This is a genomic window from Methanobrevibacter sp., assembly GCF_045539575.1.
GTDB lineage: Archaea > Methanobacteriota > Methanobacteria > Methanobacteriales > Methanobacteriaceae > Methanocatella.
This window is the reverse complement of sequence record NZ_JAZQFM010000033.1, coordinates 1-56,192: the sequence shown is the minus strand read 5'-3', so window position 1 is coordinate 56,192 and position 56,192 is coordinate 1. Positions and strand designations below refer to the sequence as shown.

Here is a 56,192-nt window from a genome sequence, read left to right as displayed (position 1 = left end):
AGATATCCTGTATTGGCTAAAAGATGGAGAGATGACGTATTTTTAGTTGGAGCATCCATATTCTGTTTCCAACCTTGGATCACTTCCGGTTTGGTAAAGCCTCCGGCAAACCCTATTGAAATGGCACAGCCTTCAATCAGGCTCAACGATGTAGACAACGTCGGAAGAACCGGCCGTCACATGACCTGTTTTACAATGGGAACCCACACTGTAATCAACAAGGAAGATGACTTCATCTACTGGGAAGACCGCACAATCGAATTGTGCCACAAATTCTTTGACCATATAGGAATTAACACTGAAGAGATTACATTCATCAAATCCTGGTGGAGCGGTGGAGGTAACGAAGGACCATGTTACGAAGTGTGCTGCCGTGGAGTGGAACTTGCAACACTCGTTTTCATCCAGTATGAAACATTGGAAGACGGCTCCAAAAAGGAAATCCCTATCAAAGTTGTAGATACAGGTTACGGTCTTGAAAGAATCGCTTGGATTTCCCAGGGAACTCCAACAGCTTATGATGCATGTTTCGCGCCTGTTGTTGATAAACTGAAAGAACTGACTGGCGTTGAAATCAATGAGGATATCCAGGGAAGAAACGCTCAAATCGCAGGAATGATGGATATTGAGGACATCGGTGATTTAAAAGAGCTCAGACAACAAGTGGCTGACAGTTTGAATTTGAGTTTGGAAGAATACTTAAAAGCTGCTGAGCCAATGGAAGCTATTTACATCATTGCAGACCACACCCGTTGTTTGGCATTCATGATTGCTGACGGCATCATTCCATCAAACGTTAAGGAAGGATATCTTGCAAGACTGGTTTTAAGAAGAACCATAAGATTCATGAAAGAGCTGGACATGAAGGAGTCCCTTGCCGATGTAATGGCAATCCAACTCGATTTCCTATCCAAATTCTATCCTGAAATCAGAGATTCCGAAGAGCATATCATGAATATCATCACCTTGGAAGAGGAAAGATATGCAGCAACAGTCAAAAAAGGAAAAAGCATTGTTAAAAGATCAATCAAAAGGCTTAAAAAAGAAGGCAAATCAGAAATGCCTCTTGAAATGTTGATTGATTTATATGATGCTCACGGAATTCCTCCTGAAACAGTTGTTGAAATGGCCGGTGACGGTTTTACTGTAAATGTTCCTGACAACTTCTTTACACAGGTTGCAGGAGCTCACGAAAAGGATACTTCAAACAAAAAATCCACATTCAAAGTAGACTTCCCTGAAACTGACTTACTGTTCTACAAAGATTTCTACCAAAAAGAATTTGAAGCTGAAGTTTTAGGTTTAGTCGAAAAAGATGGGGACAAATGCTTAATCTTTGACAAAACAGTATTTTATCCTGAAGGAGGAGGTCAGCCTTCAGACATTGGTACTATTTCCATTGACGGAAATGACATTAACATGAAACATGCCGAAAAGATTGACAATGTGGTATTGCACCATGTGGATGGAGAAGTTTCAGATGATGTTGTCGGCAAAAAAGTCACTGGTGAACTTGACTGGACAAGAAGGATAACCCTTGCACGTCACCACACAGGAACTCACCTCGTGATTGCTGCAGCAAGAAAAGTATTGGGCCAGCACATCTGGCAGGCAGGATCACAAAACGGTCTGACCCGTGCACGTATTGACTTGTCTCATTATAAACGTATCACACAGGAAGAGCTCAATGAAATTGAGAAATTGGCCAACGAATATGTTATGGCCAACATTGACCTTGACATTCAGTTCCACACAAGGGATGAAGCGCAGGAATTATACGGATTTGTCCTTTACCAGGGAGGTATTGTTCCGGGCAAAATGATTCGTGTAGTTAAAATCCCTGGAGTTGACGTACAGGCCTGTGCAGGTACACACGTTCTAAGAACTGGTGTTGTAGGGCCAATCAAAATCAACAAAACCGAAAGGGTTCAAGACGGTGTGGAAAGGATTGACTTTTCAGCAGGGCTTGCTGCAATCGATTCAATGCAGCATGACGGTGAAATATTGCGTGAAAGTTCATCCATATTCAAAGTTGAAAACGATCAATTGCCAAAAACCTGTGACAGATTCTTCTCAGAATGGAAAGCACAGAAAAATGAAATTGACCGCTTGAAATCTGAAATTGCATCACTTAAAATGAACTCATTGGCTGATGAATATGATGAAATCAACGGTCTGAAAGTCGTTCACCAACTGATTGAAGCAGACTTCAAGGAGCTTCAAAAGATGGCTACTGACTTTACCGACAACGGCAAGGCTGATGTGGTCATTATGGGAAACAGTGATGGTAAAATCGTTGGTGCCGCTTCACAGAATGCAATTGACAGCGGAGTAAAAATCAATGAAATCATCAAAACTGCAGCAGGAGTGCTCGGCGGTGGCGGAGGTGGCCGTCTGACTTTAGCACAAGGTGCAGGTAAAAACACAGACAAGATGGATGAAGCTATCCAGACTGCCGTTGATTTAATTTAAGGATATTAATTATCCTTTTTTCTTTTTTTACAAAACTTTTATTAAATATTATTTTTAAAATTATACTTGCTGTTATATTTAAAAACTAGTATAGAAGGGATTACTATTTTTTTCAGCGTGTACTAAAATTTAGAGAGATGTTTAAATGAATTATGATTTAATTATTGCCAGATATGGTGAAATAGGGCTTAAAAGTCCTAAAATAAGGTCACGTTTTGAAAGAAAGCTAGTTAAAAATATTAAGGCTACTTTTGAATGCGATGTAGAACGAAATCAGGGAAGGATTTATATTCACCCTGAAGATTTTGAAGACGGTGTGGAAAAGTTAAACCGTGTATTTGGAGTTGTTTCATACTCTCCGGCCACTTCAACACATACAACCTATGAAGAAATTGATGAAACTTTGGGAAGTTATGTGGAAGACCTGATTGAAGAGGGAGTCCTGGATGAAAATACAAAGTTTGCAATTAAATGCAGGCGTGTAGGAACACATGACTTTACTTCTCAGGAAATGGCTGCTCACTGTGGGGGTGTTGTTAGAAATAAAATAATGGCTCCAGTCGATTTGACAAATCCTGACTTGACAATCTTTGTTGAAATAAGGGATAATGACACTTACATATTTCATGAAAAAATCAAAGGTCCGGGCGGTCTTCCGTTAGGAACACAGGGAAAAGTTGTTGTGCTTTTATCAAGCGGCATAGATTCTCCTGTTGCAGCATACATGATGATGAAAAGAGGCTGTGAAGTTGTAGCATTAAACTGCAACAATGATCCGTTTACCACTCCAAAGGCATTTGAGCTTTTCAACCAGCTGGTTGACCAGCTTAATATTTATGCTCAGGGAGTTCCTATTCAAAAACGTGTTGTGGACTATGGGGAATATCTGCAAACTGCAAAAGAGAAAGCACCTGAGAAAATGACCTGTGTGTTATGCAAATCAGGAATGTATCATCTAGCTGAGAAATTGGCCCGTAAATTAGGGGCGGATGCAATTGTTGACGGAAGCAGTGTCGGACAGGTGGCTTCACAAACCCTGTCAAACATCTTGGCAACAAGATACGGTGTTGAAATGCCTATATTGTCTCCATTAATTGGTTTGGATAAGGAAGAGATTACTGAAATCGCAAAAAGTATTGGAACCTTTGAAATATCCAAGATTGATGATGGCGGATGCAGTGCGGTCCCAAGATATCCTGAAACCCGTGCTGATTTGGAACGTGTAAAACAGGCATGCGAAGATATGAATCAGGATGAAGCTGTTCAAAAGGCTTTTGAAAATATTCGTAAAGTTTAAATGGGATTTTCCCATTTGATTATTTTTTTTAAAACAAGAATGGTAACGAGAGAGTGATTTTATGATTAGTGATGAAGAAAAAGCAAAAATTAAAGAGGAAATTGTAGCCAAAATAAACTCTGTTTTAGAGAAAAACAATGAATCATTTAGATTGGACCAGGTCAATGTTTTAAATAAAGCCGATTCTGTTAAATTCATGGGAAATTACAGGGTTTATGACAGAAAAAATTACCATGCTGTATCCGGTGAGATTAATACTTTCCTAAAGCAATACGGAAATGTTGAAATAAAATCTAAAAAAATCAGGGACAGCGGCATGAAATTTACAACAGTGAGCTTTAATTTTGAACTTTAAAGTGCCAGTTTCGTGTCCGTTCAGGACTTCAAATTTCATGGGAATATAAAATTAATTATGATAATTTTTTCATAAGTAACCTTGTTTTTTTAATTTTAAGCGATTAATGACAATAATTATATACTATTCCAATCAAAAATAATAAATGTCTAGTAAATAACTAATTTACTAATTAGAGGTATTAAAATGAAAACTACTGTTAGTGTAATTAAAGCTGATATCGGAAGTGTGTCTGGACACTGTGTAGCACACCCTGATTTAATGGAGATTTGTGATGAAGTCTTAGCAGATGCTTTAGAAGCAGGTATCATTAAAGATTACTATGTTTCCCGTTGTGGAGACGACATAGACTTAATCATGACTCACGATAAAGGTGTAGAAAACGAAGAAGTTCACAAAACTGCATATGATGCATTCATGAAAGCTACTGAAAGAGCACGTGAATTAAAATTATACGGTGCAGGTCAAGACTTATTATCTGATACATTCTCTGGAAACATCAAAGGTATGGGTCCTGGTGTAGCAGAAATGGAATTCGAAGAAAGACCATCTGACCCTGTTTTAGTATTCTGCTGTGACAAAACTGAACCTGGTGCATTCAACTTACCAGTATTCAGAATGTTTGCAGACCCATTCAACACTGCAGGATTAGTTATTGACCCATCATTACACGATGGATTCAAATTCGAAGTATTTGATGTAATCGAACACAGAAAAGTTATCTTAAACTGTCCTGAAGAAATGTACGACTTACTTGCATTAATCGGTTCCACCGGAAGATACGTTATCAAAAGAGTATGGAAGAAAAACGGTGAAATCGCAGCTGCAATAAGTACCGAAAGATTAAACTTAATGGCTGGAGAATACGTTGGTAAAGACGACCCAGTATGTATTGTAAGAGCACAATCTGGTTTCCCTGCTAACGGTGAATGTGTAGATCCATTTGCATTCCCACACATGGTAAGTGGATGGATGAGAGGATCCCACAACGGTCCAATGATGCCTGTATCTGAAATGGAAGCAAACCCAATCAGATTCGACGGACCACCTAGAGTAGTAGGATTAGGTTTCCAAGTAGCTAACGGTGAATTAATCGGACCAGTCGACTTATTCGACGACCCTGCATTCGATCCTACCCGTGAACAAGCTGCTAAAATTGCAACTTACATCAGAAGACACGGTCCATTTGAACCTCACAGATTACCTGCTGAAGAAATGGAATACACTTCCTTACCTGGTGTAATGGAAAAATTAGAATCCAGATTCGAAGATATGGATGATTAAATTTAAAGAGATTAATCAATCTCTTCTTTTTACTTTTTTTTTTAAAATTAGATTTTGTGTGCGGTTATTATTGTAAAGCTGCTTGAATTGACTGTTATTCTGCAGTCATCAACTTCAACATAGTAATTTTTACCTTCTTTTGTCACTGTTGAATTTTCCTGTTTTAATTTGGAAATGCAGTAGCTTACCGGTTCTTCACTGATTCCCAAATTCCTTTGTATTCTTTCAACCCCCATTTCGGTTGTATGTATTTTATCAATATTTTCAATCAGGACTTCCTTGTGCATTTCATCACCTTATTTTTGCATTTTAATTAATGGTATGATTAGTTATTTATATATTACTTGCCTATTTAGTATTATGTCATTTTTGAAATTCATTCTTAAAAATCCATTCAGGAGGAAAACCAGTGCAATATTATCCATTGTTGGAATTGCAATTGGAATCATTGTCATTGTTGCTCTTGGTGGAATCACTGACGGGTTGGTTAACACGTTTGAAGACACTATTCATGCTGGAGGGGCTGACTTTCAGATTTCCGGTAAGGAAACCGGAGACTCCGCATATGGAACCAACACCATCGATGCAAATTGGACTGATAAGATAGCTAATGTTTCAGGCGTTGAGGAAGCATATCCGATTTATGTTGTCCTGACTTCGGTTGGCGATGACTATATGAATACGCTGATTGGAATTGACCCTAACGGTACAACATTGGCAGATATATCAATGAAAGAAGGCAGAATCTTTGAGGATAATGCGTCTGAAGCTATTCTGGGTGAGATTTATGCAGATGAAAACAATTATTCCGTTGGAGATAACATTGAAATCGACGGTGAAGACTTTGAAGTGGTCGGAATATATGAAACCGGAGACTCCAACATGGCCGGCGGGGTATTCACATCAATTTCAAGGGTCGGAGACCTGATGGATGATGAGGATTCAATCTCAAACATATATGTTAAGGTTGAAAAGGGTGCAGATCCTCAGACTGTTGCCGACAGCATTGATGCGAAATACGGTGACAACATTACAACAATAACATCAGTAATGGAAATGTCTCAGATGGCTGACATGCTGAACATGCTTCAGGCTTCAACATGGGCGATTTCCCTGTTGGCGATTATTGTTGGCGGTCTTGGAATCATCAACACAATGTTGATGTCCGTATTTGAGAGAACTCGTGAAATTGGAGTTTTAAAGGCGGTCGGATGGTCAAACGGAAAAATATTGACAATGATTGTCGGCGAATCACTTGTGATTACAATAGTCTCTGCAATAATCGGATCACTGATAGGATTTTTGGCATGTACACTTCTAGGTCCTCAAATGGGAATCGAGCCGCTGTTCACTCCAAAAATATTCATTCAGGCATTTGCCATTGCTATTGTGGTTGGAATAATCGGTGGAATATATCCTGCAATCAAGGCGATGAAACTGCCTCCTACAGAGGCGTTGAGGTATGAGTGAGGTGATATGATGAATGCAGTAGAGATGAAAAACGTTTACAAAAGCTATGAGAATGGAAACATTAAGGCATTGAATGGTGTCGACCTCACAATAAAGGACGGTGAATTCGTATCAATCATCGGTCCGTCAGGTTCCGGAAAATCCACATTGCTGAACATGCTTGGCGCATTGGATGTTCCGGACTCAGGAATCATCAATGTTGCAGGCCATGACCTGACAACTTCTAAAAAATTGAATGAATTTAGGGCTGAAAAGATTGGATTTATTTTCCAGTTGCATAATTTAATTCCAAATATTTCTGTTGTTGAAAACATTGAGATTCCGATGTTTACTCGGAAATTGTCTTCAAAAGAGATGAGGGCAAATGCATTGAAACTGTTGGATGATGTTGGTCTTAAGGACAAGGCGGACATCATGCCAAACAAGTTGTCAGGCGGTGAACGTCAAAGGGTGGCAATCGCCCGTGCACTTGCAAACAACCCATCAATAATATTGGCAGATGAACCAACAGGATCACTAGATTCAAAGACAAGTAGTAAAATCCTTAAGCAACTAATCGATTTACACGAAGATAAAAATGTAACATTGATTATTGTAACTCATGATATGGATGTAGCTAAACTTGCAGACAGAGTTATCGAAGTTTTGGATGGTGAAATCATTTCAGCAGGTGATGATTCTTTGATAAATAGTAAAATTGACGTTTAGATTTCAATTTTACTCATACTTTTTTTTAAAATTCTTGCTTCTAAAATTATATTATTTTTTTTAAAATTGTCTTTATATTGGAATATTGTTTTCACTGCGTAAAATTGTTTTTATTTTATTAAATTGCTTTTATTTCAAACAAAAAACTTATTTAACTCTTTATTTAATCTTATAATTGTTAATATTATTTTAAAGAATAAATGGAGTTAAATTATGCAAGAAGAACATGTATTTCAAAAAACTTTGTTGTATGTAGGTGATGAAGGCGAAGTCTCTTTGGATGTGATTGTGGATAATGAAAGAGAAACATTTTGGGCAACTCAAAAAACAATGGCTGAAGTGTTTGGAGTTACAAAACAAAATGTTTCTTATCATCTAAAAGATATTTTCAAAACTGGTGAGCTTGATGAAAGTTCAACTGTCAAAAAAATTTTGACAGTTCAACATGAAGGGAATCGTGAGGTAAAAAGAAATACTGCTTTTTACAATCTTGATGCTATTATATCAGTTGGTTACAGAGTAAACTCTAAAAATGCAACACACTTCAGGATATGGGCAACCAAACAATTAAAAGAATTAATAATCAAAGGTTTTGTTTTAGATGATGAACTTCTAAAGAATGGTTCAAGATTTGGTGTTGACTATTTCAATCAGCTTCTTGAAAGGGTAAGGGACATCAGATCCTCTGAGAGAAGATTCAATCAAAAAATCACAGATATATATGCCACTAGCTTTGATTACAAAAAAGATGCTCAGGTTACTCGTGATTTCTTTGCAACAGTCCAAAATAAATTATTGTATGCGGTTAGCGGTCAAACTGCTGCTGAGATAATTGCTGAGAGAAGTGATAGTACAAAAATCAATATGGGATTGACAAACTGGAGCAATCCTAACGGTAAAATCATTTTAAGTGATGTTGTAATCTCTAAAAATTATCTGAACGAAATGGAACTAACACGTTTGAATTCTTTGGTTGACGGTTTTTTAACTCTTGCAGAGTCAAGAGCTTTAAATCAAATCCCTATGTCTATGAAAGATTGGAAAAAAGTTTTGGATGATTATATAAATTTGAATCTTTTACCAATTTTAGAGGGTAAAGGTAAAATTTCATCCGATGATGCTCAAAAAATTGCAAAAGAAGAATATGATAAATTCAAAATCATTCAGGACCGTGATTACCAGTCAGATTTTGATAAGTTAATCATTGACATTAAAAGAATTGAAGGTGTTAATTAGATGATTCCATGAATCATCCTTAATGCATCCAAAAGACCATGACTGTATTCGATGCAACCGAATGCAGTCCTCATATCCTCTTTTTCAAGGTAATATTTTGAATCGTTCCAATAATCGATTGCCCTGTCATAAACCTCTTTTTCTTTTCCTTCAAAGGTAATGTCAGCAACCTGATTTAAATTTCTTTCAAGTTTTGCAATATCTTTAGCTATTTTTTCCGGACTTTCCAGTTCACTCATCTTAATTGCCTCCAAACGTGTACCACTCTTTGTCCAACTGTAAAGTAGGATAGAATTACTAAAATGTAAATTATGTATGTAAAGTAGATATCTCCTGCGAAATATCCGATAATTGCTCCGACCATTAAAATTATCATACGAACTGCCCTTTCGGCAATTCCGATGTTGCATTCAGCGCCCTGTGATTCAGCTCTTGATCTTACATAACTGACACATATTGCTGAGTGGATTGCCAATACTCCAACGAACCAGTCGCAGTATCCTCCGAATATGATTCCTATGTATATTATTGCATCTGCAAACCTGTCCATTGTTGAGTCGAGAAATGCTCCAAATTTTGATGCTTTTCCGTGAAACCTTGCAATTGCACCGTCCATAACATCTAAAAATCCGGACATTAATATTGCAATACAGCCTAAAATCAGGTCATGATTTGCAAAGCCGTATGCTGCAAGCAGCGCAATAAATGGCGAAATAACCGTTACGATATTCGGGTTAATGTTTAAATTTCGAGCAATTGGGTTCAATATTTTTGTTAATAATGGTCTTAGACTTTGAAGCATAATTATATATAAATTTTTATCTAATATAATTGTTAGGTAAGGAGAATGAAAATATTAAAAACCAACATTAATAAAATCGATGAAAACATAATTGATGAAGCCATTGAAGTATTGGCCAATGGTGGCGTAGTTTTATATCCGACTGACACTGTTTATGGGTTGGGCGCCAATATATTTGACATAAGAGCTGTTCGCAATGTTTTCGATATTAAGCAGAGAAGCCTATTGAAACCATTGTCAATTTTAGTTTCAGATGTTAAGGCAATTGATTTGGTTGCAAAGGTTTCAATCGAGCAAAAAAAGGTTATTAACAATCATCTTCCAGGTCCTTACACATTTATTTTAAAAAAAAGAAAAATTGTTCCTAGGGTAGTCACCAGCGGATCCAATTATGTGGGCATTAGAGTGCCGGATAATGAAATCGCCTGCAGATTGGCCAGACTGTTTCCGATAACCACTACCAGTGCAAATCTTTCAGATGAAGATGTTTTATCATGTCCGGATGAAATTCTGGATCAACTAGACTGTGAGGTTGATTTGGTCATTGATGTAGGTGAGCTCAATTCAAATCATGCATCAAAAATAGTGGATTTGTCAGGCAGAAATCCAAAAATAATAAGAAAATAAGAGATTAGAATTAATCTCTCATATATTTAATTAATAAAATAAATCCTATAATCACAATTAGAATTCCAAAAATACTAAATTCATTCCCGGTGGCATGTTTTATCAGATTATTTTCTTTAATTTCGCTTTGAACTGTTGTTAGTGTTTTTGTTTCATTAGTTTTTGAAGGGATAATACTGTTTTCTGCTGTGGAATTATTTTTGGGATTTGTTTTGTTGTTTGCAGTTGTGCTGTTTTCGGGAATTGTTTCGTTTTTTATTGTAGTGTTATTTACAGGAATTGTCTCGTTGCTTTCAGGTGTGCTGTTTTCAGGGGTAGCTCCCAATATTTCGTCTTCAATAATTTCAATTGTACGGTAATTAATTCTATATCCGAAAAAGTTTTGAGTACTGTCCTTTTTGGAATTCAATAATTCAAAATCAAATATTGCTTCCTGGTTATCACTGATTTTTGCCACTGCACCATGGTCTGGGATAACTCTGCCATTTGATGCGCTTTGCAATATTGATTTGATTATTTCATTATCGCTATTTTTGTAATCGTAATTGGTAAAAGTCCAAATAATCTGTGAAAGGTCAGTTGTAGTGGGATTCATTGTGTAATTGTAATGGTCCACGAATAATATCTTCAAGTAATTTCCAACTGATTCTCCATATTTTAAACTGGTAATGTTGGAGGTATCTTCCACAATGAAGGTTTCTCCTCTGCCAGTGGAATGTAAGTTATGGTTGACGCAGTAACCGTGGTATCCGTCATCAAAAGATACGTTTCTGTATCCGCTTTCAAGTGATTTCACCTCTTCGCCAAGTCTGTTCTCACTTGAATTGGTTATTGTTTGCTCTTCATTTCTATTTCTTCGTTCATGTAAGTTTAGCTGGTCTTCAGATGTCTCTTGGCTTCTAAGTAATCTGATTTCATTAGTTTCATATTCATTAGTTTCATATTCATTTTCACTAATTAAAATGTCATCAGTTTCATTTTGCGCTGAAACAAAATTCAAACCTGATGTTGCAATTAGAAGTATAATTAATATTGTGGGTATTTTCTTCTTCAAATCTTCACCTCTAATAGTTTGTATAATTTGCATTGTTTGAGGTGATATATAAAGATAAAGTAACCAAATACTCACTAAAAAAAGAAAAGAAAAGATTAAATTTAACCTTTTCTACGCATTACCACTGCTGTGATGGCAATAACTATTATAACAATCACAAGGATGAATATTGGATTTCCAGCAGCTTTCATGATTGTATCTTGGACGGTTGCATTTTGGGGTTTTTCTTTTGTCTTGTTAATGATTTTTGTATTTTCCTTATTTATTATGGTTGTGTTGTTTTCATTGATGATAACTGTGTTTGTTTTGTTTTCGATGGTTTTGTTTGTTTCGGTAACTGTTTTAGTGTTCTGGCCATCGTCTGTTTTGTTATCATCGGTCTGTTCTTGGGTGTCATTTGTGCTTTCATCAGTTGGGGTGGTATCATTTGTTGTTTCGGTATTGTTGTCAGTGTCGTCGGCTGTTGCGTTATCCTCATTGGCGGCAGACAATTTATCCTCATGAGGGATGGTCTTCAGTGAAACCGCATAAGCAAGACAGTCTGATTTTTCCCCATTTGCTGATTTTAAAAGCTCAAAGTTGAATGTAGCTTCAGTGTCATTGCTGATTTCCACAACTGCACTGTCACCAATCTTTTCTGAGGAACTTAAAGCCTTTTGCGCAATTTCGTTACTGGTATCTTTATTGATGACCTTTGAAATTACGTTTTCTATCTCATTTTCCTTATTTGCCTTGTAACATTCAATAATTGCTAATTTTATGGCATTTTCACTGTCTGTTGTTGGCTGTGATGTAAATTTGTCTTCTGTTGTTATTGTGCTTTTTGCAAGGTCAATGCAAAATCCTGTAAATCCGTCATTGAATTTGATTCCGTTGCCGGTAATGGAAATTGGCAGGATATAATTTCCAGTATCTTCAATTTCTGAAGTTTCTGTTGTATTTGTTGTGCTGTTGTCCGCTGAAACTACGCTCAGACAGCTGATTGTAAAAATCACAACAAGCAATATTGTAATTATCCTTTTCATATTAAAAACTCCTTTCAGTTAGTTGATAATATGGCATTATAATTAATAAAAGTTTGTTAAATTATATATGATATGAAAATAAATATTAGTTTATGAGAGTATTAGCTAATTTTGAGGATAACCAGAAAATCCCTTCAAATTCATCATTGGATGCGCTTCTTGGAGGAGGTTTTGAAAAAGGAGTTATAACTCAAATTTTTGGACCGCCTAGTTCAGGTAAAAGTAATATTACATTAACATTGGCTGTCAATGTGGCTAAAAACGGTAAAAAAGTAATTTACATGGACACTGAGGGTGGAATTTCAATCGACAGGATCAAGCAAATTTCAGGTCCGGATTTTGAAAATACAGCTAATAATATCATTGTTTTTGAACCAACTAATTTTTTAGAACAAAACGATAATTTAAAGGCTATCGAAGTGTGGCTTAGAAAAAATCATAATGATGTTGATTTGATTGTTCTGGATTCTGCAGTTGCATTGTACAGGGTAGACGATATGAAATCATCAAAACTGAACAAGGAATTGGGTAAGCAGATGGGAATCTTATCCAAAATAGCCCGTAAGTATGATGTTGCTGTTGTGCTGACAAATCAGATTTACAACGCCTTTGATGATGAGGGCAATAATGATATTCGCGCAGTTGGAGGAACCATCTTACAATACTGGAGTAAGGTCATACTTCAACTTGAACGTGGTGATGAATTAAATAAGCGTGTAGCCACATTGAGACGTCACAGAAGCATTCCTGAAGGTAAACAAGCGATTTTTGCCATTACTTCTAGGGGAATAATTTAAGTTAATTATATTAATAATTAAATATAAATATTTATTTTGGAATTGTTTGAGTGATATTATGAGGGATAAGGATTTCGATATTAAAAACCCAAGAAAGAAATTTCAAAAAACAGAAAGAGTTCCGCCTGAAGGCTATGACTCTGCTAACGACTTTTTTGAAGATATGTATATGGACAACGACATGATTTGGATGGGTCAAAACACCAACCATTTACATGATGATACAATAGCCGATGCTATGATTGAAGCTATTCGTCAAAAGACTTTTTGTAGATATCCTGCCCCTGAAGGTTTCACAGAACTTAAACAATTAATTTTAGACGATTTAGGATTAAAAGATTTGGAAGTGCTCTTAACATCCGGTGCAACAGAATCTTTATATTTGGTCATGCAAGCTCTTTTGGAACCTGAAGACAATGTGATTTTATCCGACCCAGGTTATTTCATCATTGGAGACTTTGCAAACAGATTTGCCGGAGAAGTAAGGTATGTTCCGATTTACGATGAAAAATACGGATATAAGTTAACTCCTGACCTTTTAAGGGAAAACATGGATGAAAATACTCGTATGGTAATTCTAATTGATCCGTTAAACCCGTTAGGTTCATCATATGATGAGGATGAACTTAAGGAATTTGCAGAAATCGCAAAAGAAAACGATTTATACTTATTACATGACATAACTTACAAGGACTTTGCAAGAGAACACTTTTTAGTGGAAAACTACGCTCCTGGCCAGACATTGACAATCTACAGCTTTTCAAAAATATTTGGAATGGCAGGTTTAAGGGTCGGTGGAGTAATCTCCTCAAAACCGATAATCGACTCTATCAAAAACGCTGTAGTCAACGACTTGGGAGTAAATATCATTTCACAATACGGTGCAATCGCAGGTCTTAAATCAAAACCTCAATGGTTTGACAAAATGAGGGAAACCTGTTTTGAAAATCAAAGGCTGATTAATGAAATGGTTGAACCTATTGAAGGGGTCTTCCTGCCGGTCTATCCGTCTGATGCAAACATGATGGTAATCGATTTGTCCGGTGCGGGAATTGATCCTAAAGTGATGTCAAACTACTTGATTGAGAAAAAATTATTCACAAGGGAAGGAGAATACACTTCCGAAGAGTTTGGTGACAGGTACTTGCGTATAAGTTTCTCAATACCAACTGAGGAAATTAAGGTATTCTGTGAAGAATTCCCGAAAGCTGTCGAGGCTTTAAGAAAAAAATAAGGTTAATGGTATGAGATTTAGATATCATCAACCTATTCCTAATTTTTATAAAATTGAAAACCCTCACCATCCAAAAACCACCATATCTGCTGATTTTTTAAATGAATTCAATGAACTGGCAATTGATTATCAGTTTGAAGGTTTAAGCTATTCAAAATTAACTGACGAGTTTAAGAATGAGTGGGATATTGACTGGGACAATATCATCATTTTAAAATACAAAATGTCTGATGAAATCCTGAAAATGGAGCCTTCCAAGGAAAAATGCAAATTAATGGATGAGGAATTTCAGGAAGTGGGTGCAAAATCATTTGAACTTGCAGACATTTTAAGACAAAACGGTTTTAGGGCAGATTTGATCAATCCGTTGGATGACCGTGTAAGTTTGAGGGCAATTGCGCTTCAGTCAAATGATGCCGTAATTACAAGAAGCAACATGTGCATGTTTAAGGAAGGATTGAACCTGGGATTTTTCATGATTCAAACATCAATTGAAAATTTGCCGTTCAAAACGGAAAATGACATGCTGTGGGTTGAGGATTACTGCTCAACATGCGGTGTCTGCATTGACAGGTGTCCTGAAAATGCATTTGATGGGGATGGAAAATTTTTAAGAAAATTATGCACAGCGCACCGTGAAGGATGCAGCAGATGCATAGATTTATGTCCTTTTTATAAAAGAGGTTATGAAAAAGTTAAAAAAAGATATTCGAGGATGAAAAAATGAACGAAAAAATAGCTTTGGTGTCTTGCAGTGGATTGAGTCCATTGGGTTTGGTGGTTCGTGCAGCCACTGTTGAAATTGCTTTGGAAAATGAAAACATCGTTGCGGCATGTATAACCGAATACTCCGCTCAGCCTAATAACTGCTCACCGATTTTGGATGATGCAAAAATAGTTACAATAACAGGCTGTTCCGATGACTGCGCGTCAGTAATTTTAAATGACAAAGATATTAACTCAATAAAAAACATTTCTGCGGACGTTATTGTCAAAGCTTATGATTTAAATCCGTTGGATGCGGTTCGTTTGGATGGCGATGGTGAAAAAGCGGTTGTCGTGTTAAAAAAATATATTTTGAAAGAATTAGAAAATATCTAATTGTCTAATTCTTTTCTCATGTCATTTGCGGATACGAGCAGTAATATTGCAAATGCTATTGCAAGCATTCCATGAGTTGCTATTATTGTGATTATTGCACAGATTATCAGCAAAATCCAGGTGTTTTTGTTTTCACCGTATTTTGTTGAAAGGAAATATACTACAATAAACATTATAATATAAAATATTCCAGATATGATGAATCTGTCGCTGTATCCGTTTAGGGCAAAACCTGCCACTAATAATATTATTGCAAATATCAAGTATACATAAGATACTCTTTTTGCTAGTTGTGCGCCTCTAATTCTGTTTTCAAACATAAATTACCATCTTCTTAATCAGATAAGTAATAATATTCTCCTTTTTCTTTTTGTTCACGGTCTTTGTAACTGTCGAGTTTATTTACTCTTGGTCTTTTTGTTTCTTTATCTCTTCTGAATGTAATGTTCAAGTTTCCTAAAAACTCGTTCATTGCATTTCTGAGGTCTGTAGGTTTTGATGCATGGCCGTTTAAACCTGGAGTTCCGTTGAATACCATTGCTCTGTCTGAAATGTAGTCGATAAATACGATATCGTGATCTACAATCAATGATGCAGCATTTCTGCTTTCAACCATCTTGCGTATTACTCTTGCCGCAATCAGCCTTTGTTCAACATCCAAAAATGCTGTAGGTTCGTCGAAAAGATATATTTCAGCATCTTTTGAAAGTGTTGCAGCTATTGCAAGCCTTTGAAGTTCTCCACCACTCAATCCTTTAACAGGTTTATCCAGCATGTCGTTTAAACCTAATGGAATCATGATTTCACTTTCAAAGATTTTGCTTCCGAAACTAGGAGCGTTCATGTATAAGAAGTCGCTTACGCTTCCTTCAAAGTTTGAAACGATGTATTGTGGTTTGTAGGCTATTGTAACTTCCTCGTCAACTTCTCCTGATGTAGGTTCCTCTACTCCTGCAAGCATTTTTGCAAAAGTGGTCTTACCTATACCGTTTGATCCGAATGCGGTCACGATTTCATCGTAGAATATTTCACCTTCATCGGCAGTCAACTTGAATCCGTCATAGTCCTTGCTCAGGTCACTGTAGCTTGCAAGCGCATCCCCTTCATCTTCAGGGGTTGGAGGTCTTATTGTAAATTCAATAGGATTTCTTCTGATTCTTACATTCTCTTCAGCTAAGAATCCTTTGATGTATGCATTTATTCCTAAACGAACTCCTTTTCTGCCGGACACTACACCGTATCCTCCAGGCTGACCATATAAAATGTGGATGTTGTCGGATAATGCATCTAAAGTTGCAAGGTCGTGTTCAATAACGAGCACGCTTTTGCCTTCTTCTGCAAGGGACCTTATAACACGAACTGCATTAAGTCTTTGAGACACGTCAAGCCAGGATGTAGGTTCGTCGAAGTAGTAGAAGTCTCCTTCCCTGAGCACAGTTGCAGCTATTGCAACCCTTTGAAGTTCTCCTCCACTCAGGTTTTCCATTTTCCTGTCTAAAACATTTTCAAGCTGCAATTCTTTTGTTACATATTCGAGCTTGTCCCTTTCATTAACGTTGGTGAGCAGGTCTCTGACTTTTCCTTTAATTACTTTTGGAAGCTTATCTACCATCTGCGGTTTCAATATGGTTTTGATGTTTCCTTCGGATAGGTCCTGGAAGTATTTCTGAAGTGCAGAACCTTTGTAATATTCAATTACTCCTTCCCAGTTTTCAGGAGGATTTTCAAAGTCTCCGAAGTTAGGTATCAAATTACCGGATAGGATGTTCATGATGGTGGATTTTCCGATACCGTTCTGTCCTAAAAGTCCTAAGACAGTTCCCTCTTCCAGGGTTGGAAGTCCGAACAATTCAAACTGGTTCTGTCCAAACCTGTGAATAGGTTCACCTGCTGCTTCAGGCAAGTTAATAATTGTAATAGCGTCAAACGGGCAACGATTTGTACAAATACCGCACCCTTCACATAATTCTTCAGATATCAACGGCTTTTTTGTATCCTCATCGATTACTATTGTGTCCTCATCCATTCTAACGCCCGGGCAGTAATGGATACAGACGTAATCGCATTTTTTAGGTTGACATCTGTCTCTGTCTAAAATTGAAATACGAGTCATTATAATCTCCTTAAAAATATAATCATATATAATTCTGTTATTCCTATTTAATTAAATTATGTTTTCAAAAAGCTTTTAAATGGATAATTTTATATTTAATAGTGATAATATGAAACAGGTTATGATTGTAAGAACTGACTTAAAAATGCGTAAAGGAAAAATCGCTGCACAGTGCTGTCATGGTTCTATCGGAGCATATAAAAAATCTCCTGCAGATAAAATCAGGAAATGGGAAAATGAGGCTTATGCTAAGGTTGTTTTGAAAGTTCAGACTTTGGAGGAATTAACCCAGCTTAAAAAAATTGCTGACGAGAAGGGAATTGCCAATTATTTGGTGGTTGATGCTGGACGTACTCAGATACCTACATCAAGCGTAACAGTTTTGGCACTTGGGCCTGATGAGGATGAAATAATTGACGAAGTGACTGGAGATTTGAAACTTTTATGAGCAATCATCAATTTAATTAATCCTATTTTTAATTAAACAGGGTAGAGATTATGAGTATAAAGCAGGTTGTTAAAATTGGAGGGAGTCTCTTTCCGGGTTATGCAATTGACCTTGCAGGGAAATTGGAAAATACCAATTCACTTATCATTTTGGGCGGGGGAGAATTTGCAAATCTAATTCGCAAATACAATGATGAACATGAATTCTCCGATGAGGCTAATCACTGGACTGCTATTGATTGCATGGATATAATTGCAAAGCTTGTCAATGATAAAGTCGAATCATGCAAATTGGCTTATACATTATCTGAAGCTGAAAAAATATCTGATGAAGGTTTAACTCCGATTTTTGTTGTTTCCGAATTTTTAAGAGATGAAGATCCTTTTGAATGCTCATGGGATGTGACTTCAGATTCGATTGCGGCCTATGTTGCGCACTGCCTAAATGCAAACCTTTTAATAGTAACAAATGTAAATGGTATATATACCCAAGAACCGAAAGAGCCAGGTTCAACATTCATAAGTAAAATCGATGCAAAAACCTTACTAACTTTTCAAGAGTCATCGATTGATGTAATGTTACCGTCTCTTTTATTAGAGTTTGGGACTAATTGTTATGTTGTGAATGGGAAGTGCCCAGATTGGGTTTTATCTTTAATAGATGATAATATAAATGATTATAACTTCGATTACACACAAATAATAGGTGATTTAAAATGAAAACTGTAGAATGTATTTCATGTAAACAAGAAATTCCATTAACTGGACCTTTTGTTGAATTCGAATGTCCAGAATGTGGAGCAAAAATATCAAGATGTGAAAAATGCCGTACTTTCGGTCACGCTTACAAATGCGAATGTGGATTTGAAGGACCATAGATTTTAAAATGGAGGAATTATAATGGGTGAAGTATTAACAACTATGAAAATTATGCCAGACAGTCCGGACGTAGACTTAGAAGCTATTAAAGCAACTATCAAAGATTCAATGCCTGAAGGAGCAAAACTTCATGACATCTCAGAAGAACCAATTGCATTTGGTTTAGTTGCAATTATCTTAAATTTCATCACTGAAGATGGTGAAGGCGGATCCGAACCTGTTGAAGAAATGGTTTCTGCTATTGAAGGCGTAGCTAGTTTTGAAATTACTGGTGTTGGAAGATTAATGTAAATCTTTCACTTTTTCTTTTTTTTATTTATTTTTCTAAAATTTAGGCACACCTAAAAATTAGGAAACATTTATATACTATAACAACTAACTTTTATACAAGTGACATATAATTTAGGCGTGCCTAAATATATGCACTCACAAAACATATTATTAGTCAATAATAATACAATCTCCAAAAAATATATATTAAATTAGAATTCTGCAATTTCCTAATTTGATATCTGGAAAATTCTTCTTGAATTTTTCTAAAAACGGATTTGGTGTTTGGGCTCTCCAAACTAAACATCAATCATTAATTATATCTCTTGAAAATAGTGCTTGGGGTTTTCACTATTTTTGACCAAATATGTCGTACTTTAAAACTCCATATTATTTTTCCTCGATGGTGTTTTTTTAAACACCATATCTTTTTTCTAAAAATTATTTAGGTTTACCTAAAAATATCAAAACATTTATATACTTCTTAAAACAATTATGATATAGTGATAAAAATTAGGTTTGCCTAAAAAGCTAATTTTGATTGCTATTGTATTACAATTTTTTACTGTAATGCAGTTCTCCGATTGTTACTAAATTAGTTTTACTCTCTTCTAATTTAGTAATCGCATATAACTACTCTCACGAAATTAAATATGAAATCCATATTTAATTTCACCTATTAATTAAAAAGATGATTATTATGGCAAGTAATGCAAATAAACCAAAATGTTGTGAAGTTAAAGAAGATCCAAAAGAGAAAAAAAGTATCTTCAAAAGATTATGGTGTTTCTTCTTTGGATGCAATTGTCACTAATTTTTTTTATTTCTTTTTTTTTGTTTCTGCCTTTAAATTTGAAATTTAGCTCATTTTTAACAATATTTAAGTATTATAATTAAGAGACTATTATTTACTTTTTAATGAATTAAAGTAGGTAGGGACTATGGATAGAACAAGGAAGATAATTTTAGCAATTTTGATTATTGTTCTCATTGTTCTTGTAGCGATTATTGCTGGGGCGCTTTTTATTGGTCATAATTCCGAGCTTAAAGAGGGAAATAAAAACATTTTGGTATGTGCTATTGATGAAAGTGAAAAGCGGCCAGGTATGGGCGCTTGTGACATGGCGTTTATTGTTACATTGAATAATGGTACTCTTAAGAATTACACTGCAATTTATCCTGGTGGATTAACTCACCCGACAGCAAAAGAACCTGCTGAAGCTCAAACTCAAGGTGCAGGATCAGCATTGTTGCTTCACGATGCATTCTGGGAAGCAGATAATGCGGTGGACATGAGGCTTGCAAAAGAGATTGTGGAATATAATACCAACAGCCACATTGATTCTGTTGTCGCAATCAATACTGAAGCATTGGATGCAGTTCTTAATGCTGCAGGAACAATCAACATTAATGGTACTCCAACAAATGTAAGTGGTATTGACATTATCCGTGAAGAAGATTGGGGCAATGGCGTATCAAGAGGAGATGCTGTTTTGGATATTGTTAAAGCTGCTGCAAGGGAAGCAAAAGATCCTGAGAAAAAATCAGCTATGGTGAGTGCTGCAATTGACCAATACTCAAAAGGAAACATTATCATGGATCAGCAAGGTGCTTTTGTAGGATTGCTGGCGTCAAAAGGAATTGAAACATTTTTTGATTAATTCCTTATTTTTTTATTTTTTTTAGATTTTAGGCTCTAATTTTTTAATAAATATTCCCATAAACATCACAATCATTGGGAAAAACGCTCCATACATTAAAAATAACACGTTAGATGAGATTATGTCTCCCATTACTGTCGAACCTGCCATTAACATTATCAGACTGATGACTGGTGCTAAAATGGCTATGAATGTATATATCAGAATAAATGAATTTAATTTTTGAGAGTATTCCTTTAACTTTATCTGCATTTCAAATGAAATGTCCTTTGCAATTATCTCTAAGCTATTGGCTAAATTCCCACCAACTCTCAAAGTTCCCACAATTTGTTGAACAGCTCGTGTAAGGCCATCTGATTTTATTCTTTTTGACATGTCCAGCAGGGATTCTTCTGTTGATTTTCCAAATTTAACTTCCTCCAAAACCCTGTTGATTTCTTTTGAGAATGTTCCATAGTCGGCATCTTTGATGGTCAATAATGTATCATGCAGTCCTTTTCCGGATTTTAACTCTATTCCCATATGTCTTAAAGCGTATGGCAGTTCCTGATTTAAATCTGAATAGCTCTTCTGTTCTTTAATTTTCGGATAATAAATTAAAATGACATAAAACATTACAACAATAACCAGATACATCAGGCTAATCTCAATTGGCATGAGAATCAATAGAAATACGAATACCAACATGAATGAAAAAATTGTAGGAATCCTAATCATTTTGGGAAGAAGATATTCTCTCAGCTCATCCATTTTATCCATTTCCTTTGATGGAATCTTTTTATTTTTCTCCAAATCTAGTTTTGAAAATATTGACTGGATAGTTTCATTAGCGGATTTGCCGGATGTATTTTTAAAGGAGATGCCTTTTATGGATGAAACGGTTGAAAGCACAATGTCTCCGATCAGTATGAAAAACTTATTTAAAATATTATCACCTGTTTAATAAAATTCTGTTTAGTACTTTTTCAGGGTCTTTATAGTATAGGTCCAGCACCCCTTTAACATCTCCGACAGAGCGGATATCATGTTTGACCATATGGTTTAAGACTATTTCTCGGTTCGAAATTTCCTTGTGAATTTCATTTAATGACTTTCCACTTAAATTTGCAATCTGTGCCAGTGTTTTGCTTGTTACGCTGACATTGTCAATGTTGTCGGTTTCGGGATTCCACTGAAAGATTTTGTTTAGCTGGACAACGCCCTCTTCTATTCCAACCACTTCCGCCACTTCACTGATTCTTCTGTAGGATACTCCTGATGGGGTGTAGATTCTATTCTGCATTATTATAAAATCAATGGCCTGAATCATTATTTCCGGAACTGACATGGGGGAATTTGTCAATCTTGTTATTGTCTCTCTTGCATCATTTGAATGTAGTGTTCCAAATCCTGAATGTCCTGTATTCAATGCTGTGAAAAGTGTTATGGCCTCTTCTGCCCTAACTTCGCCGACGATTATTCTGTCAGGGCGCTGCCTTAAGGAGTTTTTAACAAGGTCATTCATTGTCAGCTCCCCCTTGTTTTCAACATTTGCAGGGCGTGTTTCCATGCGAATAACATGTTCATGAGGAATTTGCAGCTCTAATGTGTCTTCAATTGTAATTATTCTTTCTTTTGGATTGATGAATGAGCAGAGTGCATTTAAGGTTGTTGTTTTTCCGGAGCTTGTTCCTCCTGAAATAATTGCATTGGCGGACTTCACTCCTAAACCGTCAAAACACACCCATAAAAATGCGGCCAGTTCGGTTGATATTGTTTTGGAGTTTATCAAATCGATTATGCTGAAAGGGTCCTTTTTAAATTTCCTTATTGTCAGTGACGGCCCGTCGGCAGACACGGGCGGTATGGTCGCATTAATTCTTGAGCCGTCCAATAATCTCCCATCCAGAATGGGTGATTCCTGATCTATTCTTCTGTTTATTTGTCTTGCAATTGAATCAATCAGGTCCATTAACTCTTTTTCATCATCAAATTCAATGTTTGTCTTCATCATTCCGTTTTCTCTGTGATAGACAAAAATTGGTTTATTTATTCCATTTATCATGATTTCCTCTAAATTGTCGTCCTGGATTAGGGGGTCAATTTCACCGTAGCCTACAATGTCTCTTAAAAACTTTTTAGAAAGGCTGTCCAGATATTGTTTAGAGATGTTGGCATTCTGGTTTTCGCCGGTAAACCTGACAAATAGGAAGTTCCTGATGTCATTTAATAGCTTTTCTTCGTTTGGTTGGAAATTTTCGCCTGATGATATTGCAAGGTCAACTAAATTTTCACGAATTTCGCCTAATATAATTTTTTCCTCAGGGCTGTAATCTTGTCTGACTATGTCATATTGGGGTATAATCTCATTATTGCTCATATTTTTCACCTTTAAGGATTTTTAACTCATTTTAAAATTAGTATTACTAATTAATAAAGTTTTATTACAATCGAAAGCATAATTATTGATATAATTCAAAATAGTTGTATAAAAGCAATTTTGAGGTTATTTCATGTTAGATATCGATGAAAAAATTAAATCATTAAATGAATGTGAAAACTGTGTTGATGTTCAAATAAAAAAATTTTCTCCGCTTAGGGATCTGATAAACTTTGATGATTATGACGGGGAATATATGAGATGTCAATGTGGAAGAAGGCCTCTTGATGTTGTTATGAGTCATATTCTAAAAATCATGATTGAATGTGAAATGGTTCCCGAGAAAGCAACGTTAAGACGCAATTCTCCTGTTCCATTGTCTGATTTTTATTACAGCAGTTTAAATCCTCAGTTCATTCAGAAAGATACCTTGATATTGCTTCATGAAGATTTCACTCCCGAAGTTGCCTCAAAATTAATCAATGAAGTCCCTGAAGTGAAATGCGTATTGAAAGGAAGTCCCCGCAATGTTGCAGGTCAGATAGATAAGGACTCCCCAATAGCTCACTTTGAAATTCTTGAAGGGGATGACACACAGGTGAATGTAATGAGGACTCTTCTTGACGAAAAGATTATTTTAGTTAAGAATCAATCAAAACACCACATTGAAGTCGCAATGACCACAGAAGAAAAATTGCTGCGCCTGCATAACTATCTTAAAAATAATGGGATTAAAAAAGGAGTGGCCGTTGATGGAATGTGCGGTTTAGGCGCTCTTGGAATATATCTGCTTAAATACGGTTTTGAAAGGGTACTCTTCAATGATATAAATCCCGAAATGATTGGAGCTTTAAAAAACAATCTGGAAATAAACGGCATTGATGATGGATTTGAAATACACAACCAGGCATTTGAAGATTTGGATGTTGAACATGTGGATTTATGTGTTATAGACGCATTTCCTGGTGTGGATATTGAGGAGATTACAAAAAAAGCGGAAGAAATAGCAGATAATGTGGTGATTATCTAGCTATTTTTAATTATTACAAGCATGTTTTTTCAAAATCGTCCTGTACAATCTCCAATAATTGTTTTATGGAATCATCCATATTGATTTCAGTGATTTGTGTGTTGGTATTGTATTTTTGAAAAACATATTCTTGTGCAAATGACCTACTCATAAATTCAATATTTTTGAAGTTTAATACAACTTCCTTTTCCATGTTAATCTCTTGGAAAAGTTTTTTTGCTGTTGGTCCCATACCTAATTTTTTAGGATACCTTTCTTCGAGATTAATTATTATTTGATTCATTGTTTTCCTCTTTACTGATTGGTTTATATTTTAAATAACCATATATATTATCTATTTTTTTATTATTTATTTGCAATAATATATATGTTCCATTAATACCCTCTTCATTTTTATAAAGTCGCATTCCCCTTTTTGTTATCAAACATACGCCTTTTCCGGACATTATAATCATTTCTCCACCAAATCCTAATGTTGTTACTCTTGCTGTCGAATTTAATCCTCGTCCATGAAGATTATATTTTTCTTTATCAGTTGTTTTCCCGTTTACAGCTTCAAAAATAGATTCAGAATCTCCATTATATTCAAGTTGTGCTTCTTTGAAACTTTCAGGAATGCCTATTCCATCATCATAAATGATAATATTTAAAGTTTCATGATTATCAATTTTTACAAATGCATTTTTAAATTTTGAATGTTTATATATGTTTATCAATGTTTCATAAAGTAAAAAATTAATAGATTGGATATCTGCATTTTTTGGAAGAATATTTGCGATTTCATCTGTAAATTCTGATAAGTATTCTTCAATTTTTTCTGAAAATATATTGAATTCATTAAACTCATAATATCTTAATTTTTTGATATTTCGGGAGTTTTCTTGTTCTTTATCATTTATTTTTTCTTTTAACTTCTTAAATTCGTCTAAAATTCTATTTACCATATTTTCACCTAAATAAACATTTGCATATAGATGACAATGGCTGGGATTATCAAGACTCCCATTAAATGGGATTTGCCGACTCCAATATAGTGGGGCAGCATTCCCATGGCAGTTGATGTAATTAAGGCCAGGGTCATGTATCCGAACGGTGCTTTGTAGTAGAAGATAAAAATGTATAATATCAATATTTGGAGTAAAATCACGCCAATCGATAGTTTTTTGTAGTCAACACCACTCATTAATCTAGAAAAAGAATCGCCTAGTTTTAAAGACAGTACTAATGAAACTGAAACTGCAATCAATGATGCGAATATGAATATTGCAAGATGGTTCAGGGTCATTTCAGAGATCAGATAAGACATATAAACAGCTATTCCGCTTCGGGGATTTCCAATTATGTAAATGGCTATCAGTGAAAACAGACAGTCGGATACGTTCAGTCCGGATGTTGCCAGAAGAAAATTTACGGTGTCATCATCGTCATTGTCATTTGCTCCGCTTGCAGCCTGTGCAATTACAGTTCCCTGTGCCGGTCCAAATCCCGGTAAAAATCCAAGTATCGCTCCGGTTATTCCTCCTGCAAAAATGCTTTTAAATTTATTAAAATCCAAATCAAGTTCATAGAATGGATTCTGATGGGGAATTGTCGAAGAATCATTTAGGCTGAACAGTATTGTGCTTATTCCGAAAAGCCCTGAAAATGTACACATCAGTGAAACTCCTGATGAAATTGGAGTTTGGAAAGTGATCCATCCTAGAATTCCGGATAGTACAAACAGCAATAGTGACCATATAAAATCTCGGGTGGTGCTGGTCAGTTTATATGTCAGGTAAATCGATGCAAAAAGCAGAATCATCCATGTGAACGGTTTTGAAATGTCATGCATTATCGGAAGGGCAATTGCAAAAATGGGCAGCATTAATATGGTAACTATTATCGCTCCAAATCCTCCGACTGAAACGATTCGGATTACTTCCTTTGATCTGCCCTGCAAAACCATCCTGTGTCCTGGAAGGATTGATGTTGCAGTTCCTTCTTGTGGCACTCCCAAAAGCATTGACGGAACGAATTCAATTAGCGCATGCGCAATTGACATCGCTACCATTATCACACACAAAAATTCGGGCGATAATAAGGTTAGCAAGAACGTTGATGAAGCAAACAGTATTGCTCCGGCAGTATTTACGTGTATTCCGGGAATCATTCCCGTTATTGTTCCTATTCCTATTCCTATAAAACAAGCAATAACTAATTCTATCATAGCTATTGATTGTATAAACTATAATTTAAAGCTTGTTGAAGCAATATGGCAATATTATGGTGATTTGGTAAAATTAATCTGTTTTGGTAAAATTGTTTTGATATTGTAAAATTGTTCTCACTTGAAAGGTAATTTGTAAAAAAAGTAATTTTTCAGATAGATTTTATGATGACATTAATTTCAATTAGAAATGTTTCCTGTTAAATTCCAATGATTTCAGTGATATTTTGGATAGTTTTTTCAGCACTTCTTCGCGGGACTTTTCCAGCTCTTCACAAATCATATTGTCCCATTCTTTTTCCTTTTCAATTAAAAATTCAGCTGTTTCATTTCCTTTTTTGGTTAAATGTATTTTATATGCTCGTTTGTTGTCTGAATCTACTTCTCTTGTGATTAGTCCTTTTTCTTCAAAGTCTTTAAATGCTCTTGAAACACCGCTTCTGTCCATCAGACAGGCTTTTGCAATATCTGATTGGGTCACTCCCATTTCATAATATAAGAATAATAGCATGTAGTATTGACTTGGAAGAATGTCAGTTTCATTTTTGATATGCTTGTTAATGTAAAAATCATGTGTCTTGCTTAATGAGATCAAATGATTAACCAAAAATGGGGAATTTTTCATAATGTCTTCATAGTCTATCATAATTAAATCACCTTATATTATATTTGGAATCAATATTTAAATACTATATGTAACATATTATACACAACTGACTATTTAGGGGTTATTATGAATAAAAAAATCATCATCATGTTAGTAATTGTTAGTATTAGTTTACTTTTAGTAACTAGTCCGGCTTTTGCAAAGGAAAATGTCAAAGTAAAAATTTCTTCAGATAAGTGGCTAAACGGCAAGGGGGTCATCATCATCAAGCTTGTTGACAGTCACGGCAAGGAAATCAACAGTAAGGGAACCATTCACTACACCATAACAGATTCCAACGGGAATTATCAGTGGGCATACAAGGCATATAATAAGGGGCTTCGCTTGAAATATGATCCCGGAAATTATAATGTTAAAGTAAAATTTGACGGGGATAAGAAATATAAGTCCGCTTCCAAGTCAAAGGATGTTACAGTAAAAACCACCAGTTCCGGATTTGACGCATATACTTATTATGATAATCATCATTGGGGTTTGAACCAGGAAATAGATGATTATATTGAGTATAATTACTGGGATGAAGAAATCTATGATGACGCCTCAAACTATGACGGCGAAGGTTATTGAATTTTTTTTTTAAAAAATAGGAAGTTTTGGTGTTTATTGTTTTGGAGAGTTATAAACACCAGACTTGTTTTTTGGGAATTATTTGGCAGATATTTTCCCATAATATCAAATTAGAAAATTGTGAAAAGCCAATTTGATATTTAATTTTGGAGATTGTATTTATTATTGACTAATAATATGTTTTGTTGAGTGCATATTTTTAGGCATGCCTAAACATATGTCACTTGTATTAAAGTTTGTTTCCATAGTATATAAATGTTTCTAAATTTTTAGGTATGCCTAAATTTTAAGATCAATTCCTATGGAATAAATAACATATGTTATATAACAATTGATATATTGTCCTATATAAATCTTGCGAAATTTGGTATGCCTAAATATTTAAATATAATAAAATCAATATTAATATTATGTTTAGGTTAGCCTAATTTTTATTAGATGAACTTAAACTAAAAATTTTTTTTAGTAAATATATAACAATTCTTGTTATATATCAATTTAATAAAACGGGAGAATGGTTAATGACAGAATTAATTATTGGATTAGCAGGAAACCCGAACGTGGGTAAAACTACTGTATTCAATAGGTTAACTGGTATGCGCCAACATGTAGGAAACTGGCCTGGAAAAACTGTTGAAAGGGCAGAAGGTCATTTCAAACATGGCAGTTATGAATATGATGTTATCGACTTGCCAGGTAACTATGCATTAAGTGCTCATTCTATGGAAGAAATCGTATCAAGAGATTTCATTGTAGATGATGACTCTGATGTAATTGTTAACGTAGTTGATGCTGCTAACTTAGAACGTAATTTATATTTAACAGTTCAAATGATGGAATTAGGTGCTAATTTAGTAATGGCACTTAACATGAACGATTTTGCTAAGAAAAAAGATCACATCATTGACATTAAAGCAATGAGTGAACTTTTAGGATTCCCAGTTGTAGAAGTAAATGCAAAAACTGGTGACGGATTTGAGGAATTGTTGACAACTGTTGAAAAACAGTCTTCCAGTCCAATTGACTCTAGCGCAAAATTATCCTATGGTGATGAATTAAGAGAACATTTAGGAGAATTACAGGCATTAATTGAAAAGGACAGTAATTTATTGGATGTTCCTTCAGTATGGACTGCAATAAAATTATTAGAAAGAGACTCAATTGTTATAGAAAAAGTACAAGGATCTTCCCAAAGCTCTGCTATAATGGCTCAAACCGATAAAGTAGCAGGACACCTTCATGACATTTATGGTGAAGGTGCAGAAGAAGTTATTGCAAATGCAAGATATGCATTTATCGGTGGATTAATGAATGAAGCTGTTAAAAGGCCTGCTGTTGAAAAAGAATCCACTACTGATAAAATTGATAAGATTGTTACAAACAGAATTTTAGCATTCCCTATTTTCATTGTTATTATGTGGGCTATGTTCCAGTTCACTTATACTATCGGTGCTCCATTCCAGGACATGATTGATGAAGCATTCGGTATGCTTGCCGAATGGATTGCAGGATTTATCGCAAACGAATATTTAGCTTCCTTCATCTGTGACGGTATCATAGGTGGAGTAGGTGGTGTTCTTACTTTCTTGCCTATCATTATTCTAATGTTCTTATTCTTAAGTATCTTAGAAGACTGTGGTTACTTGGCAAGGGCAGCATTTTCATTAGATAAAATCATGCATAAATTAGTCGGTCTTCACGGAAAAGCATTCATCCCAATGATTTTAGGATTCGGTTGTGGTGTACCAGCTATTATGGCGACCAGAACCATGGAAAACGAAGGGGACCGTATGCTCGCTATGATGCTCGTTCCATTCATGTCCTGTACTGCAAGATTACCAATTTACGCTATTTTCATTGCAGCATTCTTTGCTGAAAATGAAGGTACTGCATTACTCGCAATCTACTTATTAGGTATTGTTGTGGCACTTATTGTTGCAGCTATCCTCAAGAGAACCATGTTTAAAGGATTATCCACTCCATTTGTAATGGAATTGCCTACCTATAAAGTTCCATCCGTCAAAGGTGTATTATTACACACTTGGGAAAAAGTAAAAGGATTCTTAAGAAAAGCAGGTACCATTATTCTTGCTTGTTCCATCGTCTTATGGGCTTTAAGTATCTTCCCATTAGGTGTAGAATACGGATCTGCTGAAAGTGTATTAGGTATGATCGGTAGCGTAATTGCTCCTATCTTCGCTCCTTTAGGATTCGGAACCTGGCAAGCTGCTGTAGCAATTATCGCAGGTTTAGCTGCTAAAGAAGTAGTAGTTGCAACCTTCGGTACTTTAGCTGGTATGGAAGAAGATGATGAAGATGGTATCACTCAATTGGTACATGATACTTTCACTCCATTATCTGCATTCTCATTCATGGCATTTACATTATTATACACTCCATGTTTCGCAGCTATTGGTGCTATCAAACAAGAAACCAACAGTTATAAATGGGCTTTAACCATGTGTGCAATTACTTTAGTTACTGCATACATCGTTTCCTTCTTGATTTACAACGTTGGTCTTTTAGCAGGATTCGGATAAGTAAAAATATAAAAAGATGTAAATTAGATTTATTCTAATTTTCATTTTTCAATATTTTTTAGTCATAACTAAATATTTATATATTGGTTAGGACATAATATTGATTAAGAAGTTTTTAGTATACCTAAAAAATTTATAATGGTGATAATATGAAAACCTTAAAAGATGCAAAACCTGGTGAAACCGTAACTTTGGTAAAATACCACGAAACCGGTGATGTTGATTTAAGAAGACATTTGTTAGGTATGGGTTTTGTTAAAGGAGCTAAAATTACTGTTAAAAAAGTAGCTACTTTAGGAGATCCTATTGAAATGTCTGTAAAAGGATATGATGTTTGTCTTCGTAAAGAAGAAGCTGAAAACATTGAAGTGGAATAAACTTCAATCTTTTCATTATTTTTTTTAATCTAATTTTATTAACGGTGTTATATTATGAAATGCAGAATGTGCGGTTTTGAATTTGATGAAACCCAATTAGAAAATCGTGGATGTTCCAGTTGCGGAAAACATGGCTGTAATAGTATACATTGTCCAAACTGCGGATTTGCTAACTCTCCGGAATTGGACCAGGAATTTGAATTTATCACAAAACTCAAAGATAGATTCAAAAGAAAATCAACAAATTAATTTTTTTTAATTTTTAATATTTCCTCAACTGTTTCTTCAATAGTTATTTTTTTAGTATCCACATCTAATCCATTTTCTTTTAATTTATATAATATTTCTGTTGTTATTGGTGCTTTTAAATGAGCTTTCTTTAATAGTTCTTTATTGGAAAATATCTGGTGTTTGTCGCCTTCAGCAATTATCTCACCATCATACAATACGAATATCTTGTCTGCAAAATGGTTTACCATTTCTATATCGTGTGATGAAATGACAATACTTATTCCTTCTTCATTAAGTTTATTCAAAATATCCAATACCTTGTCAACTCCTTCAGGATCTAAACCTGCAGTAGGTTCGTCAAGTATCATTATTTCCGGTCGCATTGCAATTATTCCTGCAATTGCAACTCTTTTTTGTTGCCCTCCACTTAGGTGGTGTGGAGTTTTATCTTCAAAGCCACTCATTCCGACCATTTCTAAGGATTCTGTAATCCTTTTTTCAACTTCTCCATAGTCAAGACCTAAGTTCATAGGTCCGAAGGCAACATCCTCTTTGACGGTTGGTGCAAACAGCTGGTCATTTGGGTCTTGAAATACTATTCCTACCTTTTGCCTTACTTTAAGCAGTTCATCACGTTCAAAAATGATTTTTTCACCATCTACTTCAACATGTCCGGAGGTAGGTTCGGTTAAACCGTTAAAATGTGAAAATAATGTGGATTTGCCTGCACCGTTAGGCCCCATAATAGCTATCTTTTCTCCTTTTTTAATTTGAATATTGACTTTTTTTAAAGCTTGAGTGCCATCTGGGTAGGTATAAGTTAAATCTTTTGTTTCTAAATGTATTTTTTCCATTATTTCACCTAATTAATTGCTAAATTTTGGGACAGGTAACCTAATTGTCCGCTAAATTTGAACAGTATGATTTCAAGAATAATCACTATGATAATTATTGACAGTAAATAAATATAATCGCTTTTTTCAGGAGATTTTTTCTCGCTGAACATTTCGGAAGCATCGGAAAATCCACGGCTCACCATACTTTTATGAACTCGTTCACCTTGTTCATATGACTTTAAAAACATCATTCCTATGGTGTATCCGACTTGTTTCACTCTCCATTTGTATGGCGTATTTTTGGCATGAATGTTGAAATTCCTGGACTTTTGACTTTTTCTAATTGCCGCAAGTTCATCAACAAACAGGAATAAAAACCTCACCATGATTGATAGAATCATTGCCAGGTCTCTAGGCATCTTTAATTTTCTAAAAGAGCTTGCCATTTCCTGAAGGGGTGTTGTTGATGAGTAAATGATTATTGCTGTCAGACAGACAATCATTCTGACAAGCAACAGTATTGCCCAATTCAAACCAACATCAGTAATATGTATCCATGAATAGCTCCAAATAATGTTTCCAGGTTGGATGAACGGCTGAAATATTATAATTGCTCCTCCAAAAGGCAGCAACATTAAAAGTCTTTTAAAAGAATCTATATATGATAAATCAGCTATTTTTAAGATAACTAATAACATTATCTCTAATATTATTGGTATAAAAAGCTCTTTGGATACAACACAAACGAGAATTATAAAAATGGTGGAGATTAATTTAATACGTCCTTCTAGGTTATGTATTGGACTGTCCTTTGATGCTAAATCATCAAATCTCATTATTTGTGTTATGTCTACCATATTAATTCACTAATATAATATTAAAAATTTGTAATATATTATTATTTCCTTATGCTATTTTTAGTAATTTTCAATTATTTTTTAAAAAAAGAAAAAAAGAGAAATTAAAAGTTTAATTTCTACTTTTTACAACGTATGCAACTCCGAATCCTACAACTAGGGTTACAATCACACCTATTACCAGTGCGACTATCTGCAATACTTGGTTGTCAGGATCATTAGCAAATGCATAATCCGGGAAAATGGATTCGGGGATGCCTTTAATTTCTTCAACTGAGAAATCTTCAGCAAGTCCAGAGTCTTCTGCTGATTTTTCAAGTCCGTCAGGGTCACCAGATGCAATGTATGGTGAAAGAACACAGATTATGACACAAATTAATACAGCAATTCCGATTAATGTTTTATCTTTCTTATCCATATTATGCATCTCCTTCACTTTTATTCCATGCAAGTAAATCTGGTCTAAATTTGTCCAATGCTGCAAGAACGATTACAGTTAATACTGCTTCGATTATTCCAATGAAGAAGTGGTATAAGACCATTGATGGAATACCGATGTTTGCTGGGAAAGTTCCAGCTATTGCCATTTCGATAGCACATGCTAATGCTGCAATTACAGTAGCTAACCATGCTGCTATTCCTGCTGCAGGATATTTGCCTATCATTCCGTTCAATCCTTTGAAGGTGTATAAACCTACGAAACCTCCAATGATTGCCATATTCAATACATTTGCTCCTAAAGCAGTAATTCCTCCGTCACCAAATATTAATGCTTGGATAAGAAGTACAACAGTAAATACTAAAACTGCAGCTTCAGGTGCTAAAAATACGATAGCTACTAAAGCTCCACCAACCATGTGTCCACTTGTACCAAATGGAATTGGCATGTTCATTGACATGATTGCAAAAATACCTGCTGCGAGAACTGCTAAAAGAGGGATACGTTTTTCATCTAGGTTAGATCTAGCCCATTTTACAGAGAAGTATAATGCAACGATTAAAATTACATAGTATACTAGACACTGTGCGATAGGTATAAATCCATCTGGTATATGCAATTAAATTCCTCCAATATCAGTAATACTTTTTTTGTTTTTATTTAAATATTGAGTATTACAAAAAAGTATTATTTTTAGTTATTTTTAGTAATATCAAGTTATTTGGGAGTTTAATTAAGTATAATTGTTTTTAAACTCGTTTTAGTGCTTGACATTTACTATGTTAAATTTATTTCACTATATAAATGTTATTAAAGTAATACTAGTTTGTATTATTTAAGAAATTTTGTAATACTTGATGTCAAAAAAATAGGCTAATTTCTTGATTTTACAATAGAAATTAAATAGATTAAAATTGCTACTGCAAAGTATAACAAGACTTGAATGTCTAGAATTCCGGTTTCAATTCCTAAAATTGAGTATGTTAAAATTAGAGAGTAAATTCCAATATAAAAGAAATCTTTGGTTTTTTGCATAATCTTAAATCCGATTCCTAAAATGAATCCCAAAATGCACATTTCAACAAAAACGCCAATTTTTCCGAAATCAACTACCATCTGTCCGATCAATGTTGGTGTGACTGTAACTTCAGTTCTCCATGCAATCAGCTTTCCAACCATCATTCTAGGGCCCAAATCACTTCCTGGAATTGAGCTGGCCAGCAATTGTCCATGGGTCAAGCCGAAGTTTCCTCCAATGAAATCGAGAAGGTCGAGAACATGCAATGTGAAGTCAGCCCTTGACTGCAGGGTGTATATCGGGCTTGTTGATGATGTGATTGTCATCTCTCCAAGTGAACGAAAATACCCAATCCCTATGATTGCACCTACACCAACTAATCCTCCAACAACAACTTCCCATGGTGAAACAATATTTCCGCAGAAACCTATGATAATTATGATGAGAAATGCTGCAAGTAGTGGTGTCCTATAACCTAGAAGCAATAAAAATGCACAGTCGATAGCGAGCAAAAATAGGAATCTGAATCTGGCCTGTGAACGAGTGATATTTTTGTCCTGAAAATCCTTTAGATATGCACTAGCCACCAGGCAGGTTCCAGGTATTATTAAAAATACTGGCATGGTAAATATTGGTTTTAGTAAATATCTTATAGAAGGTTTTAGGAGAGGTATTCCACCAACAGTTGCAATGCTTATGAAGAAAAAGACTATACTGACTAATATTAAACAGAATCCTATAGAATAAATGTCTTTTTTATCAAACTTCAATCTATTTTCACATGAATTCTTGAAAAAATACCTTGGGAGTATTGCTGATCCGATAATGAATGCGCCAAATGCAATAATCAGAGTTATTGTTAGACTATGGGATAGTCTGTTCAAGGACAGTAGTAGAAATAGCGCAAATAAAAGAATGACTATTAATGGATGGAATAGGTAATCTGTTAAAAGTCTATTCTTATTTAAAAAACTTAAGAAATTCTCGCTTGGATATAGTTTTTTGAAATAGCTGTTAACCCATTGGTCTTCAATGAAAGATAAAATTGAAAAGATAGTTGTAAATAAAAAAGATCTGTGAAATTCGTCACTTATCTTATTTATTGCGGAAGTTAATGTAGAATAAATTATGCTCATTGTCACACAACTTAAAATGATCTGATATTTGTAACTTCATAGTTATTTTTAATATTGTTTAGGGTGCTGTCATCACAGTCATAAACTCTGATGGTTATTTCATCGGTTATTCCGTTTATGTTTCCTAAAATGTTATTTCCATCTTCAAGATTCTGATTATTTGCTTTACTTAGGATCAACTCGTTAATCAATTCAGTGTTTGTAGTTTTAATAGCTAATCTCTTGTCATGGGAATTAATTTCATTTTCCAATTCTCGAACCTTGATTGAATCTATTGAATCGATGGAGACTGATGTGGAAATTTCATAATCGCAGCCTGTTAGATTTTTATTTAAATCATTTAATGAAGTAACATTCTGTGGTTTTATTTTAAATTCTTTTAAATTTTCATAAACGCTGCCGTCACTTTCCAGTGAAATGGTATCTAAATAAATGTCTGCATTATTGACGTTTTTATATAATCCTGTAAGGTATGTCTTGTTGTTGGATTCGATTAAAATTTTTGTTGATGATCCTTCATCAACCCATTTCACAGTACCATTTAAAGTCACTTCCTCACCATTGGTTGAATTGATACCTGATACAGTAGCTTTAACTATTTTTCCTTCTTTATAATAATTCAAATAGGTTTCTGGAAGTTTATTCATTGTTGAAGCATCAAAAGCAGTTTTTTGAATGTTTGATGAGTCATCGCTTGTAATGTGTATAAATGCAAATGCTATTGCACATATTACTAAAATTATTATGATATAATCAATGAGTGTAAATTTGAGTTTCATAAGAATCTAATCTTCGTAAATAGCGCCAACCGGGCAAACGTCAACACATTCACCGCAATTATCACATTTGTCGGCATCAATAATTATTGTATATGCTCTTCTTGAAATCGCTTCTTCCATACATACATCGATACAGTCTTCACAGACTCCGCATTCTTCCATATCCACTTGCAAGTTATACACCTTTAGAATTAATTTATATAATATAAATATTTCTTAATCTTAAGATTTATATACTTTGTCAATATAATATATTAATTGTAGTTTTTTTAAGTTTATCTGGTAAAAAAGATAACCTTTATATACTAGGAAAACAAATATTACTATTGTATGCAAGGGTGCCCGAGCGGCCAAAGGGGGAGGACTTAAGATCCTCTGGTATAGGCCTTCGAGGGTTCGAATCCCTTCCCTTGCACTATTTTATATATTCTCGATTTTTTATTGCTTTAGTGGCTCAGCCGGTAGAGCGCTACCTTGGTAAGGTAGAAGTCGGGGGTTCGAATCCCCCCTAAAGCTCTTTTAACTATTTCTTTATAATTTTAACATTTTCTAAAGTTTTTATTCATTGTTTTAAAAAAGTAAGGATATTTCTGGCGTTTTTTAATTCCATCATTGGACCTTTTTGATAGGCCTTCACTATTAAATGCAAACCTTAAAGTTTAAATTAATTAAAAATAAATAATATTCATAAAATTATTTATTTTGTTTAATTAAATTTTTAAGGTGAAAATTATGAATTATAAAAAACTGGTCTTAGTTGGTTTTATTTCAGCATTCGTGGCTGTTCTAACATCAGTAATGGGAGTTGCAGGTACTATTATAGGTTCCGTTATTTCCTCAGTTCTATATAATATGCTTACAGAGGCATTGGATAAACCTATCAACAAAAAAAGTTTCAATGCAGATTTTGAGTGGGACATTGCTTATGTATTTCCATTAGTTGTTATAGCATTAATTCAGTTATTATTAATTTTCGCTTTACTGGCCGAATTAGGAATCCTACCAAGTACATTTTTAAATGTGTATTTATCTCTACAGAATTTTGCGGATAATAATTTATATAGGCTTTTAGGTATTGCTTTATTGATTATCAGTGCATATCCGATAATATTAAAACCTGAATTTGTTAAAAAAGAGCACGGCCTGATCATTGCAGGTGTAGGTGTAGTATTTCTAGCTCGTGGTTTTGTCGATTTGGGAAACCGCATCACAAGTATTTATGATACTGTGTTTATCCATTTTGATTTACCAATAGCTATTATTGCATTTATTCTGCTTGTATTTGTAATAGTTAGAATTTTAAATTCCGCTAGGCATTCTGAAAAAAATGTTAAAGTGCCAATGCAATCCGGCAATGAAGATATCTATGTTGAAAATCATGTTCAAAAATCTTATCAGCCTCCAAAACAACAAAATGTGACCTATGCTCCTAAAAGAGAAGATGTTCGTGTCAAAAGGGTTAGAAGAGTTAATAACCATAGACAAAATCCTCACAATAATACTAATCATAATGTGAATAAACCTGCTGGGGGACATAAACCTCGCAAATCCATCAATAAATCTTCAGGAAATATTCAATTTGAGTCTAATGATCTCTTGGATGAGTATAAAAAATAGTTGTGATATTTATGGGTAAAAAAGATGAAACTCTAAAAGAAATCCTTGATTTGATTTTATATGAAAATCCGTCAACTCAGGATGAAATTGCTGAAAAATTAGGCATTACTCGCAGATATGTTACTCAGTTATTGCAGCCCTTAGTTAAGGATGGAACTGTAAAAAGGGCATATGTGATTGATTTAAAAAGTTATGAGAAATTTTCAGATTCATTAGTTGACTATTCTCATTCCAATACTACTGAAAATGTTTTAATAAATGACATGTTGGCCAATATGGCAAGACATGTCCATTCACAGCTTGAAGCCTCTTTCGATGCAGTTCTTGAATATGATGAATCCAAAGCTAATAAGGCTTTGGAAATGGATTTTGCTACAAACAACATGGTTGAAAAAATCAGAACTTCTGTTGAAACAATTGTAAATATTAACAAACACTCTGAATTTTCAAAATCCATTCTTTACACTGAAATCGCTTATGATTTGGAACGTATTGGGGATTATTGCGGCCATATTGCGAAATTTGTCATCAATGATATTTATAAAATTGACAAGACAGTCATGAAAAACTTAAAAAAGATGTATAAGACTGCACAAAATATGATTCGCCTATCCGTTACAGCATTCATTGAAGGAAAAACTGAACTTAAGGAGGATTTAATGGAATTGGAGGAATCCATCCACATTCTTCAGGCTAAATCAATAAATTTAATAGCAACTCAGATGGCTGAGAATTCCTTTGATGAAAAAGAGCGTTCAAATTATTTCATTTATTTATTCAGGGTTATTAAAGCTTTTGAAAGAATTGGAGACATTTCCGTTGAAATGATTGATGTAGCTGTTGAATTTCATGACAATATTCCAAGACCTACAACTCCACGTACTTTCAGATAAAAAAGAGAGATAATTGATTGGATTTCAATCAGTTATCATATATTTTTGTTGTTGCATGCCTGTCTGCCCAACATTGGACACAAACGCCTATTGGAAGGCCTGCAGTATGGGTATGTGCTTTTAGAATTTTAACGTCAAGTGCAGTTGTTTTTCCACCGAGTCCCATAGGGCCGATTCCTGACGCATTGATTTCATTTAATATTTCTTCTTCTAATTTTGCCAATTGAGGATCAGGATTTCTTTCACCGACTTTTCCAAGCAATGCTTTTTTACCAAGTTTCAGGCATAAATCTGATGTGCCTCCAATTCCGACACCAATTACTGTTGGAGGGCATGGTTTTCCTTTTGCTTTTAGAACAGATTCTACAACAAATTCCTTAATTCCTTCTATGCCTTCAGCAGGCAATGCCATTTTTAATGCATTATTGTTTTCAGAACCGAATCCTTTTGGCAGAATTGTTATTTCAAGATAATCTTCATCAACCAGTTCAATATCGATTGGAGGAATGTAATCTCCTACGTTAATGTTTGTATTCTCACGTGTTAATGGATCCACGATATTTGGACGAATTGGAATCTCTTTAGTTGCTTTTTTGATTCCTTCTTCAATTCCTTCACGTAAGTTTTCAACTTCAACATTACCTAACTTAACAAAAACTACTGGCAAACCTGTATCTTGGCACATTGGAATTCCTTTTTCTTCAGCAAGTTCAATATTTTTTAAAATAGCTTCAATATTTAACCTAGCAAGTTCATGTTCTTCAATTTTAAGAGCATCTTCAAGTGATTTTTTTACATCTTCACCAAGAACGATGACAGCCTTTTTGTAAAGTTCATAAACAGTGTCTTTAATAACTTCTTTTGTAATCAAAATAATAACCTTTGTAAATTTAATTAATTATTAGTTTGATTTTAAAATATAATAAATATTTTTAAAAATAGCTATTGAATCTTGATAATTCCGATAGGGCAAACATCAATGCAATCTAAACATCTGTTGCATTTGCTGTAATCAAGAGTTATTGCGCCGCCTAACACGGTGAATGCATCATTCTTGCAAACTTTAATGCATGGCGCTTCTGATGGTTGACAATTCATACAAAATAAAGTTGGAGTGTCAACATTTGGTGTTTGTTGACAACTTCCACAGGTTGTACAATCTGTACAATTTCCTATATTAAACATAATTCTTTATTCATCCAAAACAAGTCTTGCTCTTGCTTGACTTGTTAACACATGGACAATACCGCCTTTTTTACCGTCGGGTTCGTATAGTCCAGCCATTTTAGCCAGGAATTTTTCCTGATTTTTAGCTCTGACTTTTTCCGGATCTGCGACAGTAATAGCTCTTTTTGTACATGCTTTTATACATGCAGGGCCTTCTTCTCTGTCAGCACAGAGGTCACATTTTTCAGCAACTTTTGATTGGAAAGTCATTGCACCAAATGGACAAGCCATTACACATAATCCACAGCCGATACATTTTTCAGCATTGACTCCTTCATCGGTAATTGCTTCTGTCGGACAGATTTTTATACATGGTGCACTTTCACAGTGTTGACATACAATGGAATAAAAGGAAGAATCATGTTCGATTATTTTTATTCTACTAGCTTTATGGATTGATGCACACATGCTTTCACAGTTAAGGCATCCATCACATAAATTGCTGTTTACAACAATACTTTCCATTGTTTTCCTCCTATAATCCTAGTTCTTTACACTCTGCATCAACATATTTTTGGATTTTTTCAATGTGCTCATCATCTAAGTGTCTGAATCTTTTTTGTGGAGCTAAGTATTCTCTTACAGGTTTTCTTTCTTCAGGCCTGTAGGTGATTTCAAAGTTTCCATGGTCGATTTCATATAAAATCCAAGATCCAGTTTCGACAGCTAATCTTCCCATTTCAATTGTTTTGTCTGAAGGGTATCCCCAACCGGTAGTACATGGTTGTTGTAAGTGTATGTAAGCAGCTCCTTTGGTTGCTGCTGCTTTTTTAACTTTGTTTACATAGTCTTCAGGGTATGCAATTGATGCGGTAGCCACATATGGGATTCCGTGAGCTGCCATAATCATTGGCATATTTTTCTTAGGTTTGTCTTCTCCGAAACTTGCACTTCCTTGCGGTGAAGTAGTTGTACTTGCACCGTATGGAGTTGCTCCACTTCTTTGAATACCTGTGTTCATGTAAGCTTCGTTATCGTAACAGATGTAAAGCATGTTGTGTCCTCTTTCCATAGCTCCGGACAATGATTGTAAACCGATATCTACAGTACCTCCGTCACCACCGAAAGCGACAACATTGACGTCATCTTTTCCTTGAATTCTTAAAGCACTTTCCACACCGGATGCAACTGCTCCGGAGTTTTCGAATGCAACGTGAATGAATGGAACTTCCCATGCTGTTTCAGGATATGGGGTGGTCATAACTTCAAGACAACCGGTAGCAGAAATAGCTACAGTATTTTCTCCTAAAGCATTGAGAGCTAATTTAACAGCAATAGATGCTCCACAACCAGCACAACCTCTGTGTCCTGGTGCTAATAAATTTTTATCAGGTATGTCGACCATATCTATTCCTCCTTAAGTCCTATCCATGTGACTTCTTTTTCAGGCACATTTTTAGTTTTTTCGTAAATTTCCAATATTGATTCAGGGGTGATGTCTCTTCCACCTAAACCTGCAATAAATCCGTATGCGTCTTTGTGGATTTTTGCTTTAATATCGGTGTATAATGCTCCACCAATTCCGAAAGTCACGTTTTTATCAATTACAGCTAATTTATCACAATTTTTAACAGCTTCGTCAATAGCTTCAACTGGGAAAGGTCTGTATGCTCTAATTTTAAGTAAACCTACTTTTTCGCCTTTTTCTCTTAATTGGTCAACGATAACTCTAATGGTACTGCAAAGTGATCCCATTGCAACAAAGATGATTTCTGCATCTTCAGTTTTGTACTCTTCAATAAGACCATATTTTCTTCCGAAAATTTCAGCAAATTCGTCGCATGTTTGTTGGATTACTTCTATTGAATTTTCCATAGCAACTTGCATGTCATGTCTTGCTTCAAGATAGTAGTCTGGGTCTGCTAAGTTACCGATTGACATTGGGTTTTTCGGATCAAGGAACGCATGTTCTGGCTTATATGGAGGTAAGAATTCATCCACAGGTTCTTGATCTGGAATTTCTACAGGCTCAACTGTGTGGGTTAAGATAAATCCATCTAAACATACCATTGATGGAAGTAAAACTTTTGGATTTTCAGAAATTTTATAAGCCATTAAAGTTGTGTCTAATGCTTCTTGTGCATTTTCAACATAAATTTGTAACCATCCTGCATCCCTTTGTGCAATTGAGTCTTGCTGGTCGTTCCAAATGTTTAAAGGTGCAGAAATTGCTCTATTTGCATCAGCTAAAACGAATGGTGTTCTCATACCTGCAGCTGCAAATAATATTTCGTGCATTAACATTAATCCTTGGGAAGATGTTGCTGTAAATACTCTTACTCCAGCACCACTTGCTCCAACAGCAGCACTTATTGCACTGTGTTCTGATTCTACTTTAACATATTTAGCATCAATTTTTTCATCCGCAACATATTGTGCTAAGTATTCTGAAATTGTAGTTTGTGGAGTAATTGGATAAACAGGAATAACTTGTGGCTTAGCTAATCTTGCAGCTTCTGCTACTGCTTTATTTGCGGTCATTACTTCTCTTATCATTAAATCACTCTCTTTATTCTTTTACCATTTCGATTGCGTCTGAAGGACATTCGTTTTTACAAATTCCACATCCTTTACAGTAATCGTAATCAATATCATGTTGTTTGTTTACACAGGAATCTGGACAGAATATGATACAGTTGTCACAGTCAATACATTTTTCTTTATCTAAAATAGGTTTGAATGTTCTCCAGCTTCCAGTTTTATTATTTTTACTACTTCCTGGTGTTGTAATTACACATCCTATATTTACCATTATCTCACCTTTCTATCCCATTTCGTAAGCTTTTTTAGTAGCTTCAGCATTTAACTCTCCAATTTTTCCAGGGAAGGTTTCTTTAATTACTTCAATAAGGGATTCAATACTTACGACTCCAGTTTTTTTAGCGAAATATCCTAAAATAATGGTATTTACAATATTACGACCTAATAAGTCAAGTGCAATTCCAGTTGCGTCAATATTGTATACTGTGTGTTCTCCGCTACCTTCAAAGTCTTGGGTATTGATAATTACTTCAGTATTGTCTTTAATTCCTGAAAATACGTCAACTACATTTAACAATCCATCATCAAGAACTAATACGTAGTCCGGGTTGTAGATTTGATATCTCAATTCAATAGGCTCATCATCAATTCTGGTGAAAGCCATAACTGGAGCTCCTCTACGTTCAACTCCAAAAAATGGGAATGCTTGGACATATTTTCCGTCTTTAAATGCTGCTTTAGCCAAAATTTCAGCAGCAGTTACAGAACCTTGTCCTCCTCTTCCGTGAAAACGAATTTCAATCATTAATTTTTCCTCCATATATTTATCATGTATAATCATTATAAATTACAAAATATATAAATTTTATGTAAATTCGTTCTTTTTGAATTATTTTGTTTAAATTTTTCTGATTTTGTAGTTTATTTTTCGTTTATTTTTTTAATTAATCATTTAATTTATTTAGTTAATATTTGTAATTACTGTACATCATTTTTCAGATAAAATAAGCATTTTAAACAATATTTGATTTCTAAAAGATTTAATTAATATTAAAGTAATAATAATATATAATAAAAAATTTGGTTGAGAAGTTTATGAAAGTTTTAATAATTACCGGTGAATTGGCATACCCTCTGATTAAAGAGGTAGTGTCTGATTCAAAAGAGGATATAATTGTACATATTGCAGACAACACTCAAGTGGCTGCATTTTTAACACCTAGACAAATTATTAAAGAAATTAAAAACTGTTTTTCTGATCAGTTGGATGAAATTGACATGATTCTGGTTCCTGGCCTAATCAAAAAGGGCACCAAAGAAATCACAAAGGAACTGGGCATTCCAACATTCAAGGGTTCCACAGATGGTGCTGACCTTGCAATGGTTCTGAACCTGATTGGAAGCATTGATTTGTCTGAAGACAGGCCTGCAGATAAGTTGATTGAAGAGGAAAAACGTAAGGAAGCATTCAAATTCATAGAGGAATTTGAAAACGATAAGGAAAATATTGAAAAACTTCTCGAAAAACCAAATAATATTTTAATCAGAAACCTTCCGGTGGGTGAGGATTTCCCGATGAGAGTTCTTTCCGAAATCGCCAACGCTCCGTTTTTATCAAAAGAGGCATTAATCAATAAATGTCAATATTTTGTTGATTCCGGTGCGGACATGATTGATATAGGAATGGCTGCAGGTGAAGATTTCTCAGATAAGATTCCCGAATTGATAGAAACATTAAGGCCTATTGTGGGCGACAGGCCGTTAAGTATCGATACATTGAATGCCAAGGAAATTAAGGTGGCTGCAGAAAATGGAATCGACTTTGTTTTAAGCCTTGATTTGGGAAATAATTCTGAGGTTAAGGATATTTTGATGGAAAAGGACATCCCTGCTGTATTGCTTCCGACCAACTTCTCTCAGGGCAAGTCTCCAAAATCCCCTGCAGAACGGGTTGAATCAATGCATCAGTTAATCAAGGATACTGAAGGTTTAAGGTATGTTGCCGATTTGATATTGGATCCTGTAAACAGTTCAAGTATTGTCGAATCCATTATTGCATGCCACGAATTCCACAAGGAAAATCCGGCTCCAATGTTTTTTGGAGTGGGAAATGTCACTGAACTTATGGACGCTGATTCAGGCGGTGTAAATGTACTTTTAGCAGGAATAGGTATGGAGCTTGGAGTAAGTATATTGTTCACTCCTGAAGAAAGTGGAAAAACCAGGGGAAGCGTATATGAACTTGCAACCGCATCCAAAATGATGTTTTTAGCAAAACACAGAAAATCAATTCCAAAGGATTTGGGAATAAATCTGGTGGCATTTAAAGATAAGCATAAAAGAAATGACATTATTGAAAATGAATTGGATGGGGTTCCTGAAACCAGACTTAAAAATCCGTTAAAATTTGTCAGGGATAAAGCGGGAAGTTTCAGAATTAATGTTGACTATGGAACCACTGTAAAAGACAGCAGAATTGTTGCAACTCATTTTAAGAAAAACAAAGCAGATTTGGTCATAGTGGGACAATCTGCAAAAGAAGTATATGAAGAAATTATAACAAGAAATTTGGTTTCAAGAATGGAACATGCAGCATACCTGGGCTCTGAACTTCAAAAAGCAGAAATTGCGATGCTAACAGGAAAAGATTATGTTCAGGATTTTGAATTATTCAAAAATCCTGACGAGTTTAAAAATTAATTTTATTCAAGGTCAACTACGGTTCCTTCACTGCCTCCAGTGTCTGTTGAAGGGGCTTCTTGACCGCCGGTATCTGTGGAAGCAGGTGTTTCAGGTGCAGATGCCTGACCGGCTTGAGCTCCGGAATCGTCGCTGTATGTTTGATAGCTTTGACTACTACTTGAACTGTAGGAGTAACTTCCACTATCACTATAGCTGCTGCCATCAGAACTTGGTGCGTAAATTCCAGTGTCACGGCTTGTATCTGCAGTTGTATCGTTTGTATTGTTAACTTTTGCAGTTGTATTGTTCACGGTATAATTTGCATGTCCGATTTTGTCGTCATGATTGAATGTCAGTCCAGTACCGGATACAATAATGTACACTCCAGCAGAAAGCACAATGAGAATTAATAAGATTATAATTATTGCATTGTCTTTTTCCATTTTTTTCCTCCTATAAATATAATTATATAATTATTACAATAATATATATTTAGTTACATTAAATTTATATTCATTTTATAATATAAATTTTAATAATTAATTTGAGGAAGGTTAAAATTTGCAAACAGAAAATATAACTATAAAAGATATTGATGAATTATTTTTAAATTCTGAATATGTCTCTAATAATGAAATATCCACAACCGTTTATTTGTCATTGCTGCTTGGAAGGCCTATGCTTATTGAAGGGCCTCCTGGCGTTGGTAAAACTGAACTTGCGAAGGTAATTGCAAAGTCCTTTGAGAGGGATTTCTTCAGGATTCAGTGTTATGAAGGGATTACCTTTGAACAGATCGTTGGTGAGTGGAACTATCAAAAGCAATTGCTTCACCTGGAAGCGGCAAAAAATGAATCACAAAGCGAAGAGAAAATATTCGATGAGGAATATTTCATAAGAAGGCCGTTACTCAATGCTTTCTTAAATGATAAAGACTCCGTACTGCTGATAGATGAAATTGATAAGGCTGATGAGGAAGTGGAAAGTTTCCTGCTTCAGGCATTGGGTGAACAGGAAATCACAATTAATGATTTGGGAACATTCACTCTTCAAAATGATTTGATAGTTATATTGACATCAAACTCTCAAAGATCACTTCTTGATGAAACTAAAGACAGATGCTTGTTCTTATACATTCCATATCCTACAATCGAAAGGGAAATTGAAATAGTCAAGTCAAGAATGCCTGACGCTGATGAGGAAGTCGTTTCATCCGTTGTGAAATTAGTTCATAAGATACGTAACCTCAATCTGATGAAAAAACCTTCCGTAAGGGGAACTATCGACTGGGTTCGCTCTGTCACTGATTTGGGCACCAAAAATATGGACGAGTCACTTCAAAACAGTATTGGCGTAGCTATTAAAAATGAAAGTGATAAGAAAAGAGTCATAAAGGATGTTTTAAACAAAAGATAATATGATAAATAAGATTGCAAATTTATCCGCCCAACTAAGGCAGGAAGGCCTTCCCGTAAGTATAAGAAGCACTCAGGCTGCCGTTCAGGTTCACAGGACCTTGGGTGAAGATGACCGTGAACTTCTAAAAAGTGCGCTGATGGCAGTCTATGTGAAGGACAGGTATGATATTCCCAAGTTCAATAAGATTTTTGAAAAGATATTCAAGGTTCAAGTTGAGAAAATGGAAAATCCTCAATTGAACAAGGGTAAAGCTTATAGCGGTACAGGTCCTAAATCCAATAAATATATCATTAAAAAGCAAAACAACCTTTTCCAGAAAGTCAATAAGGAAAGAATCAACAATGAAAAGCTAAAGATGTTGTCAGGCCAGCCCCTCTTGGATGAAGTCAAGCAACTTGAAAGGGACGGGGAACTGATGAACAAGGATTTGACCAAGCTGAACAGGTTTGACCCTAGGATGCTTGAAATCTGTCAGAGACTTGGAAAAAGAATAGCGAATAAGCGTTCAAGAAGAAAGGTCAAATCAACTTCCAGTAAGATTGACATGAGAAGAACAATAAGGGCCAACATGAAATATGGTGGCGTGCCTCTTGAAATCGTTAAGGCAAAGCCAAGGCCTCACAAGAACGAACACCTGTTTTTGAATGACATCAGCGGATCTTGCGAGTGGATCAGTAGCTGGTTTTTCATGCTGATGTTTTCAGCGCAGACTGCTTTTAAAAAATCAAGGACATTCGAATTTGACAATAAGGTGATAGAAACCACTCATGCTTTAAAGGAAGAGTATCTGATTGATTCATTTGTTAAGGTTAAAGACATGAGAGTTAAAAATATGATGGTTCATGGAACTTCAGACATGTACTCTGCTTTTAAAAAGTTCCAGGATATGGCTCACATCAACAATAAGTCATATGTCATCATTTTATCAGACTGTAGAGATTGGGCGGGGCCAAAAGTGAATGGTATTCCTGCCAGTGTGGAACTGGTTGAAGAAATGGTAAGGGATGCAAAAAAGGTTATCATTTTAAATCCGGAAGATAGAAATAAATGGGATGTTGTTGACAGCTGCGTTTCTCTGTATAGGGATGCGGGAGCTCAGGTATTTGAAGTCAATACCCTAAATCAGTTGGCACACTTTGTAGAACAGATGTAGGTAATAGTTATGCAATGTAGTAAATGTGGTAATCCTAAAGTTATTTATAAACGTGAACAGTCAGGCCAGATACTGTGCAAAGATTGTTTCATAGAATCCATTGAAAAGAAAGCTATCAAAACAATCAAAAAAGAAAAATTGCTTGATAAGGGAGATAAGGTTTTAGTTGCTCTTTCAGGCGGTAAAGATAGTGTAACCACTTTGGAAGTATTGAACAGTTTTCGTGAAAGAAATATCATAGATATCTGTGCAGTTACAGTGGATGAAGGAATTGCCAATTACAGGCAGGACGGCGTGGATATTGCAATACGCCATGCACAGAGGCTGGGCATTGAACACAAGGTCGTTTCACTGAAAGAGGAATATGGAATTACCTTGGACGAGATAATGCAAAGGGAAAACCATAAAGGGTCATGTACCTATTGCGGAGTATTCAGAAGAACAATCATTAACAAGGCAGCCCGTGAAATGGGCGCCACCAAAATTGCAACAGGACACAATCTTGATGATGAAGTTCAGGGGATTATGATGAATTACCTTGAGGGAAATACTGATAATTTAACCAAATTGGGTGCAAAAACAGAATCAAAGGCAGAGGAATTCACAGTAAAAATTAAACCGTTAAGAGAAATTCCCGAAAGGGAAATAGGTTTGTATGTTGTTGCAAAAGACCTTGAGGTTCACTTTGACAGCTGCCCATATGCAATGCAATCCTTCCGGGGAGAAGTGTCTGAGCTCATCAATCAGCTTACAGAAAAGCATCCGACCATTAAGTATTCCACTCTCCGAGGATATGATAAGATAAAAAGCATTTTAAAGGATGAGCTCCAAAAGGATTATGCCCACGGAAGATGCAGAAGATGCGGAGAGCCTGCATCAAACGATTTATGTAAGGCATGTTCATTTTTAGAAGAATTAGGATTGTGATTATATGTTATTTATTTTAAAATACAAGCAATTAAATGAGGAAAGGGACATTCCTCATGAAAATTATACAATTAAAGATTTGCTCAAAGAATTGGAATTGTCCCCTCAAACAATTGTATCAAAACAGAACGGTGAGCTGGTAATAGAAGATACCGTTATTCAGGAAGGCGATGAGATACAGTTAGTTCAAATTATATATGGTGGTTAAGTGAAAATAAGTTATGAATGTGGGCCTTGTTTTTTAAGGCAAGCTAAGGAAGCTCTAGATTTATCCACAGATGATGAAGTCCTTAAGATGGAAGTAATGGAAGAAATATTCAAGTATCTTTCTCAAAATTTCACATTAGGTACAAATTCAAACGGCACAGGTTCGGCAATGCATGCCATGATTAAACAGAGAACCGGCTGCAACGACCCATATTACAGGGAAAAAATAGAAAGCAACAATATAGCATTGAAATACATGGATGATGTTAAAAAGATTTTAGAGGAAGACGACAGTTTGGAGAATTATGTCAAAATAGCTATTATAGGCAACATTCTTGATTTTGGTGCATTCACATTGGATGATGATATTGAAAGCGTAATAAAGGATTCTCTTAAAAAGGAATTGACTGTTAAGGATATTGAAGAGTTTGAAAAATCATTAAAGGAGAATGATAAGGTTTTATATCTGGTCGACAATACAGGCGAGATAGTATTCGATAGATTATTGCTTTCAAAAATTAAGGAATATGATTTGGATATCACAATAGCAGTAAAATCCGAACCGATATTAAACGATGCATGCATGGCTGAGGCCTTGGATGCGGGTCTTGATGAATTCGGTGAAATTGTGGAAATTGGTGCCGGAACTGTAGGTTATGTCGACAGCAAAATCTCAGATGAGTTCAGGGAAATTTTTGACAGCCATAAGTTCATAATTTCAAAAGGAATGGGAAATTATGAGGGATTGACTGAAATTGATTTATCAAGTAAGGACATTTACTTTTTATTATGCGCTAAATGCAACACAATCTCCAGGGATATCGGCGTAAATTTACATGACATGCTTCTTTTTAAGAAATGAGTAGTGATATTGATGATTATAGGATTAATCGGATTTGGAAAAGTTTCTCGAAATCTTTTTAATTTGATAAAATCAGATGAAATCACTTTCATAACCTCAACAGAAGGAAGATCAAAAAGCACTGTTCACAATATTGAAGAGTCCGGCATTGAGATATTTGACACATTTAATGAGGTGGCAAGCAAATCTGATATTTTAGTTTCTGCAACATCTCCAAAATCCGCACTGACTGTCGCTAAAGAATGCGGTAAATATGTGGACGGAATCTATTTGGATTTAAACAATATCTCTCCAGACACCACTCTTGAAATCGATAAGCATGTTGAAAATTTAATAGATGGCGCCATTATTGGAAAAATTGATTCCGATAATCCTATTTTATACATTTCAGGTGAAAAGTCAGATGAGCTGCTTTTTTTGGATAAATTCATCACTACCAAAAAAATCAGCAGTAATATAGGCGATGTAGCTATTCTAAAATTGCTTAGAAGCGCATATACAAAATCACTTTCAGCGCTGCTGATTGAAACCTCACAAATCGCTGAAAATCATAATTTGGAAAAAGAGTTCTTTGATGTTTTGACATTGACTGAAGGCGATGACTTTAAAGAAAAATCAGTTTCAAGAATAGTCAACACGGTAAATAATTCCAATAGAAAAAGAGAAGAATTGGAAGAAATAATTGAATATTTCTCAGATTCCGAATTGATAATGGTTAAAGCGGCGCTTGAAAAACTCAACCGATAACCACTTTAACTTTAAAACCTTTTTTAGCTTTTTTTATGCTTCCGTTAACCGGAATGAAAAGGGAATCCATAATGTATCTCAGATATGTGACCTCACGTGCGGGAAGCCTCAGGTTAGTTTTTATTTTTTTACCTTCACTTTTGAACTGAACGGAAATCCTGCCGTTTTTGTCGACATATAAATCGGTGCTGATTCCCTCTTTTGTAATTTTTGTTTCAAATTTGGTTAAATTAAGTCCCGCTTCGAGTGTCAATGGTGCATCAACATCAATATTTTGACTTCTGAAGCATTCATTGGCTTCACGTGCACTAACGCCCTTGTCGCCTTCACTTGCCACATACCATGCCCTGTCAATGACTCTCTGAACCTTCTGATTGTCTGGAATAACGCCCTGTTTTTCATAACTTTGCATTAACTCCATGACTTCCCTTTTTGTAACTTCCATTTCAATGGCGCTGATGGCCAGTCGGGTCATCACAGGCCCGTAATCGGACCTTCTGAAAACTGCCCAAATTGATTCAGGGTCTCTGTAAACTCTTCTTTTAATAATTTCATTAATGGTGTTTCCGTTAAGGTAAGCTATTTTTTCAAGGTTTCCTCTTGAATAGGTGTTCATTCTTTTGTAGATGTCAGCCCAGTTTCTCTCTCCCGGAACTCTTCCCGCATCAATTTCCCTCTGCAGGATTTCAACGGTAGTCTTTGGAAGCAGCTTTGCGGTTTCATTTGAAATCACCATGTCATTGTCAATGATGGACTGGCGAATCAGCCTTCCGGAATATTTGTCCTTGTCAAATTCCTTGACGATATGGTATTTGAGCTTCGATCCGAGAAACTCATTTATCGCATACCATCTGATTTCATTCCTGTTTGTGTAACTTTTAGGCATTCCGACAAAGTTTCCCTCATCAATAAACTTCTGAGCTTTTGACTTAATCTCATCAAGTGAAATGCTGGCTGAGGTTATGTAGTCGGTTACGCCGTCATCAATCATCTGTTTGAGACGAATTGGCACGCTGTAAGAGAGCACCAACCTGTGATGCAGGCCTTCAAATGATTTGACATCATCTGCACCTAAAGCCAGTGCCATTTCACGACGGGCCTCAAAATCAACAAAAAATGGAGCATGATTTGCACTGAATCCCTTATTCAGATAAACGACAACCTGTTTGTTTTCTTTATCTGCAATTTTTCGAGCTTCCTTAATTAATTTTTCATGACCCTTATGCACAGGGTCAAAATCTGCACTAATTCCTATCAATATAAACACCAAAAAAAGAAATTGGATAGGTTATCTATCCATTAATTTTAAAATACCGCTGATTACTAACCAAATTCCGATTAATGCACCGAGAACAATTGGATTTGATACGTAAGTTCCAATGATTATGTACAGTAAACCGAGAACTATTCCAGCGATTCCTATATAAAAACCATATCTTGAGCTGCGATTGTTGATTAAGGATGCAACTGCAACAACGATTAACATTATTCCTGCAAGATATAATGTGATTTCTGTTATGAATCCGAGCAGTGCAGGATTGAATATAAGGCCGATACTTAAGAACAGAAGCAGCAATCCAAGAATCAAATCAATTATTGCGCCGGAAGTGTTGTAATCAATAATTGTAACTCCCACAATAAGTAAATAAATAGACATTAACAATACTGAAAGGCCTATAAGTGAACTGGCCCCAATAAGTCCCAATGCCGGAAATATAATAATAATTAATCCGAGAATTATAGCTAGTAAACTAACAAATTTAGTTTTCATTTTTTCCTCCTAATATAAATTAATATCTTTTAATATTTAATATAATGGAATGTGTTTTATCTCAACGGTTGAGCTGTTCATATCTGAGTTATTTATTTCAGCCAACCACTCGCTTTTACATTCGCATTCATATTCAATTTTCCTTTGAGTTAAATTATTTGCTATTATCATATGTTTTAAATCTTTATTGCATTTTTTACAGTTGTATGGGCCACGTCTTGAACCAAAACCGGAAGTGTCTAAAAGTGCAGGTATATCTAATTCGTCACGAACGGTATTAATGATTTCAATGCATGACCAGATCCATGGAGGCTGATAAGCTCCTTTTCTCCAAAATCTTTCGATAACTGTTCCGCTGTGAATGGTTGCAGGACAGAATGAAAGTCTGTTGACTCCAATTGAATCACAGTATCCTGCAGTTTCAATTGCTTCAGTTATTGCTTGGGATTCAGATACTAAAATAGGCTTAACAAAGATGTACGCTTTGGATTTTATGTTGTATCCTTTTTCATCCTTTAGCTTTTGCATCAGTTTAACAGCATTTTCAAAATCATCTCTGGTAAAACCTTTATTGATTTTTTTAAGGCGGGTATAATCGTTTGATGTTTCAAGACCGATACTCACTTCAAACAGTGTGTCGCCTATAATGTCAAAAATTTCATCTAAAACTTCTTCCCTGACATATTCGGGTCTGGACTCTACAATGATTTCAGTAACATTGCCCAGATTCATTAATGTCTTTAGAATTTCATCGCGTGCATCTTTCGGAAGTTCATACGGATTTAGGAAACTGCCTGATGCAAACAGTTTCACTGAAATTTTTTCCTCTTCGGCAATGGGATGCCTTTGAAGATGTTCATTGAATATCCTTAGAATGGTTTCAGTGTCAATAGGTTCTAGTGTACAGTCTGAAACATAACTGCACATGGTACATCCGCCACTGTCTCCAACTGCCCAGGCACATCCTGGTGTTGGCAATATTACAAATAATGTTTTAGCAATGCCATCATAAGTCAGGTCATCATTATACCAGCTTGCCCCGACTTGCTCTGGAGTTTTCGGATCTTTTCTTTCAAATGCTCTTTGTCTAATATCTTTGGTTAATTTTTCAATTTCCATTATAATACCTGCAATATAATAATTATAATATTATATAGTTAGGATTTTTATATAATTAAAATTTTGTTAAAAATAGTAAGTTAATAAGTTGTGTATAACGGTTTAAAAAAATAAAAAAAGAAAGAGAGAGCAAGTTTAGAAACTTGCAATTACGTCTCCTAATAATTTAATGGATTCTTCTACGTTTTTACCAACAGGGGAACCTGCTACGTATTGAGTTACACCCATTTCAGCTAAGCCTTCAATTTTTGGAATGAACTCATCAGGAGTACCACATACGGAGAATGCGTCGAGTGCTTCATCGGTTACAGCACCAATAGCTCCACCGAAGTCACCTTTAGCTAAGAATGCTCCCATTTGTTCGTTGAATCCTTCAGGTAATCCGTGTCTTTCGATAACTGGAGCAGGGGAACCTGCTGCAATGAAAGCTACTACGATTTTAGCTGCGTTTTTAGCTGCGTCAGAGTCAGCACCAATGGAAGTTGCAGTGTATGCACCTACGTCAAATGCTTTGTCTCCACCAGCTGCTTCGATACCTTTTTTGATCATAGGCATAGCTGCTTCGTAATCTTTAGGGTTGGATGCGTTAATTAATACACCATCTGCGATTTCTCCAGCGGTTTCTAACATTTTAGGTCCTTGAGCACCCATGTAAATAGGGATGTGTTCTTGAACAGCTTTTGCTCCACCTAATGCTGCACCAGCTTCGGTTTTTCCACCGGATAATAAAGTGTTAATGTCAGCGATTGCTGCTTTAATAGTGGATACTGGTTTTTCCCATGCGATACCTAAAGCGTCGAAAGTTGCTTTGTCACCAGGACCAATACCGAAGGTAGCTCTTCCTTCTGAAATTTCGTCAATGGTTGCGATAGCGGAAGCGGAAATTGCAGGGCTTCTTACGTATGGGTTGGTTACACCAGGACCCATTTTAATGGTTTCAGTTTCAGCTGCAATTAATGCTAAGGTTTCGTATACGTTTTTGTTGTTGTAGTGGTCTGTGATCCATGCGTATTCAAAACCAACGTCTTCTGCTAATTTTACTAAACTTACTAATTCATCTAATGGTATTTGTGGTACGAATTCTATACCGAACTTCATATTTTATCACCAATTTATATTTAGGTTGGCAGTATATAAAGTAATTATTATTTGAATTAGATAGAAAGTTTTAAATATAATCTATGTAAGGGCTTCTATAATAATATAATAAACATTACTGTATTACTAAAAATATTTTTTGTATTAACTGATTTGTTTCACTGGATTGAAATAAATTTTTTAAAAATTTATCTAAATTATTCTTTATATTGCCTATATTCTCAATTTTTATGAAATATTATTTGTTATTTTTAATTTAACATAGTTAAAATAATTTTATTTTTTATTTTAATATATTTTGCAATATTTTTTAATTGATTTTGTTACTATAATTTGTCTCTCTATTAGATGTGCTATATGTTTTTATGGCGTTGGTCTAAGTCTTATTGTATTGACAATCATGACTATGATGACTGCTTTTCCGCATGTAGCTATAATTTATCATGTTTATTATATTAATTACTTTAATATCATGAATGTGCTTTTGTGAGTACTTGAGTTTTTTCGGGTATGATGTAAGTTTTGTAGATGTGGTGAAATTTGATTATAGAATCTTTTATATCAAATTTATTTTAGTGTATTACACTCGTCTATATTTTTTTATGTGTACTTCAATAATAGTACTGTTATGTGTTCAATTCTGTTTGATCCTGGCAGATGCTACTGCTATTGGGATTCGATTAAGCCATGCAAGTCGAACGAGTTTAGGCTCGTGGCGTACGGCTCAGTAACACGTGGATAACCTACCCTTAGGACTGGGATAACCCTGGGAAACTGGGGATAATACTAGATAGGCAATTTTTCCTGGAATGGTTTTTTGTTTAAATGTTTTTTCGCCTAAGGATGGGTCTGCGGCCGATTAGGTAGTTGGTTAGGTAACGGCTTACCAAGCCATTGATCGGTACGGGTTGTGAGAGCAAGAGCCCGGAGATGGAACCTGAGACAAGGTTCCAGGCCCTACGGGGTGCAGCAGGCGCGAAACCTCCGCAATGTGAGAAATCGCGACGGGGGGATCCCAAGTGCCATTCTTAACGGGATGGCTTTTCATTAGTGTAAAGAGCTTTTGGAATAAGGGCTGGGCAAGACCGGTGCCAGCCGCCGCGGTAACACCGGCAGCTCTAGTGGTAGCAGTTTTTATTGGGCCTAAAGCGTCCGTAGCCGGTTTAATAAGTCTCTGGTGAAATCCTGTAGCTTAACTGTGGGAATTGCTGGAGATACTATTAGACTTGAGACCGGGAGAGGTTAGAGGTACTCCCAGGGTAGAGGTGAAATTCTGTAATCCTGGGAGGACCGCCTGTTGCGAAGGCGTCTAACTGGAACGGTTCTGACGGTGAGGGACGAAAGTTAGGGGCGCGAACCGGATTAGATACCCGGGTAGTCCTAACTGTAAACGATGCGGACTTGCTGTTGTGGTGTCTTTGCGCTGCTCCAGTGCCGAAGGGTGGCTGTTAAGTCCGCCGCCTGGGAAGTACGGTCGCAAGACTGAAACTTAAAGGAATTGGCGGGGGAGCACCACAACGCGTGGAGCCTGCGGTTTAATTGGATTCAACGCCGGACATCTCACCAGAGGCGACAGCTGTATGATAGCCAGGTTGATGACTTTGCTTGACTAGCTGAGAGGAGGTGCATGGCCGCCGTCAGCTCGTACCGTGAGGCGTCCTGTTAAGTCAGGCAACGAGCGAGACCCACGCCCTTAGTTACCAGCTTATCCTTTTTTTGGATGATGGGCACACTAAGGGGACCGCCTATGATAAATAGGAGGAAGGAGTGGACGACGGTAGGTCCGTATGCCCCGAATCCTCTGGGCAACACGCGGGCTACAATGGCTGAGACAATGGGTTCCGACACCGAAAGGTGGAGGTAATCCTCTAAACTTAGTCGTAGTTCGGATTGAGGACTGTAACTCGTTCTCATGAAGCTGGAATGCGTAGTAATCGCGTATCACTATTGCGCGGTGAATACGTCCCTGCTCCTTGCACACACCGCCCGTCACACCACCCAAAAAGGGCTTGGATGAGGATGTAGTGTTTTGTTATATTCGAATCTAGGTTTTTTAAGGAGGGTGAAGTCGTAACAAGGTAGCCGTAGGGGAACCTGCGGCTGGATCACCTCCTT

63 protein-coding genes, 2 tRNA genes and 1 rRNA gene (1 of these 66 running past the window's edge) are annotated in these 56,192 nt (G+C 35.5%); 34 read left to right on the top strand and 32 right to left on the bottom strand.

Annotation, left to right across the window (positions count from 1 at the left end; translation table 11 throughout):
- From alaS to fbp, 4 genes are all read left to right on the top strand, one after another.
- Positions 1-2,472 carry the 3' portion of an alanine--tRNA ligase gene (gene alaS / locus ACKI30_RS04820; RefSeq protein WP_407410355.1) on the top strand. The gene continues 228 nt to the left of window position 1, outside the view, so only the last 2,472 of its 2,700 coding nucleotides appear in the window; its start codon lies off the left edge, out of view; it ends in the stop codon at positions 2,470-2,472.
- Between the two features lie 145 nt (positions 2,473-2,617).
- Complete coding sequence (gene thiI, locus ACKI30_RS04815; protein WP_407410353.1) at positions 2,618-3,769, top strand: tRNA uracil 4-sulfurtransferase ThiI; 1,152 nt, start codon at positions 2,618-2,620, stop codon at positions 3,767-3,769.
- 61 nt (positions 3,770-3,830) lie between these two features.
- Positions 3,831-4,124 (top strand): hypothetical protein, encoded by a 294-nt coding sequence (locus ACKI30_RS04810; RefSeq protein ID WP_407410351.1) that lies wholly within the window; start codon positions 3,831-3,833, stop codon positions 4,122-4,124.
- A gap of 186 nt (positions 4,125-4,310) precedes the next feature.
- The gene (gene fbp, locus ACKI30_RS04805; RefSeq protein ID WP_292740748.1) at positions 4,311-5,408 is read left to right on the top strand and encodes a fructose-1,6-bisphosphate aldolase/phosphatase; all 1,098 of its coding nucleotides are present in this window, start codon (positions 4,311-4,313) and stop codon (positions 5,406-5,408) included.
- 47 nt (positions 5,409-5,455) lie between these two features.
- Here fbp and ACKI30_RS04800 read toward each other — a convergent pair whose 3' ends face one another.
- Positions 5,456-5,695 (bottom strand): DUF3781 domain-containing protein, encoded by a 240-nt coding sequence (locus tag ACKI30_RS04800; protein ID WP_407410349.1) that lies wholly within the window; start codon positions 5,693-5,695, stop codon positions 5,456-5,458.
- A 73-nt stretch (positions 5,696-5,768) separates the two neighbouring features.
- On the opposite strand from ACKI30_RS04800, the gene ACKI30_RS04795 reads away from it, so the two are divergent.
- From ACKI30_RS04795 to ACKI30_RS04785, 3 genes are all read left to right on the top strand, one after another.
- Positions 5,769-6,878: an ABC transporter permease gene (locus tag ACKI30_RS04795; protein ID WP_407410347.1), complete on the top strand. Its 1,110-nt coding sequence runs from the start codon at positions 5,769-5,771 to the stop codon at positions 6,876-6,878.
- Positions 6,879-6,884: 6 nt separating this feature from the next.
- Entirely contained in the window at positions 6,885-7,586 is a 702-nt protein-coding gene (locus ACKI30_RS04790) for an ABC transporter ATP-binding protein (protein WP_407410345.1), read from the top strand.
- A gap of 213 nt (positions 7,587-7,799) precedes the next feature.
- Positions 7,800-8,822, top strand: coding sequence for a virulence RhuM family protein (locus tag ACKI30_RS04785; protein ID WP_407410343.1), 1,023 nt, complete (start codon positions 7,800-7,802; stop codon positions 8,820-8,822).
- Here the strand turns inward: ACKI30_RS04785 and ACKI30_RS04780 are convergent.
- Together ACKI30_RS04780 and pgsA are read right to left on the bottom strand one after the other, a co-directional pair.
- Entirely contained in the window at positions 8,819-9,061 is a 243-nt protein-coding gene (locus tag ACKI30_RS04780; RefSeq protein ID WP_292740877.1) for a DUF357 domain-containing protein, read from the bottom strand. The genes ACKI30_RS04785 and ACKI30_RS04780 overlap by 4 nt on opposite strands.
- Positions 9,058-9,624 carry an archaetidylinositol phosphate synthase gene (pgsA, locus tag ACKI30_RS04775; protein WP_407410341.1) on the bottom strand — a complete coding sequence of 189 codons (567 nt, stop codon included), beginning with the start codon at positions 9,622-9,624 and terminating at the stop codon, positions 9,058-9,060. Before pgsA ends, ACKI30_RS04780 begins: the two co-directional genes overlap by 4 nt.
- 45 nt (positions 9,625-9,669) lie before the next feature.
- On the opposite strand from pgsA, the gene ACKI30_RS04770 reads away from it, so the two are divergent.
- Positions 9,670-10,251, top strand: a complete 582-nt coding sequence (locus ACKI30_RS04770) for an L-threonylcarbamoyladenylate synthase (protein ID WP_407410339.1) — start codon at positions 9,670-9,672, stop codon at positions 10,249-10,251.
- Positions 10,252-10,261: 10 nt separating this feature from the next.
- Here ACKI30_RS04770 and ACKI30_RS04765 read toward each other — a convergent pair whose 3' ends face one another.
- Positions 10,262-11,305, bottom strand: a complete 1,044-nt coding sequence (locus ACKI30_RS04765; protein WP_407410337.1) for a hypothetical protein — start codon at positions 11,303-11,305, stop codon at positions 10,262-10,264.
- Positions 11,306-11,406: 101 nt separating this feature from the next.
- Entirely contained in the window at positions 11,407-12,330 is a 924-nt protein-coding gene (locus ACKI30_RS04760; protein WP_407410336.1) for a hypothetical protein, read from the bottom strand.
- 92 nt (positions 12,331-12,422) lie between these two features.
- Between ACKI30_RS04760 and radB the strand changes: the two genes are divergently transcribed.
- The 4 genes from radB to ACKI30_RS04740 are packed head-to-tail and all read left to right on the top strand — an operon-like array spanning position 12,423 to position 15,462.
- Complete coding sequence (radB, locus tag ACKI30_RS04755; RefSeq protein ID WP_407410334.1) at positions 12,423-13,127, top strand: DNA repair and recombination protein RadB; 705 nt, start codon at positions 12,423-12,425, stop codon at positions 13,125-13,127.
- 58 nt (positions 13,128-13,185) lie between these two features.
- Positions 13,186-14,361, top strand: coding sequence for a pyridoxal phosphate-dependent aminotransferase (locus ACKI30_RS04750; RefSeq protein ID WP_407410332.1), 1,176 nt, complete (start codon positions 13,186-13,188; stop codon positions 14,359-14,361).
- 10 nt (positions 14,362-14,371) lie between these two features.
- On the top strand, positions 14,372-15,088 hold the full coding sequence (locus tag ACKI30_RS04745; RefSeq protein WP_407410330.1) for a DUF362 domain-containing protein: 717 nt from the start codon (positions 14,372-14,374) through the stop codon (positions 15,086-15,088).
- On the top strand, positions 15,085-15,462 hold the full coding sequence (locus ACKI30_RS04740) for a putative zinc-binding protein (RefSeq protein WP_407410328.1): 378 nt from the start codon (positions 15,085-15,087) through the stop codon (positions 15,460-15,462). Before ACKI30_RS04745 ends, ACKI30_RS04740 begins: the two co-directional genes overlap by 4 nt.
- On the opposite strand, the gene ACKI30_RS04735 is transcribed toward ACKI30_RS04740, so the two are convergent.
- Positions 15,459-15,782, bottom strand: a complete 324-nt coding sequence (locus tag ACKI30_RS04735) for a hypothetical protein (RefSeq protein WP_292740776.1) — start codon at positions 15,780-15,782, stop codon at positions 15,459-15,461. The two genes, ACKI30_RS04740 and ACKI30_RS04735, sit on opposite strands and share 4 nt — an antisense overlap.
- 14 nt (positions 15,783-15,796) lie before the next feature.
- On the bottom strand, positions 15,797-17,575 hold the full coding sequence (locus ACKI30_RS04730) for a ribosome biogenesis/translation initiation ATPase RLI (protein WP_407410326.1): 1,779 nt from the start codon (positions 17,573-17,575) through the stop codon (positions 15,797-15,799).
- Positions 17,576-17,684: 109 nt separating this feature from the next.
- On the opposite strand from ACKI30_RS04730, the gene pth2 reads away from it, so the two are divergent.
- The 5 genes from pth2 to ACKI30_RS04705 all read left to right on the top strand — a co-directional run bounded on the left by pth2 (position 17,685) and on the right by ACKI30_RS04705 (position 20,832).
- Positions 17,685-18,023: an aminoacyl-tRNA hydrolase gene (gene pth2 / locus ACKI30_RS04725; protein ID WP_292740780.1), complete on the top strand. Its 339-nt coding sequence runs from the start codon at positions 17,685-17,687 to the stop codon at positions 18,021-18,023.
- Between the two features lie 50 nt (positions 18,024-18,073).
- Positions 18,074-18,742, top strand: a complete 669-nt coding sequence (locus ACKI30_RS04720; protein WP_407410324.1) for a delta 1-pyrroline-5-carboxylate synthetase — start codon at positions 18,074-18,076, stop codon at positions 18,740-18,742.
- Positions 18,739-18,900, top strand: coding sequence for a zinc finger domain-containing protein (locus ACKI30_RS04715; protein WP_292740784.1), 162 nt, complete (start codon positions 18,739-18,741; stop codon positions 18,898-18,900). Before ACKI30_RS04720 ends, ACKI30_RS04715 begins: the two co-directional genes overlap by 4 nt.
- A gap of 22 nt (positions 18,901-18,922) precedes the next feature.
- Positions 18,923-19,192, top strand: a complete 270-nt coding sequence (locus ACKI30_RS04710) for an elongation factor 1-beta (protein ID WP_407410321.1) — start codon at positions 18,923-18,925, stop codon at positions 19,190-19,192.
- 920 nt (positions 19,193-20,112) lie between these two features.
- Positions 20,113-20,832, top strand: a complete 720-nt coding sequence (locus ACKI30_RS04705) for a DUF4012 domain-containing protein (protein WP_330009486.1) — start codon at positions 20,113-20,115, stop codon at positions 20,830-20,832.
- A gap of 21 nt (positions 20,833-20,853) precedes the next feature.
- Here ACKI30_RS04705 and ACKI30_RS04700 read toward each other — a convergent pair whose 3' ends face one another.
- Together ACKI30_RS04700 and ACKI30_RS04695 are read right to left on the bottom strand one after the other, a co-directional pair.
- Positions 20,854-21,723, bottom strand: a complete 870-nt coding sequence (locus ACKI30_RS04700) for a type II secretion system F family protein (RefSeq protein ID WP_407410318.1) — start codon at positions 21,721-21,723, stop codon at positions 20,854-20,856.
- Between the two features lie 40 nt (positions 21,724-21,763).
- Entirely contained in the window at positions 21,764-23,191 is a 1,428-nt protein-coding gene (locus ACKI30_RS04695; protein ID WP_407410316.1) for a CpaF family protein, read from the bottom strand.
- A gap of 133 nt (positions 23,192-23,324) precedes the next feature.
- On the opposite strand from ACKI30_RS04695, the gene ACKI30_RS04690 reads away from it, so the two are divergent.
- Positions 23,325-24,221 carry an SAM-dependent methyltransferase gene (locus tag ACKI30_RS04690; protein ID WP_407410314.1) on the top strand — a complete coding sequence of 299 codons (897 nt, stop codon included), beginning with the start codon at positions 23,325-23,327 and terminating at the stop codon, positions 24,219-24,221.
- 13 nt (positions 24,222-24,234) lie between these two features.
- Here the strand turns inward: ACKI30_RS04690 and ACKI30_RS04685 are convergent, their stop codons facing one another.
- The 4 genes from ACKI30_RS04685 to ACKI30_RS04670 form a co-directional block, all read right to left on the bottom strand.
- On the bottom strand, positions 24,235-24,504 hold the full coding sequence (locus ACKI30_RS04685) for an STAS-like domain-containing protein (RefSeq protein WP_407410312.1): 270 nt from the start codon (positions 24,502-24,504) through the stop codon (positions 24,235-24,237).
- Positions 24,485-25,165 carry an ATP-binding protein gene (locus ACKI30_RS04680; RefSeq protein WP_407410310.1) on the bottom strand — a complete coding sequence of 227 codons (681 nt, stop codon included), beginning with the start codon at positions 25,163-25,165 and terminating at the stop codon, positions 24,485-24,487. The genes ACKI30_RS04685 and ACKI30_RS04680 overlap by 20 nt, the downstream gene beginning before the upstream one ends.
- Before the next feature lie 8 nt (positions 25,166-25,173).
- The gene (locus tag ACKI30_RS04675) at positions 25,174-26,427 is read right to left on the bottom strand and encodes a tripartite tricarboxylate transporter permease (RefSeq protein WP_407410308.1); all 1,254 of its coding nucleotides are present in this window, start codon (positions 26,425-26,427) and stop codon (positions 25,174-25,176) included.
- Between the two features lie 184 nt (positions 26,428-26,611).
- Positions 26,612-27,073, bottom strand: coding sequence for a MarR family winged helix-turn-helix transcriptional regulator (locus ACKI30_RS04670; protein ID WP_407410306.1), 462 nt, complete (start codon positions 27,071-27,073; stop codon positions 26,612-26,614).
- Between the two features lie 87 nt (positions 27,074-27,160).
- On the opposite strand from ACKI30_RS04670, the gene ACKI30_RS04665 reads away from it, so the two are divergent.
- From ACKI30_RS04665 to ACKI30_RS04650, 4 genes are all read left to right on the top strand, one after another.
- Positions 27,161-27,661 (top strand): hypothetical protein, encoded by a 501-nt coding sequence (locus ACKI30_RS04665; protein WP_292740810.1) that lies wholly within the window; start codon positions 27,161-27,163, stop codon positions 27,659-27,661.
- 521 nt (positions 27,662-28,182) lie between these two features.
- Positions 28,183-30,201 carry a ferrous iron transport protein B gene (gene feoB, locus ACKI30_RS04660; protein ID WP_407410304.1) on the top strand — a complete coding sequence of 673 codons (2,019 nt, stop codon included), beginning with the start codon at positions 28,183-28,185 and terminating at the stop codon, positions 30,199-30,201.
- A 149-nt stretch (positions 30,202-30,350) separates the two neighbouring features.
- Entirely contained in the window at positions 30,351-30,578 is a 228-nt protein-coding gene (locus ACKI30_RS04655; protein WP_292740814.1) for a FeoA family protein, read from the top strand.
- A 54-nt stretch (positions 30,579-30,632) separates the two neighbouring features.
- Positions 30,633-30,827, top strand: coding sequence for a hypothetical protein (locus ACKI30_RS04650; protein WP_292740817.1), 195 nt, complete (start codon positions 30,633-30,635; stop codon positions 30,825-30,827).
- Here the strand turns inward: ACKI30_RS04650 and ACKI30_RS04645 are convergent.
- The 7 genes from ACKI30_RS04645 to ACKI30_RS04615 form a co-directional block, all read right to left on the bottom strand.
- Positions 30,824-31,663, bottom strand: a complete 840-nt coding sequence (locus ACKI30_RS04645) for an ATP-binding cassette domain-containing protein (RefSeq protein ID WP_407410301.1) — start codon at positions 31,661-31,663, stop codon at positions 30,824-30,826. The two genes, ACKI30_RS04650 and ACKI30_RS04645, sit on opposite strands and share 4 nt — an antisense overlap.
- 8 nt (positions 31,664-31,671) lie before the next feature.
- Positions 31,672-32,502, bottom strand: a complete 831-nt coding sequence (gene cbiQ / locus ACKI30_RS04640; RefSeq protein ID WP_407410299.1) for a cobalt ECF transporter T component CbiQ — start codon at positions 32,500-32,502, stop codon at positions 31,672-31,674.
- Between the two features lie 112 nt (positions 32,503-32,614).
- On the bottom strand, positions 32,615-32,920 hold the full coding sequence (locus tag ACKI30_RS04635; protein ID WP_407410297.1) for a PDGLE domain-containing protein: 306 nt from the start codon (positions 32,918-32,920) through the stop codon (positions 32,615-32,617).
- 1 nt (position 32,921) lies between these two features.
- The gene (gene cbiM, locus ACKI30_RS04630; RefSeq protein ID WP_407410295.1) at positions 32,922-33,560 is read right to left on the bottom strand and encodes a cobalt transporter CbiM; all 639 of its coding nucleotides are present in this window, start codon (positions 33,558-33,560) and stop codon (positions 32,922-32,924) included.
- A 254-nt stretch (positions 33,561-33,814) separates the two neighbouring features.
- Positions 33,815-35,095, bottom strand: a complete 1,281-nt coding sequence (locus ACKI30_RS04625) for an oligosaccharide repeat unit polymerase family protein (RefSeq protein ID WP_407410293.1) — start codon at positions 35,093-35,095, stop codon at positions 33,815-33,817.
- 11 nt (positions 35,096-35,106) lie between these two features.
- Positions 35,107-35,874, bottom strand: a complete 768-nt coding sequence (locus ACKI30_RS04620; RefSeq protein WP_407410291.1) for an adhesin — start codon at positions 35,872-35,874, stop codon at positions 35,107-35,109.
- Positions 35,875-35,880: 6 nt separating this feature from the next.
- Complete coding sequence (locus tag ACKI30_RS04615) at positions 35,881-36,048, bottom strand: 4Fe-4S binding protein (RefSeq protein ID WP_330009499.1); 168 nt, start codon at positions 36,046-36,048, stop codon at positions 35,881-35,883.
- Between the two features lie 158 nt (positions 36,049-36,206).
- On the opposite strand from ACKI30_RS04615, the gene ACKI30_RS04610 reads away from it, so the two are divergent.
- From ACKI30_RS04610 to ACKI30_RS04595, 4 genes are all read left to right on the top strand, one after another.
- A tRNA-Leu gene (locus tag ACKI30_RS04610) sits at positions 36,207-36,289 on the top strand.
- A gap of 28 nt (positions 36,290-36,317) precedes the next feature.
- Positions 36,318-36,390 (top strand) — tRNA-Thr (locus ACKI30_RS04605).
- Between the two features lie 216 nt (positions 36,391-36,606).
- Positions 36,607-37,491 carry a hypothetical protein gene (locus ACKI30_RS04600; protein ID WP_407410289.1) on the top strand — a complete coding sequence of 295 codons (885 nt, stop codon included), beginning with the start codon at positions 36,607-36,609 and terminating at the stop codon, positions 37,489-37,491.
- An 11-nt stretch (positions 37,492-37,502) separates the two neighbouring features.
- A complete protein-coding gene (locus ACKI30_RS04595; RefSeq protein ID WP_292740838.1) occupies positions 37,503-38,384 on the top strand; it encodes a phosphate uptake regulator PhoU in 882 nt (293 codons plus the stop codon).
- Positions 38,385-38,412: 28 nt separating this feature from the next.
- On the opposite strand, the gene ACKI30_RS04590 is transcribed toward ACKI30_RS04595, so the two are convergent.
- The 7 genes from ACKI30_RS04590 to porC all read right to left on the bottom strand — a co-directional run bounded on the left by ACKI30_RS04590 (position 38,413) and on the right by porC (position 42,897).
- Positions 38,413-39,255 carry a fumarate hydratase gene (locus tag ACKI30_RS04590; protein WP_292740840.1) on the bottom strand — a complete coding sequence of 281 codons (843 nt, stop codon included), beginning with the start codon at positions 39,253-39,255 and terminating at the stop codon, positions 38,413-38,415.
- Positions 39,256-39,326: 71 nt separating this feature from the next.
- The gene (locus tag ACKI30_RS04585) at positions 39,327-39,569 is read right to left on the bottom strand and encodes a 4Fe-4S binding protein (protein WP_407410286.1); all 243 of its coding nucleotides are present in this window, start codon (positions 39,567-39,569) and stop codon (positions 39,327-39,329) included.
- A 6-nt stretch (positions 39,570-39,575) separates the two neighbouring features.
- A complete protein-coding gene (locus ACKI30_RS04580; RefSeq protein WP_407410284.1) occupies positions 39,576-40,076 on the bottom strand; it encodes a 4Fe-4S dicluster domain-containing protein in 501 nt (166 codons plus the stop codon).
- A gap of 10 nt (positions 40,077-40,086) precedes the next feature.
- Complete coding sequence (gene porB, locus ACKI30_RS04575; protein WP_292740846.1) at positions 40,087-40,956, bottom strand: pyruvate synthase subunit PorB; 870 nt, start codon at positions 40,954-40,956, stop codon at positions 40,087-40,089.
- Between the two features lie 2 nt (positions 40,957-40,958).
- Positions 40,959-42,107 carry a pyruvate synthase subunit PorA gene (porA, locus tag ACKI30_RS04570; RefSeq protein ID WP_407410282.1) on the bottom strand — a complete coding sequence of 383 codons (1,149 nt, stop codon included), beginning with the start codon at positions 42,105-42,107 and terminating at the stop codon, positions 40,959-40,961.
- Positions 42,108-42,120: 13 nt separating this feature from the next.
- Positions 42,121-42,363 carry a pyruvate synthase subunit PorD gene (gene porD, locus ACKI30_RS04565; protein ID WP_292740849.1) on the bottom strand — a complete coding sequence of 81 codons (243 nt, stop codon included), beginning with the start codon at positions 42,361-42,363 and terminating at the stop codon, positions 42,121-42,123.
- Between the two features lie 12 nt (positions 42,364-42,375).
- Positions 42,376-42,897 carry a pyruvate synthase subunit PorC gene (porC, locus tag ACKI30_RS04560; protein ID WP_407410364.1) on the bottom strand — a complete coding sequence of 174 codons (522 nt, stop codon included), beginning with the start codon at positions 42,895-42,897 and terminating at the stop codon, positions 42,376-42,378.
- A 290-nt stretch (positions 42,898-43,187) separates the two neighbouring features.
- Here porC and ACKI30_RS04555 point away from each other — a divergent pair, with 290 nt between their 5' ends.
- Complete coding sequence (locus tag ACKI30_RS04555) at positions 43,188-44,792, top strand: dihydropteroate synthase-like protein (protein ID WP_407410279.1); 1,605 nt, start codon at positions 43,188-43,190, stop codon at positions 44,790-44,792.
- A gap of 2 nt (positions 44,793-44,794) precedes the next feature.
- On the opposite strand, the gene ACKI30_RS04550 is transcribed toward ACKI30_RS04555, so the two are convergent.
- Positions 44,795-45,217 (bottom strand): hypothetical protein, encoded by a 423-nt coding sequence (locus ACKI30_RS04550; protein WP_407410278.1) that lies wholly within the window; start codon positions 45,215-45,217, stop codon positions 44,795-44,797.
- Positions 45,218-45,335: 118 nt separating this feature from the next.
- On the opposite strand from ACKI30_RS04550, the gene ACKI30_RS04545 reads away from it, so the two are divergent.
- Genes ACKI30_RS04545 through ACKI30_RS04520 form a run of 6 tightly spaced genes read left to right on the top strand, consistent with a single transcriptional unit; the run spans position 45,336 to position 50,089 of the window.
- A complete protein-coding gene (locus tag ACKI30_RS04545) occupies positions 45,336-46,190 on the top strand; it encodes an AAA family ATPase (protein ID WP_407410276.1) in 855 nt (284 codons plus the stop codon).
- 1 nt (position 46,191) lies between these two features.
- Positions 46,192-47,346 carry a vWA domain-containing protein gene (locus ACKI30_RS04540; protein ID WP_407410275.1) on the top strand — a complete coding sequence of 385 codons (1,155 nt, stop codon included), beginning with the start codon at positions 46,192-46,194 and terminating at the stop codon, positions 47,344-47,346.
- A 9-nt stretch (positions 47,347-47,355) separates the two neighbouring features.
- Positions 47,356-48,273 carry a TIGR00269 family protein gene (locus ACKI30_RS04535; protein ID WP_407410273.1) on the top strand — a complete coding sequence of 306 codons (918 nt, stop codon included), beginning with the start codon at positions 47,356-47,358 and terminating at the stop codon, positions 48,271-48,273.
- A gap of 4 nt (positions 48,274-48,277) precedes the next feature.
- The gene (locus ACKI30_RS04530; protein ID WP_407410271.1) at positions 48,278-48,481 is read left to right on the top strand and encodes a MoaD/ThiS family protein; all 204 of its coding nucleotides are present in this window, start codon (positions 48,278-48,280) and stop codon (positions 48,479-48,481) included.
- Positions 48,482-49,342 carry a damage-control phosphatase ARMT1 family protein gene (locus ACKI30_RS04525; RefSeq protein ID WP_407410269.1) on the top strand — a complete coding sequence of 287 codons (861 nt, stop codon included), beginning with the start codon at positions 48,482-48,484 and terminating at the stop codon, positions 49,340-49,342.
- 12 nt (positions 49,343-49,354) lie between these two features.
- Positions 49,355-50,089: an NAD(P)-dependent oxidoreductase gene (locus ACKI30_RS04520; RefSeq protein ID WP_407410267.1), complete on the top strand. Its 735-nt coding sequence runs from the start codon at positions 49,355-49,357 to the stop codon at positions 50,087-50,089.
- On the opposite strand, the gene ACKI30_RS04515 is transcribed toward ACKI30_RS04520, so the two are convergent.
- From ACKI30_RS04515 to mer, 4 genes are all read right to left on the bottom strand, one after another.
- Positions 50,079-51,356 carry an adenylyltransferase/cytidyltransferase family protein gene (locus tag ACKI30_RS04515; protein ID WP_407410265.1) on the bottom strand — a complete coding sequence of 426 codons (1,278 nt, stop codon included), beginning with the start codon at positions 51,354-51,356 and terminating at the stop codon, positions 50,079-50,081. The genes ACKI30_RS04520 and ACKI30_RS04515 overlap by 11 nt on opposite strands.
- 21 nt (positions 51,357-51,377) lie before the next feature.
- Positions 51,378-51,860, bottom strand: coding sequence for a DUF308 domain-containing protein (locus ACKI30_RS04510; RefSeq protein ID WP_407410263.1), 483 nt, complete (start codon positions 51,858-51,860; stop codon positions 51,378-51,380).
- A 36-nt stretch (positions 51,861-51,896) separates the two neighbouring features.
- Positions 51,897-52,979: an archaeosine biosynthesis radical SAM protein RaSEA gene (locus tag ACKI30_RS04505; RefSeq protein WP_407410261.1), complete on the bottom strand. Its 1,083-nt coding sequence runs from the start codon at positions 52,977-52,979 to the stop codon at positions 51,897-51,899.
- Positions 52,980-53,114: 135 nt separating this feature from the next.
- Positions 53,115-54,077 (bottom strand): 5,10-methylenetetrahydromethanopterin reductase, encoded by a 963-nt coding sequence (mer, locus tag ACKI30_RS04500; RefSeq protein ID WP_407410259.1) that lies wholly within the window; start codon positions 54,075-54,077, stop codon positions 53,115-53,117.
- A 637-nt stretch (positions 54,078-54,714) separates the two neighbouring features.
- On the opposite strand from mer, the gene ACKI30_RS04495 reads away from it, so the two are divergent.
- Positions 54,715-56,191: ribosomal RNA gene (locus ACKI30_RS04495) — 16S ribosomal RNA — on the top strand.
- The last annotated feature ends 1 nt before the right edge of the window (position 56,192 follow it).

Bases quoted from the DNA above. Each gene is read 5' to 3' on its own strand.
- thiI (WP_407410353.1), top strand. From the start codon at position 2,618: ATGAATTATGATTTAATTATTGCCAGATATGGTGAAATAGGGCTTAAA.
- ACKI30_RS04810 (WP_407410351.1), top strand. From the start codon at position 3,831: ATGATTAGTGATGAAGAAAAAGCAAAAATTAAAGAGGAAATTGTAGCC.
- fbp (WP_292740748.1), top strand. From the start codon at position 4,311: ATGAAAACTACTGTTAGTGTAATTAAAGCTGATATCGGAAGTGTGTCT.
- ACKI30_RS04800 (WP_407410349.1), bottom strand. From the start codon at position 5,695: ATGCACAAGGAAGTCCTGATTGAAAATATTGATAAAATACATACAACC.
- ACKI30_RS04795 (WP_407410347.1), top strand. From the start codon at position 5,769: ATGTCATTTTTGAAATTCATTCTTAAAAATCCATTCAGGAGGAAAACC.
- ACKI30_RS04790 (WP_407410345.1), top strand. From the start codon at position 6,885: ATGATGAATGCAGTAGAGATGAAAAACGTTTACAAAAGCTATGAGAAT.
- ACKI30_RS04785 (WP_407410343.1), top strand. From the start codon at position 7,800: ATGCAAGAAGAACATGTATTTCAAAAAACTTTGTTGTATGTAGGTGAT.
- ACKI30_RS04780 (WP_292740877.1), bottom strand. From the start codon at position 9,061: ATGAGTGAACTGGAAAGTCCGGAAAAAATAGCTAAAGATATTGCAAAA.
- pgsA (WP_407410341.1), bottom strand. From the start codon at position 9,624: ATGCTTCAAAGTCTAAGACCATTATTAACAAAAATATTGAACCCAATT.
- ACKI30_RS04770 (WP_407410339.1), top strand. From the start codon at position 9,670: ATGAAAATATTAAAAACCAACATTAATAAAATCGATGAAAACATAATT.
- ACKI30_RS04760 (WP_407410336.1), bottom strand. From the start codon at position 12,330: ATGAAAAGGATAATTACAATATTGCTTGTTGTGATTTTTACAATCAGC.
- radB (WP_407410334.1), top strand. From the start codon at position 12,423: ATGAGAGTATTAGCTAATTTTGAGGATAACCAGAAAATCCCTTCAAAT.
- ACKI30_RS04750 (WP_407410332.1), top strand. From the start codon at position 13,186: ATGAGGGATAAGGATTTCGATATTAAAAACCCAAGAAAGAAATTTCAA.
- ACKI30_RS04745 (WP_407410330.1), top strand. From the start codon at position 14,372: ATGAGATTTAGATATCATCAACCTATTCCTAATTTTTATAAAATTGAA.
- ACKI30_RS04740 (WP_407410328.1), top strand. From the start codon at position 15,085: ATGAACGAAAAAATAGCTTTGGTGTCTTGCAGTGGATTGAGTCCATTG.
- ACKI30_RS04735 (WP_292740776.1), bottom strand. From the start codon at position 15,782: ATGTTTGAAAACAGAATTAGAGGCGCACAACTAGCAAAAAGAGTATCT.
- ACKI30_RS04730 (WP_407410326.1), bottom strand. From the start codon at position 17,575: ATGACTCGTATTTCAATTTTAGACAGAGACAGATGTCAACCTAAAAAA.
- pth2 (WP_292740780.1), top strand. From the start codon at position 17,685: ATGAAACAGGTTATGATTGTAAGAACTGACTTAAAAATGCGTAAAGGA.
- ACKI30_RS04720 (WP_407410324.1), top strand. From the start codon at position 18,074: ATGAGTATAAAGCAGGTTGTTAAAATTGGAGGGAGTCTCTTTCCGGGT.
- ACKI30_RS04715 (WP_292740784.1), top strand. From the start codon at position 18,739: ATGAAAACTGTAGAATGTATTTCATGTAAACAAGAAATTCCATTAACT.
- ACKI30_RS04710 (WP_407410321.1), top strand. From the start codon at position 18,923: ATGGGTGAAGTATTAACAACTATGAAAATTATGCCAGACAGTCCGGAC.
- ACKI30_RS04705 (WP_330009486.1), top strand. From the start codon at position 20,113: ATGGATAGAACAAGGAAGATAATTTTAGCAATTTTGATTATTGTTCTC.
- ACKI30_RS04695 (WP_407410316.1), bottom strand. From the start codon at position 23,191: ATGAGCAATAATGAGATTATACCCCAATATGACATAGTCAGACAAGAT.
- ACKI30_RS04690 (WP_407410314.1), top strand. From the start codon at position 23,325: ATGTTAGATATCGATGAAAAAATTAAATCATTAAATGAATGTGAAAAC.
- ACKI30_RS04685 (WP_407410312.1), bottom strand. From the start codon at position 24,504: ATGAATCAAATAATAATTAATCTCGAAGAAAGGTATCCTAAAAAATTA.
- ACKI30_RS04680 (WP_407410310.1), bottom strand. From the start codon at position 25,165: ATGGTAAATAGAATTTTAGACGAATTTAAGAAGTTAAAAGAAAAAATA.
- ACKI30_RS04675 (WP_407410308.1), bottom strand. From the start codon at position 26,427: ATGATAGAATTAGTTATTGCTTGTTTTATAGGAATAGGAATAGGAACA.
- ACKI30_RS04670 (WP_407410306.1), bottom strand. From the start codon at position 27,073: ATGATAGACTATGAAGACATTATGAAAAATTCCCCATTTTTGGTTAAT.
- ACKI30_RS04665 (WP_292740810.1), top strand. From the start codon at position 27,161: ATGAATAAAAAAATCATCATCATGTTAGTAATTGTTAGTATTAGTTTA.
- feoB (WP_407410304.1), top strand. From the start codon at position 28,183: ATGACAGAATTAATTATTGGATTAGCAGGAAACCCGAACGTGGGTAAA.
- ACKI30_RS04655 (WP_292740814.1), top strand. From the start codon at position 30,351: ATGAAAACCTTAAAAGATGCAAAACCTGGTGAAACCGTAACTTTGGTA.
- ACKI30_RS04650 (WP_292740817.1), top strand. From the start codon at position 30,633: ATGAAATGCAGAATGTGCGGTTTTGAATTTGATGAAACCCAATTAGAA.
- ACKI30_RS04645 (WP_407410301.1), bottom strand. From the start codon at position 31,663: ATGGAAAAAATACATTTAGAAACAAAAGATTTAACTTATACCTACCCA.
- cbiQ (WP_407410299.1), bottom strand. From the start codon at position 32,502: ATGGTAGACATAACACAAATAATGAGATTTGATGATTTAGCATCAAAG.
- ACKI30_RS04635 (WP_407410297.1), bottom strand. From the start codon at position 32,920: ATGGATAAGAAAGATAAAACATTAATCGGAATTGCTGTATTAATTTGT.
- ACKI30_RS04625 (WP_407410293.1), bottom strand. From the start codon at position 35,095: ATGAGCATAATTTATTCTACATTAACTTCCGCAATAAATAAGATAAGT.
- ACKI30_RS04620 (WP_407410291.1), bottom strand. From the start codon at position 35,874: ATGAAACTCAAATTTACACTCATTGATTATATCATAATAATTTTAGTA.
- ACKI30_RS04600 (WP_407410289.1), top strand. From the start codon at position 36,607: ATGAATTATAAAAAACTGGTCTTAGTTGGTTTTATTTCAGCATTCGTG.
- ACKI30_RS04595 (WP_292740838.1), top strand. From the start codon at position 37,503: ATGGGTAAAAAAGATGAAACTCTAAAAGAAATCCTTGATTTGATTTTA.
- ACKI30_RS04585 (WP_407410286.1), bottom strand. From the start codon at position 39,569: ATGTTTAATATAGGAAATTGTACAGATTGTACAACCTGTGGAAGTTGT.
- ACKI30_RS04580 (WP_407410284.1), bottom strand. From the start codon at position 40,076: ATGGAAAGTATTGTTGTAAACAGCAATTTATGTGATGGATGCCTTAAC.
- porB (WP_292740846.1), bottom strand. From the start codon at position 40,956: ATGGTCGACATACCTGATAAAAATTTATTAGCACCAGGACACAGAGGT.
- porA (WP_407410282.1), bottom strand. From the start codon at position 42,107: ATGATAAGAGAAGTAATGACCGCAAATAAAGCAGTAGCAGAAGCTGCA.
- porD (WP_292740849.1), bottom strand. From the start codon at position 42,363: ATGGTAAATATAGGATGTGTAATTACAACACCAGGAAGTAGTAAAAAT.
- porC (WP_407410364.1), bottom strand. From the start codon at position 42,897: ATGATTGAAATTCGTTTTCACGGAAGAGGAGGACAAGGTTCTGTAACT.
- ACKI30_RS04555 (WP_407410279.1), top strand. From the start codon at position 43,188: ATGAAAGTTTTAATAATTACCGGTGAATTGGCATACCCTCTGATTAAA.
- ACKI30_RS04550 (WP_407410278.1), bottom strand. From the start codon at position 45,217: ATGGAAAAAGACAATGCAATAATTATAATCTTATTAATTCTCATTGTG.
- ACKI30_RS04540 (WP_407410275.1), top strand. From the start codon at position 46,192: ATGATAAATAAGATTGCAAATTTATCCGCCCAACTAAGGCAGGAAGGC.
- ACKI30_RS04535 (WP_407410273.1), top strand. From the start codon at position 47,356: ATGCAATGTAGTAAATGTGGTAATCCTAAAGTTATTTATAAACGTGAA.
- ACKI30_RS04530 (WP_407410271.1), top strand. From the start codon at position 48,278: ATGTTATTTATTTTAAAATACAAGCAATTAAATGAGGAAAGGGACATT.
- ACKI30_RS04520 (WP_407410267.1), top strand. From the start codon at position 49,355: ATGATTATAGGATTAATCGGATTTGGAAAAGTTTCTCGAAATCTTTTT.
- ACKI30_RS04510 (WP_407410263.1), bottom strand. From the start codon at position 51,860: ATGAAAACTAAATTTGTTAGTTTACTAGCTATAATTCTCGGATTAATT.
- ACKI30_RS04505 (WP_407410261.1), bottom strand. From the start codon at position 52,979: ATGGAAATTGAAAAATTAACCAAAGATATTAGACAAAGAGCATTTGAA.
- mer (WP_407410259.1), bottom strand. From the start codon at position 54,077: ATGAAGTTCGGTATAGAATTCGTACCACAAATACCATTAGATGAATTA.